The 51,431-nt window shown below is 64.2% G+C and carries 77 protein-coding genes and 1 pseudogene (2 of these 78 running past the window's edge); 63 read left to right on the top strand and 15 right to left on the bottom strand.

Translation table 11 applies throughout. The annotated features are described in order from the left end of the window. The 16 genes from ACIP5Y_RS21490 to ACIP5Y_RS21415 form a co-directional block, all read left to right on the top strand. Positions 1–3,084 carry the 3' portion of a hypothetical protein gene (locus ACIP5Y_RS21490; RefSeq protein WP_400352025.1) on the top strand. The gene continues 2,253 nt to the left of window position 1, outside the view, so 3,084 of the gene's 5,337 nt are visible here — the last part of the coding sequence; its start codon lies off the left edge, out of view; the stop codon is at positions 3,082–3,084. 65 nt (positions 3,085–3,149) lie between these two features. Next, a complete protein-coding gene (locus ACIP5Y_RS21485; protein ID WP_400352023.1) occupies positions 3,150–4,073 on the top strand; it encodes a hypothetical protein in 924 nt (307 codons plus the stop codon). Positions 4,074–4,103: 30 nt separating this feature from the next. Continuing rightward, positions 4,104–5,807: a phage tail protein gene (locus ACIP5Y_RS21480; RefSeq protein WP_400352021.1), complete on the top strand. Its 1,704-nt coding sequence runs from the start codon at positions 4,104–4,106 to the stop codon at positions 5,805–5,807. A gap of 9 nt (positions 5,808–5,816) precedes the next feature. After that, entirely contained in the window at positions 5,817–6,281 is a 465-nt protein-coding gene (locus ACIP5Y_RS21475) for a DUF2744 domain-containing protein (protein ID WP_400352019.1), read from the top strand. Beyond that, the gene (locus tag ACIP5Y_RS21470; RefSeq protein ID WP_400352018.1) at positions 6,278–8,089 is read left to right on the top strand and encodes a hypothetical protein; all 1,812 of its coding nucleotides are present in this window, start codon (positions 6,278–6,280) and stop codon (positions 8,087–8,089) included. The genes ACIP5Y_RS21475 and ACIP5Y_RS21470 overlap by 4 nt, the downstream gene beginning before the upstream one ends. An 11-nt stretch (positions 8,090–8,100) precedes the next feature. Further along, the gene (locus ACIP5Y_RS21465) at positions 8,101–8,418 is read left to right on the top strand and encodes a hypothetical protein (RefSeq protein WP_400352016.1); all 318 of its coding nucleotides are present in this window, start codon (positions 8,101–8,103) and stop codon (positions 8,416–8,418) included. After that, positions 8,415–9,245 (top strand): glycoside hydrolase family 25 protein, encoded by an 831-nt coding sequence (locus ACIP5Y_RS21460; protein ID WP_400352014.1) that lies wholly within the window; start codon positions 8,415–8,417, stop codon positions 9,243–9,245. Before ACIP5Y_RS21465 ends, ACIP5Y_RS21460 begins: the two co-directional genes overlap by 4 nt. Positions 9,246–9,267: 22 nt before the next feature. Beyond that, positions 9,268–9,489, top strand: coding sequence for a hypothetical protein (locus ACIP5Y_RS21455; RefSeq protein ID WP_400352012.1), 222 nt, complete (start codon positions 9,268–9,270; stop codon positions 9,487–9,489). Continuing rightward, positions 9,489–9,869, top strand: coding sequence for a hypothetical protein (locus tag ACIP5Y_RS21450; RefSeq protein WP_400352011.1), 381 nt, complete (start codon positions 9,489–9,491; stop codon positions 9,867–9,869). The genes ACIP5Y_RS21455 and ACIP5Y_RS21450 overlap by 1 nt, the downstream gene beginning before the upstream one ends. Further along, positions 9,869–10,207, top strand: a complete 339-nt coding sequence (locus ACIP5Y_RS21445) for a hypothetical protein (protein ID WP_400352010.1) — start codon at positions 9,869–9,871, stop codon at positions 10,205–10,207. Before ACIP5Y_RS21450 ends, ACIP5Y_RS21445 begins: the two co-directional genes overlap by 1 nt. A gap of 41 nt (positions 10,208–10,248) precedes the next feature. Beyond that, positions 10,249–10,593: a hypothetical protein gene (locus ACIP5Y_RS21440; protein ID WP_400352009.1), complete on the top strand. Its 345-nt coding sequence runs from the start codon at positions 10,249–10,251 to the stop codon at positions 10,591–10,593. A 28-nt stretch (positions 10,594–10,621) separates the two neighbouring features. After that, positions 10,622–11,872 (top strand): hypothetical protein, encoded by a 1,251-nt coding sequence (locus ACIP5Y_RS21435; RefSeq protein WP_400352008.1) that lies wholly within the window; start codon positions 10,622–10,624, stop codon positions 11,870–11,872. 31 nt (positions 11,873–11,903) lie between these two features. Further along, positions 11,904–12,266, top strand: coding sequence for a hypothetical protein (locus ACIP5Y_RS21430; protein WP_400352007.1), 363 nt, complete (start codon positions 11,904–11,906; stop codon positions 12,264–12,266). A gap of 13 nt (positions 12,267–12,279) precedes the next feature. Then, positions 12,280–14,097: a glycosyl hydrolase family 28-related protein gene (locus ACIP5Y_RS21425; protein ID WP_400352006.1), complete on the top strand. Its 1,818-nt coding sequence runs from the start codon at positions 12,280–12,282 to the stop codon at positions 14,095–14,097. Further along, positions 14,097–14,513: a hypothetical protein gene (locus ACIP5Y_RS21420; protein WP_400352005.1), complete on the top strand. Its 417-nt coding sequence runs from the start codon at positions 14,097–14,099 to the stop codon at positions 14,511–14,513. Before ACIP5Y_RS21425 ends, ACIP5Y_RS21420 begins: the two co-directional genes overlap by 1 nt. Before the next feature lie 21 nt (positions 14,514–14,534). Further along, positions 14,535–15,296, top strand: coding sequence for a PE-PPE domain-containing protein (locus ACIP5Y_RS21415; RefSeq protein WP_400352004.1), 762 nt, complete (start codon positions 14,535–14,537; stop codon positions 15,294–15,296). Here the strand turns inward: ACIP5Y_RS21415 and ACIP5Y_RS21410 are convergent, their stop codons facing one another. Next, positions 15,297–15,665, bottom strand: coding sequence for a hypothetical protein (locus ACIP5Y_RS21410; protein WP_400352003.1), 369 nt, complete (start codon positions 15,663–15,665; stop codon positions 15,297–15,299). Positions 15,666–16,017: 352 nt separating this feature from the next. On the opposite strand from ACIP5Y_RS21410, the gene ACIP5Y_RS21405 reads away from it, so the two are divergent. Beyond that, positions 16,018–16,563, top strand: a complete 546-nt coding sequence (locus tag ACIP5Y_RS21405) for a TerD family protein (RefSeq protein ID WP_400352002.1) — start codon at positions 16,018–16,020, stop codon at positions 16,561–16,563. A 65-nt stretch (positions 16,564–16,628) separates the two neighbouring features. Here the strand turns inward: ACIP5Y_RS21405 and ACIP5Y_RS21400 are convergent, their stop codons facing one another. Next, positions 16,629–17,246 (bottom strand): hypothetical protein, encoded by a 618-nt coding sequence (locus ACIP5Y_RS21400; RefSeq protein ID WP_400352001.1) that lies wholly within the window; start codon positions 17,244–17,246, stop codon positions 16,629–16,631. Positions 17,247–17,571: 325 nt separating this feature from the next. Here ACIP5Y_RS21400 and xerC point away from each other — a divergent pair, with 325 nt between their 5' ends. Further along, positions 17,572–18,543 carry a tyrosine recombinase XerC gene (gene xerC, locus ACIP5Y_RS21395; protein ID WP_400352000.1) on the top strand — a complete coding sequence of 324 codons (972 nt, stop codon included), beginning with the start codon at positions 17,572–17,574 and terminating at the stop codon, positions 18,541–18,543. Between the two features lie 18 nt (positions 18,544–18,561). Here the strand turns inward: xerC and ACIP5Y_RS21390 are convergent, their stop codons facing one another. The 10 genes from ACIP5Y_RS21390 to ACIP5Y_RS21345 all read right to left on the bottom strand — a co-directional run bounded on the left by ACIP5Y_RS21390 (position 18,562) and on the right by ACIP5Y_RS21345 (position 25,582). Beyond that, positions 18,562–18,987, bottom strand: a complete 426-nt coding sequence (locus ACIP5Y_RS21390; protein ID WP_400351999.1) for a DUF732 domain-containing protein — start codon at positions 18,985–18,987, stop codon at positions 18,562–18,564. 152 nt (positions 18,988–19,139) lie between these two features. Then, positions 19,140–19,868: a class I SAM-dependent methyltransferase gene (locus tag ACIP5Y_RS21385; RefSeq protein ID WP_400351998.1), complete on the bottom strand. Its 729-nt coding sequence runs from the start codon at positions 19,866–19,868 to the stop codon at positions 19,140–19,142. Between the two features lie 37 nt (positions 19,869–19,905). Next, positions 19,906–20,622 carry a PIG-L deacetylase family protein gene (locus ACIP5Y_RS21380; RefSeq protein WP_400351997.1) on the bottom strand — a complete coding sequence of 239 codons (717 nt, stop codon included), beginning with the start codon at positions 20,620–20,622 and terminating at the stop codon, positions 19,906–19,908. A gap of 95 nt (positions 20,623–20,717) precedes the next feature. After that, positions 20,718–21,635 carry an NAD-dependent epimerase/dehydratase family protein gene (locus ACIP5Y_RS21375; protein ID WP_400351996.1) on the bottom strand — a complete coding sequence of 306 codons (918 nt, stop codon included), beginning with the start codon at positions 21,633–21,635 and terminating at the stop codon, positions 20,718–20,720. Between the two features lie 12 nt (positions 21,636–21,647). After that, complete coding sequence (locus tag ACIP5Y_RS21370) at positions 21,648–22,520, bottom strand: formylglycine-generating enzyme family protein (protein ID WP_400353839.1); 873 nt, start codon at positions 22,518–22,520, stop codon at positions 21,648–21,650. Between the two features lie 10 nt (positions 22,521–22,530). Then, the gene (locus tag ACIP5Y_RS21365; RefSeq protein ID WP_400351995.1) at positions 22,531–22,812 is read right to left on the bottom strand and encodes a hypothetical protein; all 282 of its coding nucleotides are present in this window, start codon (positions 22,810–22,812) and stop codon (positions 22,531–22,533) included. After that, positions 22,812–23,771 (bottom strand): NAD-dependent epimerase/dehydratase family protein, encoded by a 960-nt coding sequence (locus ACIP5Y_RS21360; RefSeq protein WP_400351994.1) that lies wholly within the window; start codon positions 23,769–23,771, stop codon positions 22,812–22,814. Before ACIP5Y_RS21360 ends, ACIP5Y_RS21365 begins: the two co-directional genes overlap by 1 nt. A gap of 31 nt (positions 23,772–23,802) precedes the next feature. Further along, positions 23,803–25,098, bottom strand: a complete 1,296-nt coding sequence (locus ACIP5Y_RS21355; RefSeq protein ID WP_400351993.1) for a nucleotide sugar dehydrogenase — start codon at positions 25,096–25,098, stop codon at positions 23,803–23,805. Next, positions 25,095–25,274 (bottom strand): hypothetical protein, encoded by a 180-nt coding sequence (locus tag ACIP5Y_RS21350; protein ID WP_400351992.1) that lies wholly within the window; start codon positions 25,272–25,274, stop codon positions 25,095–25,097. The genes ACIP5Y_RS21355 and ACIP5Y_RS21350 overlap by 4 nt, the downstream gene beginning before the upstream one ends. Continuing rightward, complete coding sequence (locus ACIP5Y_RS21345; protein WP_400351991.1) at positions 25,271–25,582, bottom strand: hypothetical protein; 312 nt, start codon at positions 25,580–25,582, stop codon at positions 25,271–25,273. Before ACIP5Y_RS21345 ends, ACIP5Y_RS21350 begins: the two co-directional genes overlap by 4 nt. 242 nt (positions 25,583–25,824) lie before the next feature. Here ACIP5Y_RS21345 and ACIP5Y_RS21340 point away from each other — a divergent pair, with 242 nt between their 5' ends. The 3 genes from ACIP5Y_RS21340 to ACIP5Y_RS21330 all read left to right on the top strand — a co-directional run bounded on the left by ACIP5Y_RS21340 (position 25,825) and on the right by ACIP5Y_RS21330 (position 28,852). Continuing rightward, on the top strand, positions 25,825–27,135 hold the full coding sequence (locus ACIP5Y_RS21340) for a helix-turn-helix domain-containing protein (RefSeq protein WP_400351990.1): 1,311 nt from the start codon (positions 25,825–25,827) through the stop codon (positions 27,133–27,135). 16 nt (positions 27,136–27,151) lie between these two features. Then, positions 27,152–27,787, top strand: a complete 636-nt coding sequence (locus ACIP5Y_RS21335; RefSeq protein WP_400351989.1) for a 2'-5' RNA ligase family protein — start codon at positions 27,152–27,154, stop codon at positions 27,785–27,787. A 669-nt stretch (positions 27,788–28,456) separates the two neighbouring features. Next, positions 28,457–28,852, top strand: coding sequence for a hypothetical protein (locus ACIP5Y_RS21330; protein ID WP_400351988.1), 396 nt, complete (start codon positions 28,457–28,459; stop codon positions 28,850–28,852). Here ACIP5Y_RS21330 and ACIP5Y_RS21325 read toward each other — a convergent pair. Next, complete coding sequence (locus ACIP5Y_RS21325; RefSeq protein WP_400351987.1) at positions 28,762–29,100, bottom strand: helix-turn-helix domain-containing protein; 339 nt, start codon at positions 29,098–29,100, stop codon at positions 28,762–28,764. The two genes, ACIP5Y_RS21330 and ACIP5Y_RS21325, sit on opposite strands and share 91 nt — an antisense overlap. Positions 29,101–29,349: 249 nt before the next feature. Between ACIP5Y_RS21325 and ACIP5Y_RS21320 the strand changes: the two genes are divergently transcribed. From ACIP5Y_RS21320 to narI, 41 genes and pseudogenes are all read left to right on the top strand, one after another. Next, positions 29,350–29,574: a helix-turn-helix domain-containing protein gene (locus tag ACIP5Y_RS21320; protein WP_400351986.1), complete on the top strand. Its 225-nt coding sequence runs from the start codon at positions 29,350–29,352 to the stop codon at positions 29,572–29,574. 88 nt (positions 29,575–29,662) lie between these two features. Further along, positions 29,663–29,896 (top strand): hypothetical protein, encoded by a 234-nt coding sequence (locus ACIP5Y_RS21315; RefSeq protein ID WP_400351985.1) that lies wholly within the window; start codon positions 29,663–29,665, stop codon positions 29,894–29,896. Continuing rightward, positions 29,896–30,219, top strand: coding sequence for a hypothetical protein (locus ACIP5Y_RS21310; RefSeq protein WP_400351984.1), 324 nt, complete (start codon positions 29,896–29,898; stop codon positions 30,217–30,219). Before ACIP5Y_RS21315 ends, ACIP5Y_RS21310 begins: the two co-directional genes overlap by 1 nt. A 22-nt stretch (positions 30,220–30,241) precedes the next feature. Continuing rightward, entirely contained in the window at positions 30,242–30,808 is a 567-nt protein-coding gene (locus ACIP5Y_RS21305) for a hypothetical protein (protein WP_400351983.1), read from the top strand. Positions 30,809–31,095: 287 nt separating this feature from the next. Further along, a complete protein-coding gene (locus ACIP5Y_RS21300) occupies positions 31,096–31,329 on the top strand; it encodes a hypothetical protein (RefSeq protein WP_400351982.1) in 234 nt (77 codons plus the stop codon). After that, positions 31,326–31,577, top strand: a complete 252-nt coding sequence (locus ACIP5Y_RS21295; RefSeq protein WP_400351981.1) for a hypothetical protein — start codon at positions 31,326–31,328, stop codon at positions 31,575–31,577. The genes ACIP5Y_RS21300 and ACIP5Y_RS21295 overlap by 4 nt, the downstream gene beginning before the upstream one ends. Beyond that, positions 31,574–31,846 carry a hypothetical protein gene (locus ACIP5Y_RS21290; protein WP_400351980.1) on the top strand — a complete coding sequence of 91 codons (273 nt, stop codon included), beginning with the start codon at positions 31,574–31,576 and terminating at the stop codon, positions 31,844–31,846. The genes ACIP5Y_RS21295 and ACIP5Y_RS21290 overlap by 4 nt, the downstream gene beginning before the upstream one ends. Continuing rightward, a complete protein-coding gene (locus ACIP5Y_RS21285; RefSeq protein WP_400351979.1) occupies positions 31,843–32,010 on the top strand; it encodes a hypothetical protein in 168 nt (55 codons plus the stop codon). The genes ACIP5Y_RS21290 and ACIP5Y_RS21285 overlap by 4 nt, the downstream gene beginning before the upstream one ends. Then, on the top strand, positions 32,010–32,300 hold the full coding sequence (locus ACIP5Y_RS21280; RefSeq protein ID WP_400351978.1) for a hypothetical protein: 291 nt from the start codon (positions 32,010–32,012) through the stop codon (positions 32,298–32,300). Before ACIP5Y_RS21285 ends, ACIP5Y_RS21280 begins: the two co-directional genes overlap by 1 nt. Next, complete coding sequence (locus ACIP5Y_RS21275; RefSeq protein ID WP_400351977.1) at positions 32,290–32,460, top strand: hypothetical protein; 171 nt, start codon at positions 32,290–32,292, stop codon at positions 32,458–32,460. The genes ACIP5Y_RS21280 and ACIP5Y_RS21275 overlap by 11 nt, the downstream gene beginning before the upstream one ends. Continuing rightward, positions 32,457–32,705 carry a hypothetical protein gene (locus ACIP5Y_RS21270; RefSeq protein WP_400351976.1) on the top strand — a complete coding sequence of 83 codons (249 nt, stop codon included), beginning with the start codon at positions 32,457–32,459 and terminating at the stop codon, positions 32,703–32,705. Before ACIP5Y_RS21275 ends, ACIP5Y_RS21270 begins: the two co-directional genes overlap by 4 nt. A gap of 47 nt (positions 32,706–32,752) precedes the next feature. Beyond that, positions 32,753–33,307, top strand: coding sequence for a hypothetical protein (locus ACIP5Y_RS21265; RefSeq protein ID WP_400351975.1), 555 nt, complete (start codon positions 32,753–32,755; stop codon positions 33,305–33,307). Between the two features lie 14 nt (positions 33,308–33,321). Then, positions 33,322–33,729 carry a hypothetical protein gene (locus ACIP5Y_RS21260; protein WP_400351974.1) on the top strand — a complete coding sequence of 136 codons (408 nt, stop codon included), beginning with the start codon at positions 33,322–33,324 and terminating at the stop codon, positions 33,727–33,729. Positions 33,730–33,776: 47 nt separating this feature from the next. Next, positions 33,777–34,316 carry a hypothetical protein gene (locus ACIP5Y_RS21255; protein ID WP_400351973.1) on the top strand — a complete coding sequence of 180 codons (540 nt, stop codon included), beginning with the start codon at positions 33,777–33,779 and terminating at the stop codon, positions 34,314–34,316. Between the two features lie 47 nt (positions 34,317–34,363). After that, complete coding sequence (locus ACIP5Y_RS21250) at positions 34,364–34,978, top strand: hypothetical protein (protein ID WP_400351972.1); 615 nt, start codon at positions 34,364–34,366, stop codon at positions 34,976–34,978. Continuing rightward, the gene (locus tag ACIP5Y_RS21245; RefSeq protein ID WP_400351971.1) at positions 34,975–35,340 is read left to right on the top strand and encodes a hypothetical protein; all 366 of its coding nucleotides are present in this window, start codon (positions 34,975–34,977) and stop codon (positions 35,338–35,340) included. Before ACIP5Y_RS21250 ends, ACIP5Y_RS21245 begins: the two co-directional genes overlap by 4 nt. Further along, positions 35,337–35,759: an HNH endonuclease gene (locus ACIP5Y_RS21240; protein WP_400351970.1), complete on the top strand. Its 423-nt coding sequence runs from the start codon at positions 35,337–35,339 to the stop codon at positions 35,757–35,759. Before ACIP5Y_RS21245 ends, ACIP5Y_RS21240 begins: the two co-directional genes overlap by 4 nt. Beyond that, the gene (locus ACIP5Y_RS21235; RefSeq protein WP_400351969.1) at positions 35,753–36,160 is read left to right on the top strand and encodes a hypothetical protein; all 408 of its coding nucleotides are present in this window, start codon (positions 35,753–35,755) and stop codon (positions 36,158–36,160) included. Before ACIP5Y_RS21240 ends, ACIP5Y_RS21235 begins: the two co-directional genes overlap by 7 nt. Beyond that, entirely contained in the window at positions 36,157–36,420 is a 264-nt protein-coding gene (locus tag ACIP5Y_RS21230) for a hypothetical protein (protein WP_400351968.1), read from the top strand. Before ACIP5Y_RS21235 ends, ACIP5Y_RS21230 begins: the two co-directional genes overlap by 4 nt. Further along, positions 36,417–36,782 (top strand): hypothetical protein, encoded by a 366-nt coding sequence (locus ACIP5Y_RS21225; protein ID WP_400351967.1) that lies wholly within the window; start codon positions 36,417–36,419, stop codon positions 36,780–36,782. Before ACIP5Y_RS21230 ends, ACIP5Y_RS21225 begins: the two co-directional genes overlap by 4 nt. Positions 36,783–36,886: 104 nt before the next feature. Continuing rightward, complete coding sequence (locus ACIP5Y_RS21220) at positions 36,887–37,453, top strand: RNase H family protein (protein WP_400351966.1); 567 nt, start codon at positions 36,887–36,889, stop codon at positions 37,451–37,453. A gap of 58 nt (positions 37,454–37,511) precedes the next feature. Next, positions 37,512–38,666 carry a hypothetical protein gene (locus ACIP5Y_RS21215; RefSeq protein ID WP_400351965.1) on the top strand — a complete coding sequence of 385 codons (1,155 nt, stop codon included), beginning with the start codon at positions 37,512–37,514 and terminating at the stop codon, positions 38,664–38,666. Continuing rightward, on the top strand, positions 38,659–39,072 hold the full coding sequence (locus tag ACIP5Y_RS21210; protein ID WP_400351964.1) for a hypothetical protein: 414 nt from the start codon (positions 38,659–38,661) through the stop codon (positions 39,070–39,072). Before ACIP5Y_RS21215 ends, ACIP5Y_RS21210 begins: the two co-directional genes overlap by 8 nt. Continuing rightward, entirely contained in the window at positions 39,065–39,436 is a 372-nt protein-coding gene (locus tag ACIP5Y_RS21205; RefSeq protein ID WP_400351963.1) for a hypothetical protein, read from the top strand. The genes ACIP5Y_RS21210 and ACIP5Y_RS21205 overlap by 8 nt, the downstream gene beginning before the upstream one ends. After that, positions 39,429–39,899: a hypothetical protein gene (locus ACIP5Y_RS21200; RefSeq protein ID WP_400351962.1), complete on the top strand. Its 471-nt coding sequence runs from the start codon at positions 39,429–39,431 to the stop codon at positions 39,897–39,899. Before ACIP5Y_RS21205 ends, ACIP5Y_RS21200 begins: the two co-directional genes overlap by 8 nt. Next, the gene (locus tag ACIP5Y_RS21195; protein WP_400351961.1) at positions 39,892–40,131 is read left to right on the top strand and encodes a hypothetical protein; all 240 of its coding nucleotides are present in this window, start codon (positions 39,892–39,894) and stop codon (positions 40,129–40,131) included. Before ACIP5Y_RS21200 ends, ACIP5Y_RS21195 begins: the two co-directional genes overlap by 8 nt. Beyond that, entirely contained in the window at positions 40,124–40,630 is a 507-nt protein-coding gene (locus tag ACIP5Y_RS21190; RefSeq protein ID WP_400351960.1) for a hypothetical protein, read from the top strand. Before ACIP5Y_RS21195 ends, ACIP5Y_RS21190 begins: the two co-directional genes overlap by 8 nt. Then, positions 40,623–41,153, top strand: coding sequence for a hypothetical protein (locus ACIP5Y_RS21185; RefSeq protein ID WP_400351959.1), 531 nt, complete (start codon positions 40,623–40,625; stop codon positions 41,151–41,153). Before ACIP5Y_RS21190 ends, ACIP5Y_RS21185 begins: the two co-directional genes overlap by 8 nt. Next, entirely contained in the window at positions 41,146–41,418 is a 273-nt protein-coding gene (locus tag ACIP5Y_RS21180; RefSeq protein ID WP_400351958.1) for a hypothetical protein, read from the top strand. Before ACIP5Y_RS21185 ends, ACIP5Y_RS21180 begins: the two co-directional genes overlap by 8 nt. Before the next feature lie 195 nt (positions 41,419–41,613). Further along, positions 41,614–41,949 carry a hypothetical protein gene (locus tag ACIP5Y_RS21175; protein ID WP_400351957.1) on the top strand — a complete coding sequence of 112 codons (336 nt, stop codon included), beginning with the start codon at positions 41,614–41,616 and terminating at the stop codon, positions 41,947–41,949. A gap of 207 nt (positions 41,950–42,156) precedes the next feature. Continuing rightward, entirely contained in the window at positions 42,157–42,402 is a 246-nt protein-coding gene (locus ACIP5Y_RS21170; protein ID WP_400351956.1) for a hypothetical protein, read from the top strand. After that, positions 42,402–42,752, top strand: a complete 351-nt coding sequence (locus tag ACIP5Y_RS21165; RefSeq protein ID WP_400351955.1) for a hypothetical protein — start codon at positions 42,402–42,404, stop codon at positions 42,750–42,752. The genes ACIP5Y_RS21170 and ACIP5Y_RS21165 overlap by 1 nt, the downstream gene beginning before the upstream one ends. Next, on the top strand, positions 42,749–43,111 hold the full coding sequence (locus ACIP5Y_RS21160) for a hypothetical protein (protein ID WP_400351954.1): 363 nt from the start codon (positions 42,749–42,751) through the stop codon (positions 43,109–43,111). The genes ACIP5Y_RS21165 and ACIP5Y_RS21160 overlap by 4 nt, the downstream gene beginning before the upstream one ends. A gap of 220 nt (positions 43,112–43,331) precedes the next feature. Beyond that, positions 43,332–43,607 (top strand): hypothetical protein, encoded by a 276-nt coding sequence (locus tag ACIP5Y_RS21155; RefSeq protein ID WP_400351953.1) that lies wholly within the window; start codon positions 43,332–43,334, stop codon positions 43,605–43,607. Between the two features lie 437 nt (positions 43,608–44,044). Then, complete coding sequence (locus tag ACIP5Y_RS21150; RefSeq protein WP_400351952.1) at positions 44,045–44,323, top strand: hypothetical protein; 279 nt, start codon at positions 44,045–44,047, stop codon at positions 44,321–44,323. Positions 44,324–44,356: 33 nt separating this feature from the next. Continuing rightward, positions 44,357–44,629: a helix-turn-helix transcriptional regulator gene (locus ACIP5Y_RS21145; protein WP_400351951.1), complete on the top strand. Its 273-nt coding sequence runs from the start codon at positions 44,357–44,359 to the stop codon at positions 44,627–44,629. Positions 44,630–44,690: 61 nt separating this feature from the next. Next, positions 44,691–45,941, top strand: coding sequence for a tyrosine-type recombinase/integrase (locus tag ACIP5Y_RS21140; RefSeq protein ID WP_400351950.1), 1,251 nt, complete (start codon positions 44,691–44,693; stop codon positions 45,939–45,941). Between the two features lie 52 nt (positions 45,942–45,993). Then, positions 45,994–46,563 (top strand): DUF308 domain-containing protein, encoded by a 570-nt coding sequence (locus tag ACIP5Y_RS21135; RefSeq protein ID WP_400351949.1) that lies wholly within the window; start codon positions 45,994–45,996, stop codon positions 46,561–46,563. Between the two features lie 106 nt (positions 46,564–46,669). Further along, positions 46,670–47,188: pseudogene (gene narY / locus ACIP5Y_RS21130) on the top strand (nitrate reductase subunit beta); the annotation flags it as partial. After that, entirely contained in the window at positions 47,185–47,859 is a 675-nt protein-coding gene (gene narJ / locus ACIP5Y_RS21125; RefSeq protein ID WP_400351948.1) for a nitrate reductase molybdenum cofactor assembly chaperone, read from the top strand. The pseudogene narY and the gene narJ, both read left to right, overlap by 4 nt. After that, entirely contained in the window at positions 47,856–48,596 is a 741-nt protein-coding gene (gene narI / locus ACIP5Y_RS21120; protein ID WP_400351947.1) for a respiratory nitrate reductase subunit gamma, read from the top strand. Before narJ ends, narI begins: the two co-directional genes overlap by 4 nt. On the opposite strand, the gene ACIP5Y_RS21115 is transcribed toward narI, so the two are convergent. Both ACIP5Y_RS21115 and ACIP5Y_RS21110 read right to left on the bottom strand, forming a co-directional pair. Next, on the bottom strand, positions 48,593–49,780 hold the full coding sequence (locus tag ACIP5Y_RS21115) for an NAD(P)/FAD-dependent oxidoreductase (RefSeq protein WP_400351946.1): 1,188 nt from the start codon (positions 49,778–49,780) through the stop codon (positions 48,593–48,595). The two genes, narI and ACIP5Y_RS21115, sit on opposite strands and share 4 nt — an antisense overlap. A gap of 75 nt (positions 49,781–49,855) precedes the next feature. Further along, positions 49,856–50,569, bottom strand: coding sequence for a TetR/AcrR family transcriptional regulator C-terminal domain-containing protein (locus tag ACIP5Y_RS21110; protein WP_400351945.1), 714 nt, complete (start codon positions 50,567–50,569; stop codon positions 49,856–49,858). 88 nt (positions 50,570–50,657) lie between these two features. Here ACIP5Y_RS21110 and ACIP5Y_RS21105 point away from each other — a divergent pair, with 88 nt between their 5' ends. Continuing rightward, positions 50,658–51,431 carry the 5' portion of an FAD-dependent monooxygenase gene (locus ACIP5Y_RS21105; protein ID WP_400351944.1) on the top strand. 810 nt of this gene lie beyond the right edge of the window, so the window shows 774 of its 1,584 coding nt (coding positions 1–774); it begins with the start codon at positions 50,658–50,660; its stop codon lies off the right edge, out of view.

Genomic DNA, 51,431 nt, shown 5'->3' with positions numbered 1-51,431 from the left:
GCCGACGCCTTGACCGACATCTTCACCGCGGTCCAGCCGCTGATCGATCCACTGTCTCAGCTGGCATCGTCGATCCTCGGCGTGATGGCCGACAACGCGTCCTCCCTGGCAGACGCGCTGGCCCCGGTCATCGAGCAGTTCGCCAGCGGTTTGCAGCCGGTCATCCCCATCATCGCCGACACCCTCACCCAGCTACAGCCCACCTTCACCGAGATGGCACAGACTCTGAGTGGCGTACTGCTCGATGCGCTACAGGAGTTGCTCCCGCAGCTGCCCGATCTGGTGCAGGGATTCTCCGACGTGGCGATCCAGGTCGCACCGATACTGCCTGATCTGGTCCAGCTGGCAGCGGATTTCGCTGACCTAATGATTCAGGTCTCACCGGTGCTACCAGATCTGATGGACCTGGCGTCGACGATCTTGCCGCCACTGGCGGACTCGCTCTCCGGGTCACTGGTCTTCCTTGACGAAACGGTCGATGACTTCTCCCTCCTGGTCGGTTGGATCGAGAAGCTCAACGACGGACTCAACAACCTCGCCAACAGCGGCGGACTGCTCGGACAGGTGCTCAATATCAGTGCCGGCGTGCTAGGTCATGCCCCGCTTACACACACCCCGAAGGAAGCGCCACAACCAGCTGGCTCCGACGACGGCTTCGCCGCCGGCGGGTATTTCCGTGGTGCCGGTGGCCCCCGCGACGACGCCAACATCATCGCCGTCAGCGACGGTGAGTTCATCGTCAACGCCGCCTCCACCGCGAAGCACCGCGGCACGCTCGAGTCGATCAACGCAGGCCACTATGCCAGCGGCGGCTACGTCGACTCCAGCGACCAAAACAGCAGTGGTGGCGGCAAGAGCGAAGCCGGCAAGGAAGTGGAGCGGCAGAGCCGTCGCCGCATCCTGGGGTTCCAGGACGGCGGCTACTACGACCAGGACGACTTCGGTGGCGGCGGCGGGGACGGCACGTTCGGCGGCGGAGACTCCGACGACACCACCACCACGGTCGACGGTGGTGGCGACACCACATTCGGCAGCGATGACTTCGGCGGCAACGTTGACTCTGATCCCCCCGACCCCACGATCCACGCGATTCCCGGCACTGACCGCGGTGGTGCTGGTGGCGATGCCTCCTTCGGGGCGCCATCGGCTCCCGCCACGCAGTTGCCGTCGCAGACCGTCAGCCCTGTCACTCCCTATACACCAAACCTCGGGCAATACACGATGCCCAGCACCGGACAAGGCTTCCAGTCCGCCTGGCAGTCCGACGGTGCCACCGGCGGCCCGGTCAATGCGGTGGCGTGGGCTCGTTCCCACGCCAGCACCCCCTACGTCTGGGGAGGCACCTCCGCGGACGGCGCGGACTGCTCCGGGTGGGTGGGAGATCTCCAGCAAGTCGCCACCGGTGTATCGGATCCGACGGGTCGACTGGGTACCACCATGGATGTCCTCGGTGGCACCTGGCCGAGTTTCATCCCCGGCGCTTCCCGCGACGACCTGTTCGTGATCGGCGCCAGCGATGAACACATGGTGGCCTCGGTCCTCGGCGTCAACGTCGAGGAACGCCAATCCGGTGAGACCGCGCGCATCGGTGACAATGCAGCGTCGCCGTGGGATCCGCAGTTCACCGTGCAAGGCCACATCGATCCGAACGTGTTCGTGCCCGCCTACACCGATCCCGTGCAGCAGCAGAAGCAGAACCCGGGATCCACCCAGGGCAACGGCAATGGAGATGGCAACGGTGATTACAGCGGTCTGGCGAACCAGCCCGTCGTGTCGACCATGCAGGTGCCGACGACGTGGTCGGGTGCCGCGAACGAGTGGATCACCCGCGGCATGTCCCAGCTGTGGTGGGGGGATGCCGGAGTGCAGGCCGCACAAGCGGCCAACTCCAAACCCGGCACCACACCGACCTTGGACGGCGGTCTACACGGCACTCTCCAAGGCATCTTCCAGGGATGGATCAACTCCGCCCCGCAGGATCAGCAGTCGAGTCTGTCGACCTTCCTTCTGGGGCCGGATCTCACTGGCGCGAAGGACAAGTCGGCAACCTCGGGACTGACAGGTCTCGGATCCAACGGCGGCCTGCTCGGCATCATCGGGATCGGTTTGCTCGGTGATGGCAGCAACATCAAGGGCCTCGACAGCTTGCTCGGTGAAGGGCTCTCCTTCGAGCTGCAGCCGGTCGAGAAAGCCGTCGGATGGAACGACAACTTCACCGGCAAAGCCAAGGCTGCGTGGCAGGGTGCCAACGACCTCCAGGCCGACCAGGCCGTGGCGACGATGCAGACACCCAAATCCGGTGATCCCTCCACCGCGAAAACACCCAACGCCAAGGACGCGGGGAACATCGCCGAAAAGGTGCCGAGCACCGGTCCGGGGACGACACTGCCGACCGTCGACACCTACGCAGCATCCTTCGGGGCATCCCCGGCGCTCGTGTCGGTGATCCGGCAGGCCGCTACCGGGTACGGGTGGCAGACCGGGGCGGAATGGAATGCGCTCGAGCAGATCATCGGGCACGAAAGCAGTTTCCGAACCGACGCACAGGCGCCGGGATCGACAGCCTTCGGGCTCGGACAGTTCCTCGATCAAACCTGGGCGACAGTCGGAGCGACCAAAACCACCGACGCGGGCAGCCAAGCCCGCGCGATGGACGCCTACATCAAGCAGCGCTACGGCGACCCGATCACTGCCTGGAACTTCTGGGAAGGACAATCCCCGCACTGGTACTCCAGCGGCGGGGATGTGTCCGGGGACGGGTCCTCGATATCGGATTCGATCCCTGCATGGCTCTCCGACGGCGAGTTCGTCGTCAACGCGCGCTCAGCCGACCAATATCGGCCGCTGTTGAAGCTGATCAACGCCGATCAGGCCGGTACCCGGAAGATGGCGCAGCCCTCGACAGTCCCAACCCGGGAACTGCTGTCGACCGCGAATGTCGCTCACGTGGACCACAGTTCAACCTTCCACGTCCAGGCCAACGATATCGACGGCTCAGTGAAGGCGCTGAAGTTGCTCGAGGCGCAGCGGGTGGCGAAGGCGAACGGCTACCTGGGGCGCTGGCGTAACTACCGCGGGATCTGAACACCCCGGCGCGGCAAGTGATTTGCCGCGCCGGGATCACAACTGAACAGAGGGAGCTTCGTGCCGTGGTGATGCCGTTTCAGCTACGGCCGTCCAAGATCACGCTGGTCGGGGTCGATGGCTCCCTATGGCATCTGTCGGGCACCGATCAAGGCGCCGAAGGCGTCGAACTCGCCATCGCACCCAGCGGCGCCTTCGATGCACCCGTCAGCACCATCTGGAACGCCACCGCCTTCCAGACCGGCGCGACCTGGTACGGAATGCGGTACGACAAACGCGATCTGGTGCTCTCGTTCAACGTCTCCGCAGCCGGCGGCTTGTCGTGGGAGACCGTCGACGGAAAGTTCCGCAATGCCTGGTCCTACACCACCGACGCGACCCTGATCGTCACCACCGAAACCTCTACCCGCTGCCTGCATCTACGACTGAGTCAGCATCCGGACTTCTCCCCGAAGCACGATCCGCACCTGAAATCGTGGGCGCCGATCGTGCTGACGTGCACTGCGGGGTTTCCGTTCTGGATCGAACAGGACATCACCCAAACCTGGGCATCTTCGATCGACACCACCAGCGGGGCACACGAACAAGAAGGCTCGATCGAGGGCGAGAACCCCACCGACCTGCCGATGTACCTGGAGTGGGTGTGCAGTGCACCTGCGCAGTGGACGCTGCCGGATTTCTCGTTCGGGCTGGACTACAACTACGGATCCGGCAGCGGCGCGGCAAATATCGCCCGTGTGGTGACGCTGCCGCAGACCGTGGCCGGCCAGGACTTGACGATCAACACCAACCCCGAACTCCCGATGATCATCTCCGCTGATGGATCCAATCTGTGGGCGGCGATGAACGGGGTCAGCTTCCTGTATCCCGTTCCCCCGAAAACCCCACCGACGACCTTCCCGGTCTGGGTGACATATGCGCCAGCGGGGGCGTCGGTAATGCTCGTGCAGAACCGATTCTGGACAAGACCGTGGGGGCTGCAACCGTAACGGCCGCAACACAATTGAATAGGGGAGCGGATGACCAGCGTCCTGGATCTGCCGCAGATCTACGAGAACGCCCAAGCAGTGATCGCCGAGCAACAGGCACAGATGATCGCGCCGCCGTTCGTCCGACTGTGGGACGGCAATTGGAACCTGCGCGGGACCTGCGGCGCCGAGATCAGCGGCGACTTCAAATGGCTGCTGAACGAGTCCGGACAGGGCCTGCTGGTACTCCCGTACGACAACTACCTGGCCGAATGGGCGGTCGCGACCAACGGCAACCTCGGCGTAAACGGCGCGGTCCAGAACGTCCACATCACCGTCGACAAGAACGGTGCCCGCTGGGACGGCCGCATGCAGAAAGCGGTCCCGAAGACCGACGAGCACGGCGTCACAACCGTCGAGCTGACCTTCTTGCATTCGTACGAAGAGGTCAAACACGTCTACTGTTGGAGCTCGCCATTCTTGCCCGCCGCTTTCCAGTTTCCAAAGAATTGGTTGCTGGCAGGCCCTTCGATCTACATGCTCAAATTGACCCTGTTTATCCAGCTACTACGTCTGGAAGCATCCCTCTGGGCGCTTCCCGACGACCCGTTGAACGTAAATGAATGGTTCGACTTAGATCAGAGCACGTGGCCAGTTGTTGTTGCTCCGTCAGATTTGCTCACCGATGAGTCCTTGTGGTGCATCATCAACGCTCGCTGGCAAGGCTTCCATGAGGTAGCCGCACCCATTCTCGACTATGCGCAATTGATGGTCACCACCCGGCGATATCTGATCGGCGACCCTCCTCCTTGGCCCGGCGCAGTGCTGGCCAATGGAACGCTCGTGGTGGACATCGTCGATCGCTCGGGCTTCTACACCGGCACCTCGCAGGGCGGCAATGTCCTGACGGGATTGGAGTACACGATTGAGGTTATCGCGAACGATTTCCTCGACAACGAAGACAATGTCCTGCCCGATCCCGACAATCCGTCTGCATACGTGAATCCTGGCTGGATCGGCACGTTGCCGTCTGCTCCGTGGGTGATCTACCGGCCCGAACAGCACACAGGCGTGCAGACGGCCGAGTTCACTGTCACTCCCTTCACTGATGTCCAGATCTTGAGTGGTGGCCACAGTAACCCGCTGGTCAACGATGCGATCACCACAGGGATCCAGCTGACGGGCCTGCTGGCCGGCGCCGCGATCCAGGCAGTTGTGGGGCCGACGAGCCTCGCCACGATCGACGCCGAAGCGATTGCTTCGCAGCTTTCGGATATCGCCGTAACCCTCCTATCGCCCCTTTATTCCGATGTCATATTGTCCTGGGTCAGCACGAAAGACGCGACCCGCGCGGCAACGGCCGGCTGGAGTCACTACTACGAATATTTCCAGACCGGCGCAAACAATGCCTACACCCTGGATTCGCTGATCGGGCTCGCAGAAGGAATGTGGGCGACGCGGTCTTATTTCTCGCACAAATTGACCGTGCAGAACGGTCAGCCTTACCTGATTGGCGATCAAGGTCAGGGCGATTTTTTCTTGGGGGATAGGGTCGGTTCGACGGTGATCGGAATGCCGCCTGGATCCATTTATGTGGATCAGGTGACGCAACTGGATCTGACCTGGAACCGCACGGATGGCGTGAATTGGGGCATCACTATCGGCACCAACAAGGAAACCGAGGAGCCACTTCTGAAGGGCTTGTCGATGCTTCAAAACCTGGTCGGTGTGGTTCAGCAGTTGGCGGTTGGTTAGGAGACGCGCATGATTCTGCAGCAGCACGAATGCGATCCGGAAAACCCCGAAGAGCACGCCCTGTGGGCCCTGGCTGGTCTACCGGGAGTCAAGGGGGCGCCGCTGATCGTGCACCCGCACCACTTGAAGCAGTGGTCGAAACATCTACATGAATGTGGATTCCGGCATCATCCAGAATTGCAGACTCGCGAATATCACCCTCCGCTGCGTGGCCCGAAACATTGGGCCAACGCGTCGGGGAGGTGGGTGCCGAAGGGTACGAAGAAGCCTCCGCAGGTGAAGGCCCCTGACATGTCGATTTTCACGCGGGAAGAGAAAGCCGACATCATCAAGCAGCTCGTCGCCTCTGGCGAGTTGAACGACATCATCAATGCCGGCCAAGCCAAGCCCGCGATCACCTCGCAGTCGATCCATCGGCCTGGTGCGGCGAGAGTTTCCACGGTCGCTGACAAGCGCAGGACCGCGACAAAATGACCTCTCCCGGTTATGACATCGTCCCGAATACCGATGAAGGCGAAGCGTATACCGCGGAGACGGTGTCCTCCGCCGCCCAGATCACCGAGGCGTCCGCCTACAGCATCATGAACGCTGATGTGCTCGGCAGCTTCGGCAGTTTCGGGAACTCTTCATCGAACGGGCTCACGACAACCGCGCAGAGTATCGGCTCGACCGCGTGGGGATCCTCGATCTCGAGCACCGCCAATTCGGCGCTGAGCTCGGCTAATACCGCGGGCGCGAACATAGGGACGATCTCTTCGGGAGTGTCCGGCAACATCACCGGCGCGTCCGCGACCGGGTCTGCCAGTGGTGTCGGGCCCGCGGTGCAGTTGCTGAACGCGACGGTTCAGGCGGCGGGCACCGCTCCGAAGATCGACATTTACAACCAGGACGGCACGTGGGTGCAACCTCCCGCGATGACGACCGCCAACCTGATGCTCGTCGCCGGGGGTGGCGGGGGCGCGCAAGGAGGTCTCAATGGCACCGGGGCGGCCGGCGGAGGCGGAGGCCCGGCGGGCTACTCCCTGTACACCGGTGTGGCTGCGGCGTCGCTTCCCACCTCGGCATCGGTGATCGTCGGAGTCGGCGGCACTGGCGGGAGCTTCAGCAATGGGGCCAGTCTCGCTGATACCTTTCAGCGCGCCGATTCGCCCAATCTGGGATTGGCGTGGCGCAACGATTCGGCGGCGAGCTGCCAGATCGTCTCCGATCAGGCGGAGTCGTGCACTTCGGTTGAGGGCGATGGGGAGAACGGCTGCTGGAACACCTACACCGCCCCGTTGGCCACCGACAACTACATGGTTAAGGCGCAATTGGGGCCGCCGTCGACTGCGCTGGCGACAGACAACTTCACCGGGATCTATGTCGCCGCCCCGAACTCCTACAGCGGCGCCTCGTTGCTGGTGATGTTCGTAGGTTCGCCAACCGGTGGGTGCGGGCTTGTCACCCAGTCCAATGCGCCGTCTGCCCCGTACTACGCCTCCGGCGTCGGCGCGGGTCAGACCGTGGTCGCTGCCTCAAGTACCGTGAATTTCCACACGAGTTCCCTGATCGCGTTGACCCGTGTCGGGAATGTGTTCACCGGCTATGTCAACGGGACCGCAGCGGTGACCTGGACCGACACCGGCAACACGGTGCCGACGGGAGCCGGAAACCGGTTGTGGGGCATCGTCACCGAAAACAACTGGCCCGACTTCCAGTCCCAATACGATTCACCCGCCATCGCCGACGTCGAGGCCGCGGACCTGCCTGTGCTGTCGCAGCCTGGCACCGTGGGCGGCACCTCCTCGTTCAACGGCAGCGCGTATCAGGTGACCGGAGGAGCCGGTGGCGTCGGCGGAGGTGTCGACTCCCTGGGCACCCGTCGGCCAGCGTCCGGCTCGTTCCTCGACACCTCCACCTCGTGGAACGGCGCTGCGGGCAGCGGCAATCAAACCAACAGCGCCGCAGGCGGAATCGGCGCCGCCGGAGTGACCGGCTTTCAACCCTCCGGGCAAGCCGGCGGCGCTGGTGCCAACACTGCGGGTGGCGCGGCGGGCACCTCCGCCATGGTGGATGGCACCGCAGGCACCTCCCCGACGGGCGGCACGTACGGGCCCGGTTCCGGTGGTGGGGGCGGTTATTGGATCTCCGGCAGCACCGGCACCGCGGGCGCGGGCGCAGCTGGCGGTTTCCCCGGCGGTGGGGGCGGCGGCGGCGGCGCGACCGTCGACGGCGAAGGCCTCAATGGGACAGGGGGACCCGGCGGCGACGGCCAGGTCGTCGTGCAATCCAACTTCACCTGAGGAGAACTGCGATGACCGATCCGCTCCTCAACGAAGACGGCACCCTACGCGAGACGTGGAACTGCCTGGACTGCAAAACGACTTGGCACCTCCATTCGGAGCCGGCCCATCCCAGCCACGACGCGGCGCGCGATTTCATCCGTGAACACGAATACGTGCACGCGCAACATCTCGCACACCACGGCGGGGACCGCTCCATGATGCGGCTGGCGTTGAAGTATCCGGCTCTGCATGCAGCGATCATCCAGGTACATGGGCCGGTCGAGGATCTGCATCCAGACCATCGCGCGCAGATCTTGCGCGCGGCAGATATTGCGGAGGACCAATGACCCTCTACGGAATCGATATCTCCAACAACAACAGCCCCACGCTGAACCTGAATCAGGTTGCCCAGGAAGGCTTTTCCTGGGCCGAGGCAAAAGTCTCGGAGGGCGACTACTTCCAGGACACCACCTGGCCCGGCTACCTGAGCGCCGCACAGGCCGCCGGACTGCCGATCATCGGCTACCACTACGCCATCGCCTCGTGTAGCCCTGCCTCGCAAGTCCGGACCTTCCTCGGCAATGCCGGTGGCGCGCAGGTAATGATCGACTTCGAAGCCAATTCCGGCACCATCACCGACTACTGGTCACTTGTCGATGCGTTCAATGCCGCCGGGGTGCAGGTCGTTCTCAGCTATCTGCCCGCCTGGTATTGGCAGCAGATCGGTGAGCCGGACCTGTCCCAGGTTCCGGGCCTGGTCGCGTCGAACTTTCCCGGCGGCTCGGGCTACGCCTCGAGTATCTACCTCGGCGCCGGCGGGGACGCCGGTCCGGGGTGGGCGCCATATGGCGGCTCGACTCCGATCATTTGGCAGTTCACCGACTCTGCCCGGGTCGCCGGTAGCTCCGTGGACGCAGACGCCTTCCGCGGCAGCGCATCCGAGCTCGCCGCCGTACTCACCGGACAAACTGGAGGATTCATGGCTCTCACCGACGCCCAGCAGGCCGATCTGTACAGCAAGGTGCTCGATATCTGGGAACAGCTCCGCGGCCCCAACGGACAGGGATGGCCGCAGTTGGGGCAGAACGCGCAGGGGCAGAACCTGACTCCCGTGGATGCGCTCGCCAACCTCGAAACCGAGGTGTCGGCGGTGGGACAGAAGATCGGCGATTGAGGTGCCCCCGCCACGCGCGAGCATGTCGCGCAACGCGAAGACCCTCACCTCACTGATCGGGGGAGTGGCATCCCTGGCGGTGATCTCCGCCTACGTCCCCTGGCATGTCACCGCGGCAACCGGTGTGGTGCAGGCGGTTACGGCGATCTCGGTGTGGCTGGTACGGAATGCGCCGTTGATGCAGGCAGCAGTCAACGTCGTGGACACCATCGGCGACTCGCTGGATGACAAGGGGGTGCAGTGATGTCGAGCTCGGAAGCCCTGATCGCCGGCGCAACCTTCTTCGGCGGCACCGGCACCTCCGCGTTCTTTTCCTGGCTACGCGCACGCAAACGCGCCCCCTCAGAGAACTTGCGCTACGAGATCGCCGCGGCAAAAGACATCAACGAGATGGCGCTGAAAACCCTCGAGAGGGTCAGCGGCGATCTCGACAACGTCTCGCACCGGCTCGGTGTCGTGGAGGCCGCCCAGGAAACCACAGTGCGCGAATTGAACAGGGTGACTTGTCTTTTCCGAGAGGCCATCGAAGCGCTGCGGGACGTGATCGAGGCCGCCCGCCATGGCCGCGTGCCGGAGCTGCTGCTGAGCACGGAGCTGATGCACGAACTCCATGAGGACCTCTGATGACTGCCGCTGTCTCAACGTATTTGGGGTACGGCCCGATCCTGCAGCCGATGCTGCTGATCACCGGGAAGACGTTTGTGCAGAACATCGAACCCTCGCAGGGAGGAGTCTTCCCCACCGGGACAACGGTCACCCTGGATCTGTCGACCGCGATGGGTGCGGCGATCACCAGCTGGGCCGCCACTGTCACCGCTGAACTCGCTTCCTGGACGGTCAGCAACACTCTCGCTGATGCGATCCCTGCGAATTCCCGCTACGAGGTCACCGTCACCTACCCGACAAGCCCGGTGACTATTTATTGCTGGTTCGCGGGCCCCGTCGTGCGAAATCCCATCTGACCCAACCCCTTGCGTCCACAACTTCATAGAGGAGACCTCGCATGGCCATCGCCGTGACCGCCACCAAGAACAGCATGTGCGCCGAGTACGCCAGCTTGGGCAACTTCATTTCGATCCACACTGCGTCCCCGGGCGGTACCGGCGCGAACGAGGCGTCGGGCGGCAGCCCGGCCTACGCGCGCCAGGCCACCACGTGGGGTTCCGCGTCCGCGGCGACTATCACCGGTAGCCAGGTGACGATCAACCTACCCTCGGGTACGTACACCTACGCCGGGATCTGGACCGCCGCCACATCGGGCACGTTCGTCGACCAGGTCGCCATCTCGAGCACGACCCTCGGCTCGCAGGGATCGCTTCTAGTGACCCCGAGTTTCAGTATGACCTAAACCCGCAGCGAGCAGGAAAGGCCGTGCTGTGCACACCTGGACAGCCCCGCTCCCGGCGACACCAACCCTGACCGTCGCAATACCTGCGGTACCCACCCGCTGCGTTCTGGTGCCCGCGGTACCGGTCGCGATCATCGCCGCGTCGACCATCCCCTACATCGAGCCCGCAGTCACTGCCCAATTCAGTGGGACCGGACAAGTCGCGGCGCCGTACGCGCCATCCCAGATCGACGCGATGGGCACCGCGGGCATCGGCACTCTCCAAGCCGTCGCGTCCGGGCGTGTGCCCGAAACCGCGCCGCTATCGGGCATCGGCACTCTCACTGCGCCGGTCGCAGTCAAATCCGGGACGGTGCTGATCACGGCCGGATACACCGGCAGCGGTGTATTCGACCGCGACGACGCACCGTTCATCGGCACGGGAACCGCATCGATCACCTACGTTGTGTGCGCGCCCGTGCTGGCCGCATTCAACGGCGTCGGTGTCGATTCCGGCGTGGCCACAATCCCGGCCGCGTTCAATGGCACCGGCACCGCCTCAACCACTTTGACTGCCAACACGGTCATCGCGGCGGCCATCTCTGGTGTGGGAACCCTGTCCGCGGGCATCGGTGTAGACGGCAGCGCGGTCCTGGGAGCGCACTTCGCGGGACTGGGCGTCTTGTCGGTGCAAACCGATCCCATCGCAATCGTCACCGCGTCATTCGGTGGCGTCGGCAATCTCTCAGGCCTGACCGGCGGACCGATCGGATGGTCAGGCAGCGGCACTCTCGCGGCCCAGCTAGGCATCGTACCGCCCTTCGCGGGCACCGGTACCGCGTCGATGGTGGTGAGCATTCCTGCTCAGTTCGGTGCCATCGGCAACTTCGTCGGCGCAGTCCAGCCCCAAGCCGAGTTCTCCGGCCAGGGGACCTTGGCCGCCACCGCACATGCGATTGTGCTGGAGACCGCGGCACCCTCAGGGGCTGGCACGCTATCCGCGACCGTGGTGGTCCCGCTGGCAGCCGCGTTCTCGGGCGTCGGCACCGCCGCCGACGGGACGTTCGTATTGATGGCCGCCAACGGCTCCGGAAGCGGCACTGCCGCCGTCGCGGTCCTGTGGTCCGAACTCGAGGCCGGAGCATTCACCGGCAGCGGGCAACTGACCGTCGTCGTAGGAAACAATGCCGCCGCGTTCGCCCTCGTCACCGAGTCCCCCCAGTATCAGAACTTCTCAGCACGCAACGACGCTTTCGGATGGTGGTTCGCGCCGGTGCCGATCGAGGAGTCCGCACTATAACCGCCTGCCGCACAACTGAATAGAGGAACCCGTGTCGACGAACGTGCTCCTGGCGACCACGATGACGCCGCAAACCCTCAACTCCGGCTATTTGTCCACCAGCGACGCTGCCGTCTACACCTGCCCGGCATCGTCGACCGCCCGGATCAACACGGCCGTGCTGTGCAACGTCACCTCGTCCACGGTCACCGTCTACGTCGGTGTCGTGACCTCCGGTGGCAGCGCGGGCGCGAGTCACCATGTGGTCCACGGGTTTTCCCTCGCCGCCAACGACACCCTCAGCCTCACCCCGTACCTGTCGGGGACCATGCTCACCGCCGGAGACGCGATCTCCGGCTATGCGGGCACCGCCTCCGCGGTCGTCATGGTCCTGACCGGCACCGTCTCCTCCTGAGAACGGATAATCGATGTCTCTACTGAGCAGTGCCACACTGCTTGCTCCGGCCGGCGGCGAGCGGTTCGTGTCCGTCAAGGACTTCGGCGCTACCGGTGACGGTGCTACCGACGACACCACCGCGATCAACAACGCCCTCGCCGCTTCCTCAGCGGTGTATTTCCCCAGCGGCAGTTACAAGGTCAGCAGTGCACTGACCATCACCACCGGCGCACTACTGTGGGGCAACGGAATCAACTCCGAGATCCAATACACCGGCACCTCAACACTTTTCAGCCTGTCCAGCGTCCAGGACATCACCTTCACTGGGCTGTCGATCTACCTGACAGCCGCCGGCGCGACCGCCATCAGCATGTCGGGGTGTTTCCTGTGCCAGCTCGACCGCGTCCGCATCCGCGGCCAGCACACCGACAAGACCGTCTCCACCTACCAGGGCCAGATCGGGCTGTCGCTGTCGTCCAACACCGGCAACACCCGCATCCACACGTCCCACTTCGCCAACCTGGGTGTCGGCGTAAAGACCAGCTGCATTCAGAACGAAATCACCAACAGCAGGTTCACCAACTGCTACGAATCCGTTTGGGGCACAGGAAATTCCGGTACCGCTGGTCTGGTGTTGGTGGCATGTGAATTCATCGGCACCAGCAGCACTCCCTATTCGACGTTGCAGCATGTGTGGATCGACGGCAGCGCGAACAGCTGGGTTTTCACCGGCTGCTGGTTCGAGGGCACCGACTACGCCCTGGTCGTCGGTGATTCCACCAACGGCGGCCCGTCCTCGATGACCTTGTCGGCCTGCAAGGTCGCCGCCCGCACGACCGGCATCATCTGGAACTATTGCAGACAGCCCAGCGTGATCGGCTGCGAATTCAACGCCGATTCCGGCGGCACCATGACGGAGATGACCTTCCCCGGTGCCGGCTTGAACTATGAGGGCATCGGGTTCAACAACATCACCACCTTGAGGTCGGATTTCGCAGACTCGGACTATCCGCAGTATTGGAATGTCGCGCGCCGCGGCCAATTCCGAGTCCCAAACTTCACCAGCTCCTCCAACCTCACCGTCGCCGGGACGACCAGCACCGGCAATCTCGCGGTCACCAACTCCGTCACCAACGGCTACATCCTGACGAGCGACTCCTCGGGCAATGCGACCTGGGGCGCACCGAGTCAAACCCCGACGGCCACGAAGACTTCCGCCTACACCGCGGCCGCCGGCGACCTCGTCATCTGCTCGGCCTCCGGCGGTGCGTTCACGGTGACATTGCCGAACGCTCCGAGTACCCCCGCGCTGCCGCGCATCACGATCGTGAAGACCGACACCTCCACCAATGCGGTCACGATCGCAGCCGCAGGTTCGGATGTGATCAACGTGTCCGGCACGACCTCGGTCAAGCTCGTCAACTACCTGGCCGCGGCGGTCCTGGTGTACAAGGGCGGCGTCTGGACCAACCAGGAAGCCTCGACTCCGGCACATTTCAGCTACGTGGCGCAAACCGGTACTCGCGCAACGGGATACGGAGATCTCCCCGAAGGCGTGTACGTGCCGCAGGCCATGGAGCTGCAGGCCGTCCAATTCCGGATCGGCACCGCGGACGCCAGCGGTACGAGCGCGGCGCAGATCTACACCAACACGACCAACGCCTCCACCGGCAGCGCCTTATCGGGGGCATCGGTGTCCTCGGCTGGCTGGAATGTCGCCAACACGCACACGATCGTGTCGGGCCCGTGGTCGATCGCCGCCGGGACCTGGCTGCAATGCAACGTGACCAGCGTCGGCACCACCCCCGGCGCGAGGCTCACCGTGGACTTCATCGGCGTGTGGCTGTAATGCAGTTCTTCCGAGCGGCGTTGAAGAAGCCCTCCTCGCAGCGCATGTACCTCACCTCCAACCGCACCCCGACCAGCACGGCCGCGCAGCTGACCGGTTGGACAGCCGACGGCTCGTATCCGTCGACAAACATCGTCTCCAGCAGCCTGGTGGTTGACCACGCGGGCGTCATCAACGTCACCAGCAATTGCGTGATCAGCACGAACTCTTTCGGTTCCACCGCGGTCGGCTACCTGTACCACAACGGATCGTCGATCAACTCCGCATCGACGACCAGCACCGGCACCCTCAACTTGTCCATGACCGGGGTCTCCGTCGCCCAGGGCGACACGATCACCATGTACGCCAAGGGCGACAACTCTGGCGGTGTGGTCGTGGCCGCAACAACGACCTACATCCTCTTCGTCTCCCAATAGCCATGCGCACGAGAGAAACCCATGATTGACGTCATCACGTGCCGTGGCACTGGGGAACCGCTCAACGGCACCACCAACATGCTCCCCCTACTTACCGAACAACTCGACCCGACCAAGTACACGATCGGCGTCGACCTGGACTATTCCGCCAGCGTCGGACCGGCCAACCCGCAGGAGGATCTCGCCGGCGTCTCCGAAGACGATTCCGTCGCTGCCGGAGTCACGGCGCTCGCCGCAGCGATCCGCGCGACCCCGCTCGTCGTCGGGATTGCGGGCTACAGCCTCGGCGCCATGGTCGTGACCCGGTTCCTGGAAGCCAAAGCCGCAGGCGAGTACGCCGACTGCGAAGTGGCATGGGCTGCAACGGTCGCCAATCCGCTGCGCGCCGAAGGATCGTCCATCGACCCGGCGCCGGTGGGATTCGGCCTCGCCGGACAGCACGGCCCGTGGCCGGACGGGATTCCGGTGTGGGAAGCAGCCAACCCTGCGGACGCCATCACCTCATGCCCGGCCGACTCCCCGCTGCGCACTCTCGCGGACGCGGTGTCCGAGTTCAGTTTCGCTGACTTGGGCGGCTGGACATCAGACCTGATCGACCGGGTCCTCGCCAACCGGTGGCAGCCCACCGACATCGGCTCCCTCCTGCACCCGATCGCCACCTGGAGACTGTGGTCGCAGACCGCCGCACTAATGGAGGGGTACGCCTTCGGTGGACAGCACACCAGCGCCTACATCGTCGGCGGCTACATCGACCGATTGTCCTCAGCGATCAACGCAGCGTAGCTACTCCATATGTTTGAGGTCGGGACAGTAGGCATCGATTGAGTCGGTGACAACTGCCTTCGCCTGCTCTGCATCGAAAATCGAGTCCTGGACAGGGTGCGATGCAGTCGTCGGCTGGGTGGAGTCCCTGATATCGGCGACATCGTCGATTTCGGTGCTCACTGTTCGATCCTTGGTTTTCAAGTCCTCACAGATCCCTGGTCCGAGGCTGCCGAAGCTCACATTGAAGTGGAGTGGATTTAGACCATCGCGGCGCAGCAGGCTCAACAACTGGTCTTCCTTGTCAGCATTGGGATCTGAGCTGCATGCAGAAGCGGCAGTCAAGGCGATGGTCGCGCTGATAGCGACGATGAGTGCGTGAATACGCATGGACGCAGAACCTTTGAGACGAAGGAAGATACCTGCGAAGCGTGCCAGCACTCCACGACGATTGGATCCCGAAGTCAGCCCGAGCTTACGCAATTGGCACGCAATGTCAGTTTGCTGGAATCACTTGGCAGTAGACCAGGGGTGACTGCCGGCTTGCACGGCTCACGCCGTGAGGCCTCCGACAAGACTCATCTCAGGGCCGACGGCGTCGCCGCGATCATCAACGCCCACAACTAAATTCCACTTTGCGCGAGAGACAATTCATGCGACAGTGTCGGCGAGGCGTCGATATGCCTGGTCGACGACGCGATCCGTTCCGTACCCGAGACCAGGCGGCAGGAGGCCGTGACCGGTGTCGATCAAACTTCGGGACGATCGCGGCGGGAGCCTCGGATTCATCAGCATGGGATTGGGATGGGATCCGGTGCCATACAGGCGGTTCGGCGAACGTCGTCGCCCGATCGATTTGGACGCGTCGGCGTTGTTGTACGCGGGCGACCGGCTGGTCGACGCCGTCTATTACGGGCACTTGGCGTCCGTGGACGGTTCGGTGCGTCACCACGGGGACAATATGACCGGGGAGGGTCGGGGCGACGACGAGGTCATTACCGTTGACCTGACTCGTCTGCCGCCGGAAATCACCTGCGTCCTGTTTCTGGTGACCTGTCTTTCCGGCCAGCTTCTCGCCCAGGTCAAGAACGTCTACTTCCGCCTCGTCGACGCCACATCCGGAATCGAGATAGCTCGCTACGAGGTGCGCGGAGTGAACTCATTGGGCCTGATCATGGGTGTCGTGTACGAGGCGGGTGGCGGTTGGTGTTTTCAGGAGGTCGTCGAAGGAATCGACGTCGGGCACCCGAGCGAGGCTGTGCCCATGCTCGGCCGGTACCTGCCCTGACTGCGCAACTCATTACCCGAACAACCATGGCAGGGCCCTGCCGGGGTGACAGTCGATCTTGTCGACTACAGATCGCGCGAATCCGGTTTGCGGCCGGGGCCGCTCGGTATCGGGGTTGGTGTCATGGGTGCGAACATCGCGTGCCGCGCTTGAGAGAGAAGCCGCACCGCGTCTGCAACATCGTCCTCGTCATGTGAAGTACCGAGGTCTACCCGCAGGGCTTTCCTGAGGAGATGTATTCCGTCGTTCAGAGGACCCTTCACCCATACAAGCAGGCTCTCAGCAGTGAAAACGTCAGTGTGGCCAGCATCGAGCCTGCACAGTGCGTCATAGGTGCGATCCAGGCAGTTGCTCACTTCCGACGCAACCGCCAGCACCGGGTCGGGCAGCGACATCTGTGCGCGAGCGTACAGATCGCGGTAGTCCGACCGCCTCGCCTTAACCGCTGCGAGAGTTTCGGTACGGCCCTCGACGAAATCCAACGCCGCAGTCCGGTAACCGCGTGCCGCAGCGTTGTAGTCGGCGTACATCGACAATCTCGCCTTGTCAGCTTCGCTGCGGCGCAGGTTCTCGGCGTCCACCTGCTTGCCGCGGATCGTGTACCGCTGCGTAACCACTATGCCACCAAGTGACCCGACAACACCCGCAAGCGCACTGATCATGGACACCAATTCCACACTCACGCAGATGATTATCTACAACCACAGAGCTGTTGTGCGCCGATGTCGCCCTTGGACTTGAATTCAGGCGATCAGCCTACCTACACGATCTTCGTCCTCGGCTATTCCGCGGCTAGTGCCACCACCTTCTGATGCTTCACAAGACGAGCCCCGCCCTCCCGGCTAAACCGGTTGGAGCGGGGCATTTTTTGCATTTCCGGCTATGACGCACGTCACTTTTCGGCGACCGGTTGCTTTCCTGGTGTCCGAAAAGTGCTGGTGCAGTGGACTTGTCGGTGGGACGTGCGATTCTGGTAGGCGCCGAGGAAAGCATGGGAGGCGGCGGCTCATGGGCGCTGTGGCGTTGAGCGGGCACGACTTGGAGGTTCTGCGCGAGGCCGGGGCCCAGGGGCTACGTGGCCGGGATCGTGATGAGTTCTGGTTGTGGCTGTCGGGGCGTTCGTTCACCGATGGCACGTGCGAGGAGTATTACAAGCAGGCGCTGCGGTTCCGGAAGTGGCTGGCGCACAGTGATGCTCATCCGGATGCGTTCAGTGATGGGCCGGCGCGGGATGAGGCGATCTCGGCGTATTTGGAGGAGTTCCCGGCGACGCACAATCTGACGCTGGCGGCGGTGCGGGTGTTCTACGAGTTCCTCGGATTCGAGGGTGTGCGGGTGGATCCGGTAGCGAAGGAGCAGGTGACGCCTGGCGCGCTTTCTCCGCGGGAGGTTTCGCGGGTGCGTGCTGCCGCGGCCGCGCGTTCGGCGCGCGATGTTGCCCTGGTGGAGGTGGGGCTGGACGTGGGGCCGACGACTTCGGAGTTGCTAGTGCTCAATGCCGATGACGTGTTCATCTCGGCGCGCTCGGCGTGGATTCGGTTGACAGGTATGGATGGGCAGGTGCGGGAGCGGGAGTTGATGCGTCCGACGGCGCGGGTCCTCGAAGGATGGCTGGCCGAGCGGCTCGCAGTGCTTGCCGGACGGCGGCGTGGTGAGCCGAGAATCCGGTCCGAGCGCGCGCTGTTCTTGTCGGCACGTCGGCACCGGTTCGAGGATGATCGTGGCCTGCGTCGGGCTGTGGCTCAGGTCGGTGTGGCGGCCGAGCTGGAGCAGTTGTTGAATCCTGCCCGGCTCCGAGCGACTGCCGAGGCGCGGTTGCTGGGGTCGGGGATGGACCCGCGAGCGGTGGCTGCATGGTTCGGGAAGGACTACGTGAATCCGCCGCGAGTGAGAGCGCTCATGGGTGCGGTGGGCTCGTTGGCCGCCGATGTCGAAGTCGGGCCAGCGGGGGAGCAGTTGAGTTTGGACTTGGGGGTGTGACTTGCCCGAAGCGGTTGATCAATTGCCCAGTTCTGGGACATGGGCTGGGCAGTACGCTTGCACGGCGGCGCCCATCAGCTCGCCCAGCTGCTCGTTGGTGTAGACGCTGTTGACAGCTGCCAGCTTGGTCGCGACGTCGGTCGCCGACGTTCCGCTGTCCAGATCGCTGCATATCGTGTGCGCCAGGGCAATTGCGCCTTCCTTGTTCGCGTACGGGATGCTGTCTTTGTCCAGGGTTCCGATGTAGAGCAGGTCCATTGCGTCCGTGTTGGACCGTACCGCGGACTCGACGGCAGCACGGTCAACCGTCGTGGAGGTAGAGGGCTGGGCACTCGATTCCTGATGGTGTGAACCGCAACTGGAGAATCCGACGAATGCCACCACCACGCCAACAGCGAGGCCCAGCAATGCGGCGATCGGGTGAGGCTTTTTCTTCTCGGACAACGGGATTCCCTCGAGAGATGCGCTCTGATTTCAGAGTTTCGGCTCTGCTGCCGACCGGTCGAGTTTGCCAGCAATGAGCCCCTGCCTATAGCCAGTCGATGACAGTACGTCCCTTCTGGCACGCGATGTCATCACAGTGGCATTCGGACTACCTATCTGCGAGCCAATGTAGCCAGGTAGCGCGCTCCGTCACGGCAAGCGGAATCGAGGAACCACGGGGTACCAGCCAGCACCGCTTCCAGCTCAGGTAGCGACAGTAGCCACTGATCGAACCACGGAGTGGCTGTGTGCCTGTGACGTATCCGAAGGCGGAGATGGCCGCCGGTTCTGCCGGCAGCCCGGTTATGCGCGTAATACTGCAGGTGCGCTGGATCTTTCGTGCGATAGGGGTCGGTGCCGAGCGCGAAGATCTGTGCTCCCGGCCTGGTCGACGCGGAGGCCGCAGCCAGGAATTCTTTTACAGTAGCTGGATTCTGGAGCAATCCGAGATTGCCTCCGAGCATCAGAATGCAGCTGAACATCTCGTCCCGAGAGGGGATGTCGAAGATCGTTCCTAGCATGCGCTCCTCGACACCGCGGCGACGGCAGACTTCGACGGCGAGGGGTGAGCTGTCGATGGCGAGTACTGGCTGCCCGCGCTTCTGCAATTCCAATGTGGCGCGGCCTGCCCCGGCGCCGAGGTCGAGGACTCGGCCGCTGATGCTATCGAGGGCTGCCGCTTCCAAGTCAGGCCAGTCCGGGTAGTCGGCGAAATAGCGGGAGATCGGGTGGACCTTCACGTATCCGTCGTCGCGTTCGTCGACTTCGAATGCGTCGCCGTGCTCAAGTTCCTCCATGAGGGCTTCGCCGAATGCGTCGCCGATCACTGGCTGGTCGATCATCAGATGAGTTCCTCCGACAGGGCAGTGCTGGTGAGGGTTATGCGCGCCATCGCAGGCACTGGTATGCCTCTGCCCACAGGTGGCCGCTTTGGGCGCCACGGACAGCGGCCAGGCCGCGCAGGGCTTCTTCGGAGCGCGTGTGGGGATGGTCGCGCCACTGGCTTCGGTGCACGCGCAATCCTGCGATCTTGCGAGAGATGTCGGCGCCGTCGAGTTCTACGAAGAAGTTGCGCGGAGCGGTGAGTTGGTCGGCGTTCCAGAGGTCGCCGACTTCTTCGTAGACGAGGACGAGTTCGGGCTGGTGTCGGTAGGTGTTGGGTCCGGGCCGGAGCGCGCTGACTGCCGCGCCGCCGAGGGCGGCGTGGTCTTGGTTGTAGCTGCGAGGATCGGGGATAGCGACGATGGTAGGTTGCAGCGTGGTCAGCGACAACGGATGATCGCCGCGCTCCATCAGCTCGATCAGCTCTGTTACCGCTACGGTGTCCAGCCGCAGATTGTAGTGGGCGCCGGAGAAGGCCAGGTGGCAGCCGTCCAGTGGCCAGAAGGCTTGTGCGGCTTGCATTTCGCGCCGCCGCTGGTCGGAGGTGGATTGGCCGGTGGCAGAGAAGTCTCGGATGTCGGCGATTGTTCCCCACAGGACGAAGGCTTGGCCTCCTGCACGTTTGACTCGGCTGATGAGTCCGCCGCAGCCGATTGCTTCGTCGTCGGGATGAGGAGCAATGATCAGTACGCGCTGTTGAGCCCAGTCGATCATGATTTCCCCCGTTGCTCGAGCAATAGGCACCCCCGCGCGCGGCAGGCTCCGATGGGTGCCGCAGGTGGCGCCCTCGGAGCCTGTGGCGGCCGGCGTCAGGCCGTGAGTTGCTTGTAGGTTGTGCGGATGCCGTCGGTGATGGTCGTGGTGGCGGTCCAGCCGAGTTCGGCTGCGGCGCGGGATGAGTCGAGTGCTCCGTGTTTCCATTCGCCGGAGCGTTCGGGTGCGAATCGGGCTTCGATGTCGGTGCCGGCGGCGGTGTTCACCGCGGTGAGCAGCTCCCGTACCGAGGTGCCGCGGCCGGTGCCGATGTTGAACACTTCCTCGTTTCCGGTGTAGTCCGCGGCGGCGGCGAAGGCTCGGACCACATCGGCGACGTAGACGTAGTCGCGGGTCTGGTGGCCGTCGCCGAAGATCGTCGGTGTTTCGCCACCGGCGATGAGGCCGCAGAAGATCGCGACGACACCGGCTTCACCGTGCGGGTCTTGGCGGGGGCCGAAGGCGTTGCCCAGTCGCAGGGACACGTGGTTGGTGCCGTGGAGGCGGTTGTAGAGGGCCAGGTACTGTTCGCCGCAGTATTTGCTGATGCCGTACGGGGCTTGGGTTTTCGGAAGCTGGGTTTCCGGCGTCGGCATCGGCACGCCGTCGCCGTACATCGCTCCACCGGTGCTGGCGAGCACCACCCGCGCGCCGACGGGACGCGCGCCCTCGAGGATATTTAGGGTGCCGCGCACGTTGGTGTCGTTGTCGAAGAACGGGTCGGCGACCGAGTGGCGCACGCTGATCTGCGCGGCCAGATGGAAGACGACCTCTGGGCGTTCGGCGGCAGCGATCTCAGCGACCGCGGCAGCGTCACGGATATCGAGGGTGTGCAGGGTGACGGTGTCGGGGATGCGGGCTTTGTCGCCGGAGGACAGGTTGTCGATGACGCTGACCCGGTGTCCGTCGACTACCAGTTTGTCGAGTAGGTGGGAGCCGATGAATCCGGCTCCGCCGGTGATGATTACGCGCATTCTGCACCCTTCTTATCGGTTGTCGGGACTGGCATCGGCGGCGCATCGGAAGCCGATGTCGAAGCACGAATAGCTGGGCATGGCGGCCATGCGTTCGGTTGTGCGGACCTGCGCTTGCAGGTGTTTCCAGCTACCACCTCGTACCACGCGATAGCGGTGGAGCTTAGCAGCGGCGAACGAGGGATCGTAGGTTCTGTGCGGGTCGTAGAAGTCGTAGGTGCTGGCCGTCCATTCGGCGACGGTGCCGGCCATGTCGGCGACGCCGAACTCGGAGTCGCCGGCCGGGCTGAGAGCCCCCACGTTGGTGGTGGCGGGTGCTGAGCCGAGGTCGGAATAGCGGGTCTGCCACCATATGCGCCATCCGCCGACAGCATTCACGATGCTGCCTGCCCAATGTTCGGCGCAGTTGACCCGTTTCGGGTCCCATTCATGCCCCCATGGGTAGGGCGACCAGTATGCTCCGTGCGCGGCGTACTCCCATTCGATCTCGGTGGGCAGGCGCTTGCCCGCCCACGAGGCGAACGCTGCGGCGTCGGTCCAATCCACGTGTGTGACTGGATGTTCGGGTCGGTGCATGACAGCGTTGATGCCGGGGGCCGGTCTGTGCCAGCAGATTCCTGGCTCGGTCCGCCAGTATTCGGGCCCGTAGATCAGGCCGTACCCCTGTTGCTCGGCTCTGGTGAGGTAGCCGGTCTGGGCGGCGAACTCGCTGAACGCACTGTTGGTGACAGGTGTCCGGTCGATTCGAAACGCTGCAATGTCGCAATCATGTTGGGGTGCTTCGTCTTCGAACCATTCGCGGCCGTATCGCTGGCGCTTGGCGAGGTCGTCGAGGTGATCGTCAGGTGCTCCGATTTGGACTCGGGCGGCTGGGATCTCGATCATTGCAGTCAACTCAGCCTCCCATCAGCGCGGCGATGATCCCGATTTCGCCTTCGCTCGATGCGACGCATGTATTCAGACCGGACAGTGTCCGGACATCGACATGGTCGAGAGTCACCAGAGCCCACGGCGCAATATCGCCGGCGACGGTCAGATAGCGCTTGCGCAGGGACGGGTAGCGGTCGGCGAACCATTCAATCGCCGCACCGACTGTTGGTGCCTCGCACGTCAATTCATCGAGTTCAGCTTCGGTGCTCCAGCTCGGTGGCACAGTGAACGTGATTGTTGCCATCATCAGTGCTGCGCTTCGTCGGAATCGAGTATGTCGGCCATCCATTCCAGGGTCCGTTCGATGCCTGTCTCCAGCGAGGTGCTCGGCGTCCACTGGAGAACTTCGCTGGCGAGAGCGATGTTGGGCTGGCGGCGGTGGGTGTCACCGACACGTCCGGGCGTCATTTTCACCTGACCGGTCCCTGCCGTGCGGCAGACGAGTTCGGCCAATTCTGCGATGGTGATCTCGGTCGTGGGGTTGCCGAGGTTGATCGGCCCGAACGAGGGCGAGTACATCATCTTGATCAGCCCGTCGACGAAGTCGTCCACATAACAGAACGACCTGGTCTGGGCGCCGCCCGCGACTTCGAGGGTCTCATCGCGGAGAACCTTCGCACAGAAGGTCGACACTACTCGGCCGTCTTCGGGCCACATGTTGGGGCCGAAGATGTTGAAGGGCCGGATAATTCCGACGTCGGTGCCCTGCCTGCGATGAGCGGCCGCGGCTGCTTCCAATACCCGCTTGCCCTCGGTGTAGGCGCTGAAGGGGCCGACGGGATCGCAGTTGCCGCGGTACGACTCGTCCTGTGGATGAACCTGCGGGTCACCGTAGATCTCCGAGCTCGAGGCGCACACGGCCCGGGCCCCGGTCCGTGCGGCGAGATCGAGCACATTCAGCGTGCCGAGGGAGCTGGCGCGGATGGTGTCCAAAGGCCAGCGCGTGTTGGCTTTCGGGCTCGCTGGATTCGCGAGGTGGAGGATATGGGTGACGTGCTCCAGCTCGGCGATCGAGGCCGGATCGCTGATATCGGCAGTGCGGAGGGTGAATCGTGGGTTGTCGGCGATATCGGAGAGGTTGGCCGACCGGCCGGTGAGCATGCTGTCGACGGCGGTGACGTTGTGGCCGGCCTCCACGAGCCTGATGCACACGTGGGATCCGATGAATCCTGCGCCGCCCGAGACAAGAATGTGCTGGTCGCTCATTAGTTCCTCTTTCGTTGTAATCAATTGAGATTCAAAGACGTTCGATATTTGCCGCTGGGGGGAGTGCGCCGCAGGCGTCGAACACGTAGCGGGCGCTGGTGATGAGTTCGTAGTCGAGGCATTCGTGGTCGACCAGTAGCGCGACCGCGGATGCCGTGGCGATCAGCTCGGGGGTGAGCTCGGCCAGCACATGCGCGAGATCGGGCACGAGTGGATCGACGATCACAACGTCGGCCCCACGTCGGCGGAGCTCGTGAACGACCTTCAGTGCCGCCGAATCGCGGATATCGGCGATATCAGGCTTGTAGGTAGCGCCGACGACAACGATTCGGGATCTGCTGGCTGTAGTGGTGTGATTGCGCCGCAAGATGCCCGAGATGATCCGGCTGGTGACATAGCGGGGCTGGCGCTGATTGATTTGAATCGCCGTCTCGATCGACGCCGAGGGCCGCGAGACTCTCCGCAGGCTCCATGCCAGGTAGGCGGAATCGATAGGTACGCAATGCCCGCCAGCGCCTGCACCGGGGTGAAATCCCATGTAACCGTACGGCTTTGTCGATGCAAGGTCGAGAACTTCCCACACCGAGACACCGAGGGACTGCATGCGTGTAGCCAGTTCGTTGACGAAGGAGATGTTCACCAGCCGGAAGGCGTTCTCGACCAGCTTGGCGACCTCGGCGGTGCGGATGGTGCGGGCCGGCACGACCGTGCTGACCAACTCGGACCAGAAATCGCTGACCGCCTGCCGTGATTCGTGGTCGACTCCGGCCACGATCTTGGGCACCTTCGCGAGTTCAGCGAATCCAGCACCCGGGTTGAGTCGCTCGGGTGCGTACCCGAGCGAGAAGTCGCGGCCCGGCTTCAGTCCCGAATGTGTCAGCAATGGCGCAACGATGTCTTCGGTGGTTCCGGGATAGGCGGTGGATTCAAGAATCACCAAACAACCACGCCGCACGTAGGAGGAGAGCGTGATCGCGGCCGCCTCGATGCAACCCAGGTCGGGCTCATTGTCGGCGAGCGGCGTCGGAACCGCGATCAACGCAACATCAAAGTCCTTCAACGCATCCGGGTCGCTTGTTGGGAAATAGTGCCCTGACCTGAGGGCTGCGGCGATACATTCTGAGCTCACATCGCTGACGTAGGAGACGGCGTTCTCGAGCTGGGTAACTCGGCGGGTATCGGTGTCGTAGCCCACGACGTCGTGACCGGCCTCTACCGCGAGCATCGCCGCAGGAAGTCCGACGAAGCCTTGGCCGAGGACCACAACACGTCGCCGCCTCCGCGCGAGCGTCGTTCCTGGTGTGTCGGCGGATTGAACCGAGGTCATGCGCTGACCTCCGAGCATCGTGCCATCGCGGCGGCGAATTGGAGGCATTCGTGTCCGTGGCCGGCGTGGGCAGTCAGCACGAATCGCGCTTCGTCCAGTCCCATCGGCAGGGAGGCGTCGTGGCAGTAGCGGTGCCGGTGTCCCCACAGGTCTTTCAGTCGGGCGTCGTGGTTCATCGTTTCCTCGGCTTGATCGGAGCGATACCAGTAAGTGCCAGGAGGGCTGCGGCTTTACGCGGGCAGCGTTCAGCGCGGCAAAGTCGGTGGGTGCGCATCACACCGAAAGCCCCGATCGGACTCAGCGGACGCTCGGGGGTGTCGTGCGATTGCTCTGATAGCGACAGACCAAACTCGATCCCAGATCGGTGCCGTAGAAAGGGCGTGGAGGCAAGGGATTTGGACTCCTTGAGCGGAAGTTTCAGCGCCCCAACAGTTATCGCGAGCAGGGCGATGATCAGGCCGATCACAGTCGACGACGTCAGCATCGAAACCTCGGTTGCTGTCCGGTTCGGTGGGGTGATGCCCGGATGCCGGGACGCCGCCGACCGGTTGGCTACGAACGCAGGTAGCGATCGTCCGGTCGACGACGTCTTCCCCTTTCGGGGTCCAGGCCACCCGGTATGGGTGTCCCTCGACACTGCACCTAACAACGCGGGTCATAACAGCCCCGAAGTGGGTAAAAGCGGGTAATTTTCGAGTCAAATCGACTGCAGGGGAGCGCATCACTATGGGTGGCCTCGAGTGGACAGCTCGGGAAGTACGCGCCTTCCGCGAGGTGCTGGGAATGAGTCCTGGCGAGTTCGCGGATTTCGTGAAGGTGACGAAGAGGACTGCCCGTCTTTGGGAAAACGGGCAAACGTCCAAGATGCACGCTGCCAGTCGTCGCGCGTTGGATGAGGCACTCGCCAAGACGCCGGAGGGCGTGGTAAGCCGGTTCCGTTGGGCGCTCACGTCCGTAGCGGAAGCTGCGGACGTCGGCGCGGGAACTACTCAATTGCCGCAGCAGCGCTCAGAGTCCGGGCTCGAAACTGTTCTGGAGTCGGCGAACCAGTCTGCGGCGCTGTTGGCGTGGGCGGAGGCGAGCAATGTGGGTCCGATGACCATCGAGGACATGCGGGCTGATCTGCGGTCGGTGACACACGGCTACCTCAAGGAGCCGACGTTACCGCTGTTCCAGCGCACAGTCGCCATTCGAGACAAGGCCATCACGTTGTTGAGCGGGCGCCAGTCACCACGCCATAGTGCACAGCTTTACGGTATCGCTGGCTGGGCGCTAGCAATTCTGGGATGGGTCACCGTCGATCTGGGACACCCAGATGCGGCGGACAAGCATTTGAGGACGGCGTGGGTGTTCGCCGACAACGCGGAGGACGATGACCTTCGGGCGTGGGTTCGTGCATCGCAGCACACTGCGGCGTTCTGGCGTGAGGATTATGCGATGGCGGCCGGCTTCGCCGAAGACGGTCTTCGGTATGCACGTAACGGCACCGCGGCGTTGTTTTTGTCCAGCGCACATGCTCTGGATCTTGTTCTCGCTCATCGAGGTTTGGAAGCGTCGTCGGCCTTGGACGGCGCAGTTGATATCGGAGCGCGGGTCGCCGAGCAGCCGCCGGCAGATCCGTTCGGTGGGCCGTTCTCGTGTTCGGTCGAACGCGCCGGCGGCTTCTGGGCCGATATCTGTCTCTCGCTCGGTGATCCTGCACGCTCGTTGCAGTTCGCTCAGGCCGCGGTGGACGGGTACGTGCGCACGCCCGTCAGTTCACGAAATCTTGGCTCGGAGCGAATGGTGCGTTGTCAGCAGATCAAAGCGCAGGTGATGCTCGGGGACCTGGATGTGGTGACAGCTGAACTGGAGGTGGTCGCTGCTACCCCTCCTGAGCATCGGGTTGGTCCCCTCATGCAGCGTGTTGAGGAGATAGCGTGGATGGCGCGCGATGCAGCGGGAGAAGGAACCCGGGGAGTGCGGGCGATCGAAGACTCTGTCGCGGAGTTCCGTCGTCACTCGGACCTCGGATCATTGCCTGTACTGGACAATTGAGCAAAGTGAGGTTCTGATGCTCGACGGCCACGAAGTGACGCGGGATCACTGGTGGTGGCGTCCGGGATGGTCCCTGGGGCGTTCGTTCTACACGTGGCATCTCACCTTCGAGCAAGATTCTGCGGTGCGAGCGCTTGTTCCGCGCTTCGCGCCCACTCTGGCGAAGATCGCGACGATGGAGCCTGTCGACGAGGGTGGTCTGCACGTGACTATCCAGGGGATCGGTTTCACCGATGAGGTTGAGCTCTCCGACGTTCTCGCGATGGCCGATGCCGCGCAGGACCGGCTCGTTGCCTGCCCGCGGTTCGATGTGCAGATCGGCCCGCCAGTCGTTGACTCCGAGACGATCCAGCTTCCGGTGGCGAATCCATATGGCCTGGAGCAGATCCGAGCTGTCCTACAGGATGCGATCGCTGACGTGTGGGGCGCCGGCCAAGTGCCCGAACGTGACGACCAATTCCGGCCTCACCTGACGCTGGCTTACTCGACAGGCGCAACTCCGATCGCGGATGTCCAGGATCTGCTCGGGTCGGACGGGCTTGCTGATATCACTGCTAGCGCGCACGTCGACAGCGTGGCGTTGATCGATCTCAACCGGGATCGTCGCAAGTATGAGTGGACAGATATCGCCAAGGCGATTCTGCCGGTATAGGAGTGGCAGCGCTGGGCGGGCGACAGCTCCGCTACGCGGCCACGGCAGTCGGTCGGGACGCGCGTCTGCGGCGGACCACAGGACAACCACATCGCCGCAGCTACGAACTCGGATGCTGGCAGGGTAGAACTCTGTGAAGCGGTCTCGGGCGAGGGTCACTGGCATATTTCGTTTGAGCTCATAAGTTTGAAACGTGCGCCAGTGCGGGTAGTCCATTTACGCGCCGCAGAAGTGCGCGCAGGGGCGGCGTGGGGGATGAAGCATCTTTCGATATGCGATCTTGGCATGGGATGTCCCATGCGTTGCATGGCGCGTCATTGACTTGCGCCAGAATTGAATTCCTGGGTATTTGCTGCACAATCCCCGAGTGCGGGACCCACGGTTAGCTGACGTGTCCACTATCGGTATTGCCGATACCGTCAGTTGCTTGCGCATATCCAGGTTGTACACACCAAAAGGTGGCCGTACCACACTCTTTGACGGTCTCGTGATCAAAACCAGTTAGATCGCCAGTCATTTGCCGATGGCCGCCGACTTCGCCTCCGATATTCACCGGAAGTTGGTGCTCCAAAGGCCCTTTCGAGGTTGCTCCGCACGAACTAATATTCTGTCGCATATGCGACACCCATGGGCGGTGGGTCGGGGTACAAACTGAAGGATGGCAATGAAATGAGCGACGACGCTCTCGATGCAACCAATGCCGAATCGGCTCTGACCGCAGCAGATCTCGCCGCTCTCGGGGTGGCCCTGTTGTCGCCGTACGGCAAGATGACCATCCGCAACGAATGGCTCATCGTCGGGAACTTCGTCCTGGGTGCCGGCCGATTGAAAGTGGTGCCGCGAGAAGGGTTGGGCACCACGCAGTTCAAGCGCCTGATTGCGATGGCCGTGGAGGTGTGGCTGCACGGGCGCCGCAGCACCTCAGGCTGGAAGTGGGTGTCCTCGGCGGGCTGGGTGACCAGCGTAGGTATCAGCTATCCGTCATCCTCTTCCTTGCTCAGGTGTGCAAGCAGCTCATCGATTTCGCCGGCGTCGGGCACGATGAGGCTGCCCTCGACGCTGTAGAGCTCGCCGTTGCGCCGCGCTGCGGCAATCAATTCGTCGGGAGTGATACCGAATGCCTGGGCAATCGCCCGTAGCTGCTCGACATCGATGGCACTTTCCAGCCTGAGGATCTTCTCGAGGGTACGGAAGGGAACTCCTGAACGCTCGGCGAGCTGGGGCTGGGTCCAGCTCGCGCGAGTGGTGGCAGCTCGTATCTCCGCGACGATTAGCCGCGTGAGCTCCCCGATAGTGCGTGCGCTCGTAGCCATGTAGGTAGCTTAGCGCCCCATTTGGGGCGCTCAACACCCTGCGGCAGGGGCAACTTCTGGGCAGATCACAGATTTGACCTGCCCAGATCCGTACCGACTGCGCCGTTCGAAGGGCGCCCGAACCATCCCTTGCCTGCACCCCATATGGGGCGTACAGTCCCCCATATGGGTAATCCAACCCCCCATATGGGGCGTCTAACTCCCCATATGGGTAATGCAGCCCCCTGGTCGAGGTGTGTAGCGGCCCGGGTGAAAGAAGTCATCGAAGACGCGGACCTCTCGGTCCGCACCGCAGCAGAGCGCTCCGGCATCCCGCGGGAAACCCTGCGTCGGCGGCTCGACGGCCTCGCACCGTTCGACATCGACGAACTCGAGAAGCTCGCCGCCGTGCTGAGCGTCGAGTCCGACGCGTTCCTCGACTCCCAACGCTGGCCCGACCTTCGCGACGACGCACTGCAAGGCGGTGCCGCATGAGCACCGTCCTCTTATTCCTCGGCGTGTGGTCGATCATCGGGCTGCTTATCTCGCCGCTCATCGCGCGGGCCTTCTTCGGGAGGCCGCGATGAACCGCTTCCGCCGAGCGTGGCCGGTCGCGCGGATCATCACCGTCCTCACCGCCGCATGCGCGGGCGCATTGCTGGCATTGACCAGCACACTCGCGCACGCCGGCTGGATCGACGCCGACGGCTTCGACAGCGGGGTCCGCGGCAGCGTGATCGTCCTTCTGGTCGGCCTCGGCTGCGCCGGCCTATCCCTGCTCGCTGCGGCGATCTTCTACGACGACAAGGACCAGTAATGAACCGCATCCCGTTCAAGTTGGCCGGCATCGCCGGCGCAATCGGAGTGTTCGCCGCAGTGTGCGTCGGCGGCTGGCAACTGCACTGGTGGACCGCGCTGCACGGTGCGGACAACCGGTATCAGGTCAACACCCACACCCAGGCGTACCAGGCATCGCTGGTCAGTCAGCTCCGCGACACCGCCGAGGCGTACCGGTTGGCGGTTGACCCGGGGCAGAAGACGGCCCTGAAGTCGACCTTCTGCGCCACTTATCTGGATCTGACCCCGAACACCGTCCCCAATGACGTCCTCTACGCCCACGACACCACGTTCAGCTGCTGAATCCCCCTGTAGGAGAACGATTATGCGCAGGTTTGCTCGTCCACTGCTGACCGCGGGATTCGCGACAGCCGTGCTCTCGACGATCGTGGCATGTGGCTCGTCGACCTCCGCGGTGAACCAAAGGGACACCAACGCGATCGCCAGCCAGCTCGATATCTATCAGCGCAATCAGCCCATCCCGGCCGGCACTTTCTCCCAATATCGCCAGACCTTGATCAGTGTGGAGAACGCCCAGATCCATGGCGTCGCCACCACGAGCTTCTTCTTCGTGCAGGGCAGCAGCGCCCCGTACAAGGTGTGTCCCTCGATCGGGTTCCCGGTGCCGTCCACCGGTCAGCTGACCAATCCTCAGCAGGTCGTGAGCCGCGGCGAAACAGGACTGACCACGCTGCCGCAGATGGAGCCGAATGGCACCTTCACCGGTGACTCCAGCGGCACCTACGTGACCTGCGTGGCAGGTGACGGCACCAAGTACGTCGTGTACGCCGAAGGGTTCGTGCACACCGAAGGCGGCGCCGCGCACTGGGATAAAGCCAGCGCAACGGTAGTCGTCGACGGCGCACCGACCGTGACCATGGCGAGCAAGTGATGGACTCCCTCGGCGGCTTTACCCCTCCCCGCCGGTCGTCGAGGGACGGACGCGTCCGGTGGCCGCTCTCGGCTTCCCCTGGCCGGTGCTCCCGGGCGCGTCCCCGACCTCCTCACAGCCCGCCGACGTAGCTCGAGGTTGTGAGGGCCGCGTCCCTGGTCCCACCTCGTCTCAGGTGAGACCAGGGACGCCTCCAAAAACGTCCCGTGAAGACGGGATTGGCCGCCGGAGGGCCCAACCTCCGACGGCCTGCAGATTCACCGAACTGCAAGAAGAAAGTCTACACAATGGCAATCCACTCACCCGCGTGTGAAGCCTACCTCGCCGAATTGTCCACCGAGCCAGCGGCTTCCGTGGAATTCCAGATGGCCAGCGTCGTCGGTCGCCTCTACGAGCACCGGGCACTCGGCTACTTACTGACAGTGATCTACGAAGACCCCCGCACGCGTGCCGCCGACATCGCGCACCGCCTCTGGGCCCTCGCTGCAAACAACACGATCGACAAGGAGATCAAGCGATGACACCGTTCGAGTACTCGCAGCGTATGGACCAGATCCTCCGCTACGTCGGCGGTCTACTCGTGTTCCCGGACGGAACGCCGGAGTGGACGATCGGGCGCACCTTCGCGCTACTGCCGGACTCGGAGCGGATCGGGTTCCTCCGCACCCTGGTGAACGAAACCCAGGACACCAAATCGCGGGCCTTTGAGATCGGCTGGGACCTGCGCGCAATCATCGAAGACTGGCCCGAGAGCGGGGCCGCAGCATGAGCGAGAGATCCTTCATCACGATCCTGCACCACACCGACTATCTCGACGCCGCCTGGAGCGCCGAGGTGGCGAAAGTCGTTGTCTCCTTCGACTATGCAGCGACGGCTCAACTCACACTGGCCGACGCCGAGCACCTGCATAACGCGCTGGGAAACGCCCTGGCTCACGCTCGCCGCACATCGGAGTTCGAGTCCACCGAGTCCGGCATGACCGAGCTCGACTGCGCACTGCTGCAAGCGAACTCGCCCTCGCAGGCGGTGACACGATGACGCGAGCGCACCGACCCAAGATCGAGGTCGCGGAACGGTTCACCGAAGCATTCGCCCATGCCCTGCACCTTCACACACCCGCCGAACACACCCCCACACGTGAGGTGCCGGCCGCCACGGACTGGGACGACTGGCATTGGGATCGCCGGGGCGGTGACCAGTGATGGGTACTGCACTGCTCACTCCCATTCCGGCGTCGGGATTAGTGGCGAAGGGGGACTTCGCGGCCGTGTATGCGGTCTGGCCGCCGGTGAAGTTCGGTGCCGGGGAAACTACTCCCTTTGTCGTCGTGACGTCTTCGACGCTGGTGGGGGACACGCTCATCTACCCGTGCGATCGCAGCGGTGAACCGCTCGCTTGGGAGTTCATCGCCCACATTCCTCACCCGAACCATCCCGCAGCCCTGCGTGTCGCGGGCTACGACGCCGAGACGGTGAACGCCCATGTCCGATGACCTGCTCGAAGAAGCCGAAAGACATCTCGCTCACGACCGTGATCGCGACGAAAAACTCGACCGCGCACAACGTTTCGCCGAAGCGCTCCGGTCCGCGGACAACCCGGACGTCCGTGAGGCCGGCATCGAACTCGCAGGAATCGTAGGAGTACCGCAGTGAACACCAAGGAATTTGTAGAACTCGTCGCCGGCGGCTGGGAGCTTCCTGCCACCGGTCTGGTGCTGGGCGTTCTGCTCGCAGGCGCACTCGGGACACGCAGCGAGTACTCCGGCGCGCCGGTGATCTCCGACAACGACTGCGACGAAGATTCCGACGAATCGTGCGACGAAGACGACGACCCCGACGGAGACGCGTGGGATCGCGGCCACGACTACTGGGTGGCCGATGAAGTGGGTGCGCTGTGAGCGGCGGACGGCCGCGCGCACTGAGCGCCGAGCAGGCGCGTGCGGTCGTGGACGAGGTGTTCCGCGGTGTCGAGTACAAGCGCGTCGCCACGTATTTCGGAGTCTCCAAGGACGTGGTGAGCAAGATCATGAGAGGTGTCACCTACTCCGATGTCACCGGCATCGGCGAGACAACCCGGACACGGCGCGGAGGCTGTTGTACCGATTCGGACTGCCAGAAATGCAGGCTGAACCGTGCCGGGGAGGCGAATGTCGCTGGCGCACGAGCCGCGATGGCCGACGTGCGGTGTGTGGCGTGCTGTTCGGTGATCTGCAAGCCGATCGGCACCGTCCTGGCTGCGCGTGGGCTGCTGCGGTGCAAGAAGTGTCCGGTCATCAAGCGTGTCGGCGCACCCAACAGCGCCACCCCTTGCACGGCCGACGCGCCCTGCGGCAAGTGCCGAGTGAGCGAGGTCGGCGAACGCAACATCGCCACCGCACACGCAACGGCTGTCGATGTCGATTGCGTCGCATGCGGTTTCGCCATCAGCCGGGCCGCCAAAACGGTCCTGGGGGTCCACGGCTTCGTGCGGTGCAAGCAGTGCATCGAGGGCCAGCAATGAGCGAGAGGAAGCAGATGAACCCCACTCTGCCGCCGACCCAGGTGCGGCTGCTTCGTGACATCCACACCGACAAGGCCACTTTCCCCAAGGGACTGCGGGTCGAGGCGACCCCTGACGGCGATGAGTGGATCCTCCACCTCGATATGCCGTCGCTGGGTGTGAAGTCCCTGTCCCAGCGGGTGCCAGCCGAGTGGGTGCACCAGCACGGACACACGGTCGCCGCATACGCACGACGGATCGACGCACACGAACAGTACTGGTTCGCCCGCAACTGTCTGGGTTTCGACGACGAGAAGGCCACGCTGTGGCTTTCCGAGGAGATAGGGCGCTCGCTGAAGACGCTGCGGCTGTGGGGATTTCACACCGGCCGTCTGGAGAAGCAAGAGCGCGCCCAGCGCGAACAGCAGCGGGTCATGTCATGACAGCGGCCCTCTCGTCAGCACTGCCGACTTTCACCGGAGACATCAGCATGAGCAACGACGTCGACATCCCTCGCGGGGATCTCGCCCGCCGGATCGTGTTCCTCAAGACGATCAGTGACCTCGTCGGGGAGGAGTTGAACAAGGCCAAGCGGCTGGCGGTGATCCGGTTTCAGAAGGGCAGCTCGGAACCAGCCCGCGATGCCAACGACGTCAAACTCGGCAACGTCAGCAAGTCCGACCCGAAGCCGGTAGCCGCGGTCGTGGATGACGAGCGGCTTGCGGAGCACATCCTTCAGACGCGCCCGGACGAGTGCATCACCGAGGTCAGACTGGGCGACACCGCGCAGATCGCGGCCGTGCTCACCGATGCCGGCCGCACGGACCTGTTCACAGCCGTGAAAACCATCCCCGGCTGGCTGTACCAGGAGATGGAAGCCAAGGCGCTGGCGGGAACTTCGGTGCCCGGGATCGAGGTCCGCACCCCCGCTGGTTACATCACGGTCCGCCTCGAGCAGGCCGCGAAGGATGCCGTGCGTGAGCTTCTCGCCGCGTCGCCTATCGCATTGGGAATCGAGGCAGTGCGATGACCTCCGAAGAACCGCAGACCAGCCGGTGCACTGAGGGTTTGCAGAGGATGCGCGAACCGTTCCCGTCCAACCAGATCAACTTGCTGCCAAAGCCCTACAAGAAGGACTCGGCGAAAGGGCGGTGCAACGAATGCGGCGGATACCACGGGCTGCCCGCAGTCCACTTGGAGTACGTCGGCCACGCGGCACTGACTGACCGGTTACTCGACGCAGATCCTGAATGGTACTGGGAACCAGTGGCATTGGACGCCAAGGGCCTGCCGCAGTTCGACGAGAACGGCGGCCTGTGGATCCGGTTGACCGTGTCCGGAGTAACCCGGCTCGGATACGGCGACTCCCAAGGAAAACGCGGCGGCGATGCCGTAAAGGAAGCGATTGGCGATGCTCTGCGCAACGCGGGTATGCGTTTCGGTGCAGCACTGGACCTGTGGCACAAAGGCGACCTGCACGACGCGAACGAGCGACGCGGCACCAAGCCCCAAGCCGCCGACGATGCACGACGGGAACTTCTCGGACTACTGACTGAGCAGGGGATCGCGCCGGCCGACGCTGTCGATCGGTTCGCCGCCGACGGCAATGGTCACTTGGGCACGTCCGCCGACGTCGAAGCAATAAGAGCACTCACCGCCTACTACCGGCAGCAGCCCGGAGGTGAGGCATGAACGCCGTCCCGCACAACCCGAACGAAGCCGTGCTGCACCTCGCAGACCTGGCACGCCAACTCGATCGAGTCACCAACGAGCTCAACGAGGCCGATGTCACCGCAGTTCACGCACGAGAGGCAGCGAAACTGGCTGAAGCACACGCGTTCCTGTGCGCACAGGGGTCCGTCGATGCCCGCAAGGCGCAAGCGACTGTCGCGACCGCTGAAGCCCGGCTGGCCGCTGAAGTAGCCGACGCGACCGTGCGCGGACTCCGCAACTCCGTCCGGACCCTGCAGACCCGCATCGATGTCGGCCGCACCTACGGCGCCACACTGCGATCCGAGATCGCCCTCGCCGGAAGCGGGGTGCACGGCGCATGACGATCCAACGCGAACCCAAGTACATCGCCGCCCACGCCTTGCAGCGGCTGGCCAAGCATCAACCACGCCCGCCACGCCCGAAGAATCCGGGTGAGGCCGCGACCCGCAAGCTCGTCGCCGAACGTTCCGGCGGCTGGTGCGAGATCTGCGGGGTCATGCGCGCGGAGTCTGTCCATCACCGCCGCAACCGATCCCAAGGCGGCGGATGGTCGGCATCGAACTGTGTAGCCACCTGCGGTGACGGCACCAGGAAATGCCATGGCTGGGTGACCGTCCACCCGGGCGATGCCGCCGCCGAAGGGTGGCACATGCGCCCCGGCGACGACCCGCTCACTGTGCCGATCATCTCCGGTCTTCACGGGCCGGTGCTTCTCGCCGATGACGGCAGCATCACAACGATCGGGAGTGAGACATGGTGAAGACCGAAAGGTATTGGCATGGTGGCGTTCCCGGTTTGAAGCCGGGAGATCTGATCACGCCCCGGCAGCCAGACGACAAACAGCACCTGGTCGACGGCTGCCGAACCTGCGAGGCGCGCCGAGGCGGCAAACCTCTCGCCCGTGACGACAACGATCCGAGCCTGGTGTACGTCACCACCGAACGCGATTACGCCCGCATCTACGCGGCCGGCTACCCGCGCGGCGCTCTCTACGTGGTGGAACCGCTCGGCGAGCTGACCGACCGCACTGGCAAGCACGACCCGGCGCCCTCGTGGGGATGTGCTGCGGCACGGGTGTTGTCGGTCTACGACCGGCTGGTAGTCCTGTCCGACAAGCAGGCACGTTCACTCGATCGCCGATACAGGATCGGTGCGGTATGAGCCTGCACTGCGAGCTGTACATCAACACCGAACGCATCGGCTCCGTGCACGCCACCCGCATCGCCGGCGCCGGAGTAGCGGACGGCGATGTGAACGCCTACCGGGCCTCCATCACGGGTATGGACGACGCCGAGATTTGGCGCGGGCAAATCTGGCACCGCTACGGCGACGGCGCATGGGAGCTGGTGGAGCGTGTCCTGCGCGCCTCCCGGTATCCCTCTATCGAGGTCCCGACCGAAAACCTCGGCGGTGCCGCATGAGCAGACGCCTCTACCTCGGTGGCCGTCCGGGCCTGCGCCCGGGAGATCTGTTCGAGCCACACCACCGGCGCCGACGTCGCGCCGGACTGCGGGATTCCGATCGCGTGTTCGCGACCCCGGATCGCCACTACGCCAAGCACTTCGCATCCCTGTGGCGCCCGGGGGACCTGTATCAGGTTGTCCCAGTGGGGGAGTGGAAGCCGAGCGCGGCGGATCCCATCGAATCGTTTCATGCTCCCGCAGCACGGGTGACCGCGGTGCTGGATCGCAGTGTGCTGTTGACGGAAGCGGAACGCCGGCATGTATCTCGCCAGTGGCATCCCGCCAACGGGTACCCGGTCGGCCTGGATGGTGCGGCATGACGGCACCGTTCACGATCACCCACACTGCACAGCCGGGCCGTCGGTATGCCGGTGATCGCGGAATCCGCGGGCGCGTGCATGTTCCCGGGTCGACGAGGCTGATCGTGGCCACCGACGGCAGCTGGAAAGCCAACATCGGCGGTCACGCCTACGTCACCTACAACGGGCACTGGGGTATCGGCGGGCGGCGTATGCGCGGGCCGTTGAATCCGATCGCCAATGGCCATGTCGGTGCTCTGGTTCAGGAACTGCGTGCGATCGGCGCGGTGCTGGAGGACTTCCCGGGTCGGCGCGTGCGGTTTTTGGTGGACAGTGTCGACGCCATCGACTACCTGCGTGCGTGGCAGGCCGGAGAGATCGACCGGATGCCGCCGGGCTATGACTTGCGGCCGCGGTTGAAGGGCGGTCGTGAACCGGCATTGATGCGGTTCGCCGGGTTGGTGTGTGGCCGGACGGATTTGCGGTTCGTGCATGTCGCCGGGCATCGCGGGCATCGGATGAACGATGTCGCGGACCGGTTGGCGAGTCTTGGCCGGCGCGCATGCAGCGGCCAGGTGGGCAACGAGGTGGAAGTCGCGGAGATCGCTTCCACGATCGTCACCGCGTACGTGTTGGTGACGCGCGGGACGGTCACGAGCGACCATCACCCGGCGGAAGACGGTGCGGCGTGAAGTCTGCTGAGGAGGCGCGCCGGACTTGGCGATCCGCGCATAACGGCGAGGTGTCCTGATGGCGCGCATCCGATCCGTGAAGCCCGAGTTCTGGTTGGACCGCAAGCTGGCGCGCAGGCTTACCCGCGACGAGCGCATGTTGTACATGGGCTTGTGGAACCAGGCTGATGAGCACGGGCGTGCGCTGGCCGACCCGGTAGTCGTGAAGGGCGCGGTTTTCCCCTACGACGACGACCTCACTACCGAGGTCATTGATCGAATGTTGTGGCGACTCGATGAGACCGGCGTGGTGCAACGCTACGAGGTCGAAGGCGATCCGTATCTGTTCCTTCCGAAGTTGAAGGACCATCAGCGATTGGAGCCTGGCAAGTCCAGGTCGAAGCATCCGGAACCGCCGGAACGCGGTGCCTCACACCCTGATCCGGACGTTGTCTCGGACCAGTCGGAGAAAATTATCGCGGAGTCCGAGACGATCTCGGTGTCGCGCAGAGAGCCGGTCCCGGAATCCGGTAACGGGTTTGCATCTTTCGAGCCGGACCAGCAACAACAGTCCGATCCGGGAACCGCGACGATTTTCTCCGACGAGTCTGCGCACGATCCGGGAAAAAAATCGCTTCTTTATGGGACAGGGAGCATGGAACAGGGGGGCGCCGCGCAGATCGATCCGCGCGAAACCGAGAACCCCCCAAAGCCTCACTGCGAGAAGCACCCCGGGGGCACCCCCGACGCATGCGGTGCGTGCGCCGGTGCCCGCAAACGCTGGGTGGCGCACAACCTCGAACGAGACCAGCGCGCAACAGCCGCAGCCGCGGAGAAGAACCGAGCCGGCCGTGAGCGCACCCGTCGGGCCGCTGAAGACCGCGCTCGAGCCGCCGCCAGCTGTCGGCTGTGCGATGACGACGGCTACCTGCACATCGATTCCGACGACGGCCCGCAGGTCTCACTGTGCGCCCACGACTCCGGCGAGACCGGCAAACGCGGCCGCGCCGAGTTCCAACGCGAGCTGGCACGGATGCGCGAGAAGCGCACGCCTGCACCGACACCAGAGGAGCTGGAGCGGATTCGCACGGAGCTCGCCACGGCGGCAGCGGCACGGGATTGCGCTGCCACCGTGCCAGAGGCCCCTTCATCCCTGAGCGTGGCGCCTAGCCACACGGAACGAGCGTTTGCTGAAGAGCCACTCACCACCGAGGAGAACACCACATATGCCTGACCCAACTCCCCGCGGCCAGCTTGATGCCATCGTCCGAGAAGTGCTTACCGGCGAGCAGTTTCACGCTCCCGCGGTCGTTGCCTTCCGGCTCGCTGATGCCGTTTTCCATGCGGGCTGGCGCCCGCCCGCTCGACGCATCGAAACCTTCGACGAGCTCAACGCCTTGCAACCGGTCGCTGCGATCTGCGCCGACCTAGACGAGGGCAACCGCCCGCGTTCCGTGGTCATCCGCGACGCAGACGGCTCGATTCTCGAGCGCGACGTCGACAACGCCTATGACGAAATGGCCGAAGACCGGCACGCCGGATGGTGGGCAACCGGCACCGGACGCGACGACATCGACAGCACCGAGGTCACGCTCCCCGCCACCGTGCTGTGGCACCCGACGGTGAGTAGTCATGACTGACCGAGAAGGCGACTGGTCGAATCCTCGCGAAGCAGTCGAGGTCGGCCGGCGCATCCTCGCCAATCGCGGTATCGACATCTCCGCCGCGAAACTGGCGTTCAAGTCGAATCATCCGCAGGTCACTGACGAATGGATCGAGCCTGCGATCGCCTTGCAGGTGGCGAGCTTCTCAAGGTGGCTGCCGCCGTACACGGTTGGGTCCGTCGCCGAACAACTGGCCAATACCGAGGGTGCGTTCCCGTGGGACGGCCCGATCGGCAACGGGCTAACGGTGAACGAATACCAAAGCAAATTCCGGGACATGGCTCGCGACCAACTATTCCTGATGCATCAGCTCGGCATGATCGAGGACCGCGATGCCTGATCACGCCTTCACCAAGACGGAACGTGCCCTGCTCGTCAATGTTCGTGACGCGGTCGGTCCATGTATCGCGAGCCCCGAATATGCCGTCGAAGGATTCCGCCGCGGCGAAAGGTCCGGCGGTGGGCACGGATTCCACTACCAGTTCACCAAGACGGCGATCGTCGGAACATGGCACGAGTTCATCGAGGCCGCGTGGTATCCGGACGGCCGACCCCACACGTGGCGGCAGGGTCAGTTGCTCGCCGAAGCGAAGGTGACTTACGCACGCCTGCGGCGCTGGCGTGACTCGCTGCCCACCGAGGTGCGTGAGCAAGCCTTGACGTGGTCGCGGATCTACCCAGTGGATACACGCGATTCGCCGGCGCTGGAAGCGCTCGTGCTCCGACTGCTGGCAGACCCTGAGCCGGTCGTCGACCCCGAACCTGTTGACCTTCTTGATCTTTTGGAGATGACGAATGCCTGACCGGACTATCACCACCACCAGCGGATCGACCGTAACTCTCACCGAACGGCAGAGCGAATTGGTTGTGCTACTTGACCACTCGGACGCCCCGGTCGATATGCGGCCGACTGTGGCGGGGCGAGTCATCGACGGCGGATTTCAGCCTGCACCGTTCGCGAATTGGGCACTCCTGCCGCCGGCGCTGCGCGCAATCGCCGATCTCATCGACGAATTGGAGAACCACGATGCCTGACCGAGACCTCATCGCCGAAGGCCGCAAGCTGCTGAAGCAGGCTCGGGAATTGCCATTGCGTGAAGGCATGTTCGAGACCATCCAGACTGCCGCCCGCAGCCTCGCTGACGACTTGATCATCGAGCCCGGTCGGGCCCGCGCCCATATCGCCGAGCTTGAAGCCGATCAGGACGGATATGCCGAAACCGCTCGGCAGGCAACCGCTCTCGGCATCGACCAGGCCGCTCGCATCGCCGAGCTGGAGCAGCAGCCCGCGCGCCGCGTCATCGAGACCGCCGCGGTCTCGAACGAACCGACGGGCACGGTGATCCGTCATCAGCACGGAGATATCGGGTCGGTCGACCACGGCCCCACCGGGGAGTGGCTGGGCGGCGACACTCGCGTCCACTTCCTGGATTTCCAACACGCGCAATGGATGACGGTCGCCGACATGCTCGCGGACCCCGAGCCATCGGATCGGTGGACCGTGCTCTGGCAGCCGGAGGTGGACCGTGGCTGACCTAAGCCGCGCTGCTGAGCTGCAACGCCTCGCCAGCCTGCTCGTCGCCATATCCACAGAACTCGGAGAGCCTGGCGACACCTTGTTTGACGATTTGCCCCGGCTGGTTCGGGAGTTCCGCGCCAACGCCACCGAGCTGCGCGCGGACATGCTGGAGCGCGTTGGTCATGCCGAGGCCTTGGCCGAGGGCCTCCGCGCCCGCATCACCGAGCTGGACCAGGAGATCCAAGCGGCTGCCGGCTGGCGGCTGGCTGTTGCTGCCCGCAACAGCCAGCTGGAGCAGTTCGTAGCGATGCGAGATGCCCGTATCGCCGAGCTGGAGCGGATGGGGCCGAGCTTCGGCTACATCACCGGCTACCGCGACGGCAAGCACTGGCAGATCCTGTTCGACGGTGAACCCTTCACGCACGCCGAAGCGATCGAAGACCTCCACAACGCAACCACCGAAGTGCCCGATGTCGAGTGGCATGTCCTCGAGGTTCGGGTGGCTGACGAGCGGCCGGAGGTGAGCGACTGTGCCTGACCGTATCCCGAGCCAGCGCCTGTGCCAGCTCCGCGACGACGAACTCGTATGTGCCGGCACGAACGAAAAGGCATTGGCCGCCGAGCTTCTTCAACTCCGCAGCCTCGTCGTCGATTTTACCGATTCCGGAGACTGCTGGCTCGACCACCACGGCGGATGTCAAGCCCACGGCTATCTGGAGCCGGAACGAGGGGAGCGATGCCCGCACGCGGTGGCGAAGGAACTGATTGCCGAATGGGACGAAGCCGATGGGGGTGGCCGGTGAGCGCCTTGAACGAGACTGCCCGCGGAACCCTGCGTGCACACGGTATCAGCGTTGCTGAGGGGAGCAGGCGAAATGCCATGGGCGACAAGTGGACGGGGGACGCGTGCGGTTGCCCTGATGACAGGTGCATCGGATTCCACCACGGCGACGGCGACGACTGCGGGTGCCTGTCAGCGCTACTGGAGGTGGACATCGATGAGTGACACTTCGGATGCGTTCCGCATGTTGCTCGCCGAGCATCGGGCGACATCTCGTAGCTGTTTCTGTTTGTGCGGTGCCTACGTCGAAGGACAGCACGGCTACACGGCGCATCTGGCGGGGGTGATCGAGGCCGAGTTCCTGGTGGTGCCGCGCAGCGACGTCATCGGGACCGAGTACGGGTGGCGACTCTCCGGTGATGAAGGGCCACAGCGGAACAGCGAACGCATGTGGGCGCTGGCCGACGCCGAGATCAACGCCGGCGAAGCAGTCCAGCGACCGGCCTTGGCCTGGCTGCCGATAACCCCGGTTAGCGAGGTGCCCGATGCCTGACCGCTATGGGGATACGGAGCGCCCACAGTGCCGGAATCCCCACTGCACCCGGGGCTGGCTCGGCGACGACGACGAAGGCCGGCGCATCCCGTGCCTGGACTGTAAACCGCACCTCGCGACGTACCGACGCGATGTCCACGACTACGCCGAGCACCCAGCCAGCGCCCGAGCCCAAGCAGCAATCGACGCAGCAGAAAGAGACAACCGATGAGCGACTACACGACCAACGACCAGATGCCAGAGGCGTGGCGCGACCTGCTGGAAGGCATCACTATCCTCGCGCGCCATCCCGACAACGACATAAGCCCATTCCACTGCGAGCACGACAAATTGACCGTCTGTGCGAACCCTGCCGATTTCACGGACGAGGAACTGGAACGTCTGGACACGCTGGGATTCCGGGTGGGCGATGACGAGGAGTCGTTCGACTCCTTCCGATTCGGGAGCGCGTAATGACCACCTACCGCCGATTCATCGAAACCTGCGACCACGAGGGCGAAACCTGGAACTTCTGGCTACAGGTCGACGGCAACATGACCGCTCTCGCGGTCCTCGGCGACAAACTCGACGCCATCAACGAACCCCTCATCGATCGGCCGTTCGTCCTCGAAGTCGACCAGCTCGACGAACCTGAGGTCGATCTACTCATCCGCTTTGGCGAATCGGGCTACTTCATGCAGCACAACAAGATCGACGGGTCGCTACAGCTGCCGAAGAATTTCCTGGCCTTGGACTTCGAAGCCGTGACCGATCACCTGTACAAGGGCGCCATCCGCGACTTCTTCCACGGCGGTGCCGAATGAGCCACTGGAGCGATCTCCTGCGCGACGCCGTCGATTTCGGTGGCGACCCCGAGCCGAAGCACGACCATCTGGGGCGCACTGGCGACACTGACTGCCCGGCCTGTTATGTCGACACGATCCGTGAAGCACTCCGCAGTTACTACGACGAGCCCGAACCCACGCTGCAGGAGGTCGGCAATCCGTGCGACCACGATAACGCGGTCGCAGGCCGCGTCGAGGCCGGCCGTCTCGACGGTGGCCGCTACTGCTCGGTCGTCACCTGCGCGGCTTGCCTGATCTCGAGCCAAGGCTACGTACAGGCGATCACGAATCTTCCTGCAAGCGAACTGATTCCATTCACCCGGAAGGTTCCCGAATGAACCAGCCGCCCATGACGTCACAACCGTCGGCACCCTGGATGCAGCAGTTCGAGGACGCCAAAGCCAAGGGCTCCGCGGGGCATGCAGTAGCCGGCTGTGGTGATCGCGATTGCCCGTGCTGTCTGGTCCCGGACAGCGTGCGCCCGGTCTCGCAATCGGTCATACCGACCCCGACAAACCTTGTCACGTCGGCTCTCTCGATGCTCCGCACCCTCAGCCCATGGAAATCCAGCCGATGACCACGCCCGACGAGATCCGCGCTGAGGCCATCGACCGACTTGCCCGCATGCAGTTCCAACTGGACGAACCGTACGAGCACTGGGCACCGCAGTACCGCCGCGAGGTGACCAAGTTCGTCGACGCCCTCGGCGACATGTTGCCGACCCATATCGAGGAACGCGGCGGCGGCGAGATCGAGAACTTCCAGGGGCAGATAACTCGGCGAATCCCAAAGCAGCGCCGTTACATCACCGATTGGATCGAGGTGACCGAGTGAGCAGCGGGCAGAAACCACGTAGTCGAGCGTTTTTCCCGCGGATGAAGGTCCGACGACCCCAGCGGCCACGCCCCTGGATGCTTGTCCTCTATGACGAGAATTGGCGTCCGTACTGGTACCAGAAGGGCTCGCCGCGCCGACGAACGAAGCCCAAGGGTTTCTACCTCGGCGACGGCACACGGCCAGAGCTAGTGACGTTCGAGGTCCCTGACTTTCGGTGGAGCGGCAGAGCGGAAGCGATCCGTCCGGAGGTGACCGAGTGACCCGCGAGGACGCCTTGGATTTCGCCGACATCGCCGCCGGCGTCGCCGTGGTCGTCGCGTACATGGTCTGGCTGGCACAACGAGCCCGATGAAACTGGGCCGTCGCCACAAGAGCGTCAAGTATCAGCGGCGCCTATTCCACTAACCGCATACGAAACCGAAAGCAGCACAACCATGTCCGATCACCCCACTGCCACATTCCACGAATCCCAACTGGCCGACTACCTGCCTCCCGCCGCGCGGCGCGCTGTCTCGCGCGAGGACCTCGAAATCGCTGCCGCCTACGCCGTCTACGGTTCCGGCGTCAACGGCCGGATGGTGATCGGCGCGCAGGTCGTCGAAACGGTAGGCCGTGCCCTCGTTGCCCCGATCGTGGATGCCATCCTCGCGATGGACGGTATCCAGATCACCTTCGCCAACGCAATCGAGCAGCCGGAGACCGCCGATGCGTAATGTGCGCGACTTCCTGCCACGCGGAGATCTGTCATGACCCGCGCCCGGGACGGGGCTCGCAAGCGTGCGGCTACCGCCCAGGGGCTTGCGAACACACACTCCGGCACAGAGATTCGTGTGACCACCGCCGATGACTACATGACCAGAGATCAGGTCGCGGCGCGGTGGAAGCTCTCGCCGAAGACGTTGTCGAACTGGCATCACCTAGGCAAAGGGCCCCGGTGTTTTCGGCTCGCGAATGGCAGATACCGCTATCGCACAGCCGATGTCCTCGCCTACGAGGAGCACCTACTCGAATCAGCGTAGAAAGGGGAATTCGCGGGTGGCACGCGAACGACTCGAACCCGGCGCACGGCCGAAGGATCTGGTGCTCGAGCCGACGCAGGGCGAGGACGGGATTTACCGGATCGAACGGGTCCGGCACCGGAGATTCAATGGCACCTACACAAGAACCAGCGCACAGGGATTCACCCGCGACGAGTGCCTCGATGAATGGGGGACGGCATTCGAACGCAAACGCCACGAGGGGAGTGCGCGGCGGAAGACACAGCGCCACAGGTTCAAAGACACCGATCCTATGTCGCTGGCGTTCAAGCGGTTCTTCGAACTCACGCAGAAGCGTGTCGACGCTGGAAAGATCACTCAGAAGACTCATGACCTGTACTGGGCGGCCACCTTCAGATCCGAGGGTCCGCGTGCCGACCCCGATGCGATCCGGCTCGACTCGGAGATGGGCGAGCTGTCGATCGCCGAGGCCGGCCAGCCAGTGTTCTTGTCCGAATATCTCGAGGACGTCGCCGAGATCGTGGGCGGCATCGCCGAACACCAGTACATCGTGCTCAAAGGCACCTTCAGCATGCTCACCCGGGCGGGACTGTTCAGATTCAGTCCCATGGCCGAGGTCCTGAAACCCGAGCGCGGAGAACCCGATCCGTGCGCGCTGCGTCCCGAGGAGCGCGATCAGCTGTACTGCCAGATTTGCGCAAGGACCGCCCGCACACCATGGATCGAGATGCTGTACATGCTCATCCTCGGCACCGGCATCCGTCCCGGGGAGGCCTACTGGCTGCAGTGGTCCGACATCCCCGGACTCGACGACCCTACCGTCAAGAAGGCGGTGCTACGTGTAGGAGGCACCGTGGTGAAGCCACGTCTCAACGGTGGGGCATTCCGCCAGAACAAGCGCAAGAGTTCACGACGCGGCCACGCCTACTACGTCACCCTGCCCGAGTGGCTGACCACCAAGCTGCGCGCCTACAAGAACAAGCAAGCGCCGAAAAGCCAGGACGAGCCGATCCTGACATCGTCGGGCGGCGGCATGCTGCGACCGACGACCGGGGAGGCCGGTCTGCGGCGAGCGAAGGAGGATTCGAGTGTGGACTGGGTGACGTGGGGCAATCTCCGCGACACCGTAGCTACCCATATCACGGGTAGAACCGGTGATGCACGCCGTGCTAGTGCGCAATTGGGGCACATGCAGGGCGCGTCGATGGTGACCGGGCACTACCTGGATCCGAACGGATACGTTCATCCGGTAGTGGACAACACCGACGTCCTCGAGGAACTCGACCCGGCCAAAGTAGGAGCTATGTTGGAATCTACGGGAAGTCGATCATGACACCAACGCCAGGAACAGCACGAACGACCAACTCTGGGCATAGCATGTTGCTATGCCCACCAATCGGATCGAGGGGCGTACGGCGGTTTTCGCTGACTGGGCTTGGCAGGCACTGCTGGTGACCGGGGTGTGCTCGGTGGGGTTGGGCGCGGTCATGATGGTTTGGCCTGATAAGTCGGAGACGGTGGCCGCGACGCTGTCGGGACTGGTGCTGCTGGCCACCGTGGCCGTGCAGTTGATCGTGGCGTTCGGGGCGCGGATCGCTACGGCGCTGAAGGTGCTGGAGTTTTTGGGCGGGGCGGTGTCGGGGGTGCTCGCGGCCTGGTGTTTTCACAGTGGCGAGTGGGTTGTGTTGCTGGCCTTGTGGGTTGGGATGGGGTGGATGGTGCGGGGGATTCTGCAGGCGATCGTGGCGGCTTGGTCCGAGCGGTTCGCGGGGTCGGGGCGGCAGGAGGTGGTCGGGTTGGTGACGCTGGTCGTCGGCATCATCGTGGCGGTGGGGACCTTCGAGACGTTGACGAGCCTGTCGATCGTGGTCGGGTTGTTCACGATCGCGCTCGGGGTCAGCGAGATCCTCGTGTCGACGCGGCTGGAACGGTCTGCGATGGAAGTCGTCTCGTAAATCACAACGGTGTATTAGCGGATCGCTCCAACCCCCGGGGAATAGCTCGTTAGCCTGCAATTTGCCGGTACGTTCGGATAGTTCGTGTGTCGGATATTCGATCACGCCGCTGCATCCGGAATACCGGACGGTTCCGATGGTTTGGTACATCCCGCCGCTGTCACCGGTAGTGGATGCGCTGCAGGACACCAGGCACGACGCCGAGGACCACGGCAATCTCTTCGCCGCCATCGAGGCGCTGCGCATCCCCGTCGAATACCTGGCCGAGCTGTTCACCGCCGGGGACATCGAGCCCGTCAACGATGTGCTGCGCAAGCTCGCCGCCATGCGCAGCTACATGCGCGATATCAACCTGGGCCGCGAACCACGACCGGAGATCGCCGCCAAGGTCGGCATGACCGAGGAAGAGATCTACAACATGTACCGGCTGCTCGCGTTCGGGGAGAGCTCCGGGCATCCGACACCGGTGGCGGTGGAGAACTTCCGCATGCTGCAGGACCGGCAGACCGCCGACTCGCCCGCTTCGGTGGCGGGGCAGGGGCGGGTCAACCTGCTCAACTGGGATGGCCGCGGCACGCCCGACGGGCTCATGCCCGATCGCGATGGCGGAAGGCATCGGCGGTGAAACTCTCCGCCGCGCAACGCTCGGCGGCCTGGCAGGTGCAGTCGCTGCTGCTCGGCTATCCCGATGCGCAGCTGCTGGATGCGCTGCCACTGCTACGCCGTACCGCCGAGGCCTTGCCGGCGGCAGTCGGTGCACCATTGCAGCCGTTGCTGACTCGCCTCGCGAGCGCCGAGCCACTGGCCGTGGCAACCGAATACGTCGATACCTTCGACCATCGCAAGCGGTTCAGCCCGTATCTGACCTGGTTCATGTACGGCAACACCCGCAAACGCGGGATGGGGTTGCTGCGGCTCGAGGAGTTCTATCGGGCGGCCGGCCTGGTGCTCGGCAATGACGAACTGTCCGACCACCTCTCGGTGATGCTGGAATTCGCGTCCGCGCATCCGGGGCTCGGACAGCAACTGCTGGAGGAGTATCGCGCCGGCATCGAGTTCATGCGAATGGCGCTGCGGGACGCCGATTCTCCCTGGACGGGCGTCCTGGAGTCGGTGTCGGCGACCTTGGCCCCGCTGCGCGGTTCCGAACGCGATGCCGTCGCCCGGCTCATTGCCGCGGGGCCGCCGGACGAGGGCGTCGGGCTGGAGCCCTTCGGCCCGCCTTCTCATATGCCAGAAATGCCGCAGGCGCCCGCGATGCTCGGCATGCCGGAACCGATCGGAGGACGTCGGTGAATCTCACAGCCGTGGACTATCTACTCTGGGTCGCGATCCCGTACGCCGCCCTGGCCGCCTTCATCGTCGGGCTCAGCTGGCGTTACCGCTACGACAAGTTCGGCTGGACCACCCGGTCCTCGCAGATCTACGAGAACCGGCTGCTGCGCCTGGGTAGCCCGCTGTTCCACTTCGGCATCATCTTCGTCTTCTTCGGGCATGTCATCGGGCTGGTGATTCCGGAGAACTGGACCGAGAAGGTCGGCATCAGCGAAAGCATGTATCACGCAGGCTCGTACAGCCTCGGCGCCGTCGCGGGTATCGCGACGGTCCTCGGTCTGGTCATCCTCATCTACCGCCGCCGCACCGTAGGCGCGGTCTTTTCCGCGACGACCCGCAACGACAAGATCATGTACGTACTGCTGGGTCTCACCCTCGCACTGGGGCTCACAGCGACGCTATACGGCAATCTCAGCGGCCACCCGCACAACTACCGCGAAGACATCGCTCCCTGGTTCCGATCCATCTTCTACTTCCACCCCAAGCCGGAACTGATGGTGGACACACCCGTCTTCTTCAAGCTCCACATCATGTGCGCCTGCGCCCTTTTCGCCTTCTGGCCCTTCAGCCGCCTGGTGCACGTGTTCTCCGCGCCCATCGGCTACCTCACCCGCCCCTACATCGTCTACCGAACCCGCGACACCCGGGAACTGGGCGCCCACGAGCCGCGCCGCGGCTGGGAACGGGTCGGCTCCTAACGTCCACGCGATCCGCGATTCGGTACCGGAATACCTGCGCGGGGTGCCTTTCGAACACTGAGAGCAGTGGAAAGGACACCGGGCCTGCGGGCCTCGTGTGCGAGTTGCCAGATGGTGCTCTTGCAGACGAGCTCCTTGAGCTTGGCGCCCGCGTAGCCCGCGAGGTAGTACCTGTTCGGGGTGTCGTCCTTGCCGGCGAATTGGGAGATGGCGGTGCGGCGGCCCAGGCTGATGCACTGGCCAACGAAGCTCACGTCGACCGGTTTGGGCTGTTCGCCCGCGAGTCGGCTGAGTACTGTCTCGGCGGCCTGCGGGCCGAGCTGGACCGCGGCTTGGCAGCTCATCCGGAACGGCTGACCGGACGGTGCGGCGGCATCCCCGGCGGCGACTATGTGCGCGTCGTCGAGACTGGTCAAGGTGTCGTCCGTGTAGAGGCGGCCGAGGGCGTCGGTGCTGAGCCCGCTGCGGGCGGCCAGGTCGGGCACGCCGAAGCCGGCGGCCCAGATGGTCAGCGAATTGCGCAGTGTGTGACCGCCACTGAGGTGCACGACGTCACGCGTCACGGCCGTCACCATCGCTTCGGGGCCTTCGAGGACGGTCACGCCGAGTTGGGCGAGTCGTTCGGCAACCGAGCGCCGGCCGCGCGGGTGCAGATACGGGCCCAGCACCTCACCGCACACGAGGGTCACGAGGTGACCCGCTTCCGCCAATTCGGCGGCGGTCTCGATGCCGGTCGAGCCCGCACCGACCACCGTGACCGGTGTGTCGGCGGGCGCGGCGGTCAGGACGGCGCGCAGCCGCTCGGCCTGCTCCAGATCGCCCATGGGGTAGGTGAATTCGGCCACGCCGGGGACTGCCGGTTCGGCACTGCCACTTCCGACCGCGTAGATCAGATAGTCGTATCCGATCGTGCCGCCTGTCGCCAAGGTGACGGTGCGTTCGCCCGCGTCGATCCGCGTGACGCTGTCGACCACCCGCCGAACCCCTTCGGCGAGAACGTCTTTGTAGTCGACCACCGCGTCATCGGATCCACCCGCCAATTGATGCAGCCGGATCCGCTCGACGAACTGCCCACGCGGATTGATCAGTGTCACCCGCACCCCGTCCCGCCGCGCCAGTCGATTGGCCGCCATGACGCCGGCATATCCGCCCCCGACCACAACCACCGCACTGCTGCCGATCATGATGCCTCCTTCGTCTCCAGCGATTCGAACACAAGACACCGCGGAACCGGCACCCGTGACAGCCCGTGAGACAGCTCACCCCACCGGCGGGGGAGCGAATCGGCCGATCCCTTGCAGCAGACAGGTGAGACCGAATTCGAAACTTGCGGTGGGCGTGGCGTCTTCGGCGTCGATGATGCGGCGGGCGAAGTGCGGGTAATCGCCGGTGGCTATGACCTCGCGGAGGTAGGGGGCCACGGTGGCGCGCCACTGGTCCTCGGTCTGGCCGGTGCGCTGCTGGGCGTGGAGTGCTGCCAGCTCGTGACTGGTGGCGCCGAAGACGTAGGAGGAGAGGGCATCGACGATATGGGACGCGAGTGTGATATCGGCGGTGAGGGGAGCGGCCGCGGCGAGGACGAAGTCGATGCGGCGCAGGGCATTCGGCCCGAAGGAAGGGCGCCCCGCGAGCTGCCGGCCCAGCCAGGGGTGCCGCAGGAGGGTGGTGCGGAGGTGACGGGCCTGCGCGGTGAGATCGGCATGCCAGTCGCCGGTGAGGCCGGGGAGATCGGCGTCGCCCTGGGCCGCGTCGATCATCAGGTCCAGTAGTTCGTCACGATTCGCGACGTAGCGATAGAGGGACGCGGTGCCCGACGCCAGGTCGGTGGCGACGCGGCGCATGGAGACGGCGTCCAGACCCTCGGCGTCGGCGATGTCCAGGGCGGTCCGCACGATGCGGTCCACGCTGGGGGCGCGGCGCGCGGGGGTGCGGCGTTCCTTGGTCCACACCAGCGGTTTCGGCTCGTCGGTCACAGCGTTCCTTTCTACCCGTTGCGGACACGATAACACTGTGGCTACGGTGTATCCATTACGGATACGATGTAGCCATAAAGGAGTTGTCATGAGTGAGAACAGAATTCCGGTGCTGATCGCCGGCGGCGGTTCGGTCGGATTGGGGGCGGCGCTCTTCCTCGCCGACCGCGGAGTCGAGACGCTGGTGGCGGAGGCGCAGGATGGGCCGTCGGCGCACCCGCGCGCCACCGGCATCGGACCGCGGACGGTCGAGATCCTGCGCGGTCTCGGATTGCAGGACGCGCTCGACGCCGTGAGCGTCGACATGGTCAGCGCCGGGCTCGGCAAGGTCAGCGTCCGGACCCTGGCCGAGGCGGATTTCGCCGCAATGCCTATCGCACCGGCGATGGCGCGGGCGCGCGGTTCGGTGGACGTCACCCCGGCACGCACTCGCGGGACCTGTCCGCAGGATCGCTTCGATTCCGTGGTGCTGCCCGCGGCGCGGGAACGCGGTGCGATCGTGCGGTATTCGACGCGACTGACGTCCTTCACCCAGGACGACACGGGAGTGCGGGCGGTCCTCGACACCGGAGAGGTCGTGCGGGCCGACTACCTGATCGGCGCCGACGGCGTGCGCAGCGAAGTCCGCTCGGCGCTCGGCATCGAGACCACCGGGCCCGGCGCACTCGGTGCGCAGATGATGAGCATCCTGTTCCGCGCCGACCTGACCCGATACCTCGACGGCCGTCGCTTCGTGACCTGCAATATCGAAAACCCCGGCGTGACAGGCATGCTCGTCACCATCGACGGCGCCAAGGACTGGGTTCTGCACATCGAGTGCGGAGACGCACTCGATGAATTCACTGAGGCCCGCTGCCTGGAA

This window comes from Nocardia sp. NPDC088792 (assembly GCF_044750615.1).
Classification (GTDB): Bacteria; Actinomycetota; Actinomycetes; order Mycobacteriales; family Mycobacteriaceae; genus Nocardia.
Note: the sequence above shows the minus strand (reverse complement) of the source record. Positions and strands in the feature narration are given on the sequence as shown.

Excerpts from the sequence above, each read along its gene's own strand:
- ACIP5Y_RS21480 (WP_400352021.1), top strand. The coding sequence starts at position 4,104 with ATGACCAGCGTCCTGGATCTGCCGCAGATCTACGAGAACGCCCAAGCA.
- ACIP5Y_RS21475 (WP_400352019.1), top strand. The coding sequence starts at position 5,817 with ATGATTCTGCAGCAGCACGAATGCGATCCGGAAAACCCCGAAGAGCAC.
- ACIP5Y_RS21470 (WP_400352018.1), top strand. The coding sequence starts at position 6,278 with ATGACCTCTCCCGGTTATGACATCGTCCCGAATACCGATGAAGGCGAA.
- ACIP5Y_RS21465 (WP_400352016.1), top strand. The coding sequence starts at position 8,101 with ATGACCGATCCGCTCCTCAACGAAGACGGCACCCTACGCGAGACGTGG.
- ACIP5Y_RS21460 (WP_400352014.1), top strand. The coding sequence starts at position 8,415 with ATGACCCTCTACGGAATCGATATCTCCAACAACAACAGCCCCACGCTG.
- ACIP5Y_RS21455 (WP_400352012.1), top strand. The coding sequence starts at position 9,268 with ATGTCGCGCAACGCGAAGACCCTCACCTCACTGATCGGGGGAGTGGCA.
- ACIP5Y_RS21450 (WP_400352011.1), top strand. The coding sequence starts at position 9,489 with ATGTCGAGCTCGGAAGCCCTGATCGCCGGCGCAACCTTCTTCGGCGGC.
- ACIP5Y_RS21445 (WP_400352010.1), top strand. The coding sequence starts at position 9,869 with ATGACTGCCGCTGTCTCAACGTATTTGGGGTACGGCCCGATCCTGCAG.
- ACIP5Y_RS21440 (WP_400352009.1), top strand. The coding sequence starts at position 10,249 with ATGGCCATCGCCGTGACCGCCACCAAGAACAGCATGTGCGCCGAGTAC.
- ACIP5Y_RS21425 (WP_400352006.1), top strand. The coding sequence starts at position 12,280 with ATGTCTCTACTGAGCAGTGCCACACTGCTTGCTCCGGCCGGCGGCGAG.
- ACIP5Y_RS21420 (WP_400352005.1), top strand. The coding sequence starts at position 14,097 with ATGCAGTTCTTCCGAGCGGCGTTGAAGAAGCCCTCCTCGCAGCGCATG.
- ACIP5Y_RS21415 (WP_400352004.1), top strand. The coding sequence starts at position 14,535 with ATGATTGACGTCATCACGTGCCGTGGCACTGGGGAACCGCTCAACGGC.
- ACIP5Y_RS21410 (WP_400352003.1), bottom strand. The coding sequence starts at position 15,665 with ATGCGTATTCACGCACTCATCGTCGCTATCAGCGCGACCATCGCCTTG.
- xerC (WP_400352000.1), top strand. The coding sequence starts at position 17,572 with ATGGGCGCTGTGGCGTTGAGCGGGCACGACTTGGAGGTTCTGCGCGAG.
- ACIP5Y_RS21385 (WP_400351998.1), bottom strand. The coding sequence starts at position 19,868 with ATGATCGACCAGCCAGTGATCGGCGACGCATTCGGCGAAGCCCTCATG.
- ACIP5Y_RS21380 (WP_400351997.1), bottom strand. The coding sequence starts at position 20,622 with ATGATCGACTGGGCTCAACAGCGCGTACTGATCATTGCTCCTCATCCC.
- ACIP5Y_RS21375 (WP_400351996.1), bottom strand. The coding sequence starts at position 21,635 with ATGCGCGTAATCATCACCGGCGGAGCCGGATTCATCGGCTCCCACCTA.
- ACIP5Y_RS21370 (WP_400353839.1), bottom strand. The coding sequence starts at position 22,520 with ATGATCGAGATCCCAGCCGCCCGAGTCCAAATCGGAGCACCTGACGAT.
- ACIP5Y_RS21365 (WP_400351995.1), bottom strand. The coding sequence starts at position 22,812 with ATGATGGCAACAATCACGTTCACTGTGCCACCGAGCTGGAGCACCGAA.
- ACIP5Y_RS21360 (WP_400351994.1), bottom strand. The coding sequence starts at position 23,771 with ATGAGCGACCAGCACATTCTTGTCTCGGGCGGCGCAGGATTCATCGGA.
- ACIP5Y_RS21355 (WP_400351993.1), bottom strand. The coding sequence starts at position 25,098 with ATGACCTCGGTTCAATCCGCCGACACACCAGGAACGACGCTCGCGCGG.
- ACIP5Y_RS21350 (WP_400351992.1), bottom strand. The coding sequence starts at position 25,274 with ATGAACCACGACGCCCGACTGAAAGACCTGTGGGGACACCGGCACCGC.
- ACIP5Y_RS21345 (WP_400351991.1), bottom strand. The coding sequence starts at position 25,582 with ATGCTGACGTCGTCGACTGTGATCGGCCTGATCATCGCCCTGCTCGCG.
- ACIP5Y_RS21340 (WP_400351990.1), top strand. The coding sequence starts at position 25,825 with ATGGGTGGCCTCGAGTGGACAGCTCGGGAAGTACGCGCCTTCCGCGAG.
- ACIP5Y_RS21335 (WP_400351989.1), top strand. The coding sequence starts at position 27,152 with ATGCTCGACGGCCACGAAGTGACGCGGGATCACTGGTGGTGGCGTCCG.
- ACIP5Y_RS21330 (WP_400351988.1), top strand. The coding sequence starts at position 28,457 with ATGAGCGACGACGCTCTCGATGCAACCAATGCCGAATCGGCTCTGACC.
- ACIP5Y_RS21325 (WP_400351987.1), bottom strand. The coding sequence starts at position 29,100 with ATGGCTACGAGCGCACGCACTATCGGGGAGCTCACGCGGCTAATCGTC.
- ACIP5Y_RS21315 (WP_400351985.1), top strand. The coding sequence starts at position 29,663 with ATGAACCGCTTCCGCCGAGCGTGGCCGGTCGCGCGGATCATCACCGTC.
- ACIP5Y_RS21310 (WP_400351984.1), top strand. The coding sequence starts at position 29,896 with ATGAACCGCATCCCGTTCAAGTTGGCCGGCATCGCCGGCGCAATCGGA.
- ACIP5Y_RS21305 (WP_400351983.1), top strand. The coding sequence starts at position 30,242 with ATGCGCAGGTTTGCTCGTCCACTGCTGACCGCGGGATTCGCGACAGCC.
- ACIP5Y_RS21300 (WP_400351982.1), top strand. The coding sequence starts at position 31,096 with ATGGCAATCCACTCACCCGCGTGTGAAGCCTACCTCGCCGAATTGTCC.
- ACIP5Y_RS21295 (WP_400351981.1), top strand. The coding sequence starts at position 31,326 with ATGACACCGTTCGAGTACTCGCAGCGTATGGACCAGATCCTCCGCTAC.
- ACIP5Y_RS21290 (WP_400351980.1), top strand. The coding sequence starts at position 31,574 with ATGAGCGAGAGATCCTTCATCACGATCCTGCACCACACCGACTATCTC.
- ACIP5Y_RS21285 (WP_400351979.1), top strand. The coding sequence starts at position 31,843 with ATGACGCGAGCGCACCGACCCAAGATCGAGGTCGCGGAACGGTTCACC.
- ACIP5Y_RS21280 (WP_400351978.1), top strand. The coding sequence starts at position 32,010 with ATGGGTACTGCACTGCTCACTCCCATTCCGGCGTCGGGATTAGTGGCG.
- ACIP5Y_RS21275 (WP_400351977.1), top strand. The coding sequence starts at position 32,290 with ATGTCCGATGACCTGCTCGAAGAAGCCGAAAGACATCTCGCTCACGAC.
- ACIP5Y_RS21260 (WP_400351974.1), top strand. The coding sequence starts at position 33,322 with ATGAACCCCACTCTGCCGCCGACCCAGGTGCGGCTGCTTCGTGACATC.
- ACIP5Y_RS21255 (WP_400351973.1), top strand. The coding sequence starts at position 33,777 with ATGAGCAACGACGTCGACATCCCTCGCGGGGATCTCGCCCGCCGGATC.
- ACIP5Y_RS21250 (WP_400351972.1), top strand. The coding sequence starts at position 34,364 with ATGCGCGAACCGTTCCCGTCCAACCAGATCAACTTGCTGCCAAAGCCC.
- ACIP5Y_RS21245 (WP_400351971.1), top strand. The coding sequence starts at position 34,975 with ATGAACGCCGTCCCGCACAACCCGAACGAAGCCGTGCTGCACCTCGCA.
- ACIP5Y_RS21240 (WP_400351970.1), top strand. The coding sequence starts at position 35,337 with ATGACGATCCAACGCGAACCCAAGTACATCGCCGCCCACGCCTTGCAG.
- ACIP5Y_RS21235 (WP_400351969.1), top strand. The coding sequence starts at position 35,753 with ATGGTGAAGACCGAAAGGTATTGGCATGGTGGCGTTCCCGGTTTGAAG.
- ACIP5Y_RS21230 (WP_400351968.1), top strand. The coding sequence starts at position 36,157 with ATGAGCCTGCACTGCGAGCTGTACATCAACACCGAACGCATCGGCTCC.
- ACIP5Y_RS21225 (WP_400351967.1), top strand. The coding sequence starts at position 36,417 with ATGAGCAGACGCCTCTACCTCGGTGGCCGTCCGGGCCTGCGCCCGGGA.
- ACIP5Y_RS21215 (WP_400351965.1), top strand. The coding sequence starts at position 37,512 with ATGGCGCGCATCCGATCCGTGAAGCCCGAGTTCTGGTTGGACCGCAAG.
- ACIP5Y_RS21210 (WP_400351964.1), top strand. The coding sequence starts at position 38,659 with ATGCCTGACCCAACTCCCCGCGGCCAGCTTGATGCCATCGTCCGAGAA.
- ACIP5Y_RS21205 (WP_400351963.1), top strand. The coding sequence starts at position 39,065 with ATGACTGACCGAGAAGGCGACTGGTCGAATCCTCGCGAAGCAGTCGAG.
- ACIP5Y_RS21200 (WP_400351962.1), top strand. The coding sequence starts at position 39,429 with ATGCCTGATCACGCCTTCACCAAGACGGAACGTGCCCTGCTCGTCAAT.
- ACIP5Y_RS21195 (WP_400351961.1), top strand. The coding sequence starts at position 39,892 with ATGCCTGACCGGACTATCACCACCACCAGCGGATCGACCGTAACTCTC.
- ACIP5Y_RS21190 (WP_400351960.1), top strand. The coding sequence starts at position 40,124 with ATGCCTGACCGAGACCTCATCGCCGAAGGCCGCAAGCTGCTGAAGCAG.
- ACIP5Y_RS21175 (WP_400351957.1), top strand. The coding sequence starts at position 41,614 with ATGAGTGACACTTCGGATGCGTTCCGCATGTTGCTCGCCGAGCATCGG.
- ACIP5Y_RS21170 (WP_400351956.1), top strand. The coding sequence starts at position 42,157 with ATGAGCGACTACACGACCAACGACCAGATGCCAGAGGCGTGGCGCGAC.
- ACIP5Y_RS21165 (WP_400351955.1), top strand. The coding sequence starts at position 42,402 with ATGACCACCTACCGCCGATTCATCGAAACCTGCGACCACGAGGGCGAA.
- ACIP5Y_RS21160 (WP_400351954.1), top strand. The coding sequence starts at position 42,749 with ATGAGCCACTGGAGCGATCTCCTGCGCGACGCCGTCGATTTCGGTGGC.
- ACIP5Y_RS21155 (WP_400351953.1), top strand. The coding sequence starts at position 43,332 with ATGGAAATCCAGCCGATGACCACGCCCGACGAGATCCGCGCTGAGGCC.
- ACIP5Y_RS21150 (WP_400351952.1), top strand. The coding sequence starts at position 44,045 with ATGTCCGATCACCCCACTGCCACATTCCACGAATCCCAACTGGCCGAC.
- ACIP5Y_RS21145 (WP_400351951.1), top strand. The coding sequence starts at position 44,357 with ATGACCCGCGCCCGGGACGGGGCTCGCAAGCGTGCGGCTACCGCCCAG.
- ACIP5Y_RS21135 (WP_400351949.1), top strand. The coding sequence starts at position 45,994 with ATGCCCACCAATCGGATCGAGGGGCGTACGGCGGTTTTCGCTGACTGG.
- ACIP5Y_RS21115 (WP_400351946.1), bottom strand. The coding sequence starts at position 49,780 with ATGATCGGCAGCAGTGCGGTGGTTGTGGTCGGGGGCGGATATGCCGGC.